Below are 57,671 nucleotides of genomic sequence, written 5' to 3' on the forward strand. Positions count from 1 at the left end.
TGGCGCTGATGAATTCCGGTAGGCTATTCGCATTGTTGCCCGTGATGACGCGGATAATCCGTAACAACTCGCGGCGTCATGCGGCAGCGATTAGTGGGGGGACACGCCGTGAAACACTCCGTGGAACCATCCGGCCTGCCCACTCTCCACAGGTGTGGACTCTGTTGAGAGAAGTCCAGAACCCGGCGTGTCGCGGCGTGTCGTCAGGCCTTCGGGAGGATCTTCACGTCGGCAGGAATGAACTCTTTAGACCCCGGCTTCGAGTGAGGCTGGACCACCACGCGGACAAGGGCCTTCACCACTCCCCTACGTCGGTGGAGGTCCAAGGCATCCCACGCGGCGCGGATATCGTCGGCGTCCGTCAGGGACTCCAGGCCCGGGGTCATCGAGCTGGCGGCCAGTTGCTCATGAATCTCTCCCAGGCGCTCCTGCAGGCGCTCATTGGCAGCCCGCAGCTGCGCAGCGGTCAACTCACCGTCTGCGAACTCGGTTCCGAGTTGGACCTCCCGCTGTCTGAGGACATCGGCCTGCTCGACCAGAGCGTCCCTGTCGGGGGCGTTCGACTGAGGGGCCGCGGCCAGTCCATGACGCTGGATATAGCTGAGGATGAACCGGGTCACCATCTCGTCCAGGTTGTCGGCCTTGCGAGAGACATGGCCCAGGCTGGGGCATGTGTAGTAGCGCACCTTGTCACGACGATTCTTCGAGCGGAGGCCGGCTCCGCATACGCCGCATTCGGCCACAGTTGATAGGAGGTACTTGACCCTGTTGTGTCCGGGACCGACCCGACGATGCCGCATCTTAGAGACTGAGGCCTCCCATGTCTCCCGCGGTACCAGTGCGGGCCATTGAGCTTCCGTGCCCGTCAGCTCGCCCTTATGCTGCGCGAGGCCCGCGTACCGGGGGTTCAGCAGCACCCGGCGGACACCGCCCTGAGTCCATTGGTTCCCGCGGGTTGTGAGGATGCCGGCCGCGTTGAGCTGGCGTGCGAGCTGGTGCTGGGGTGTGCCGGCCAGGAAGTCCGTGAACAGTTGACGGACTGCCTCAGCTTCACGGGGCTCCGGGGTGACCTTGTCGGCCTGATATCCGAACGGTCGTTCGACTCCCCACGGCTTGCCCAGCTCGGCCCGCTGCTTGGCTGCTCGCTTCTGTCGAAACGACTTCATCTCGATCTCGCCACGGCTGAACGCGGCCTTGGTCCGTGCGAACGTGCGGCCGTTGACGGTGGTGAGGTCGGCCTCTCCGTTCGCGGTCACCAGGGCCAGGCCATGCTTCTCGGCGGCGTCGATCCAATCCTCAAGCTGGCGCGGCTGGCGGGTCAGGCGGTCTAGGTCGAACGTCACCAGCGCGTTGAACTTCCCGGCGACATAGTCCTGGCGCAGCTGCTCATAGCCTGGGCGCGTGACAGAATCCTTGTACGCCGACACGCTGTTGTCTGTGTACACGCCGATGAGGTTCCACCCGCGCCGCTCGACTATGGCGCGGCAGTCCTCCTCCTGTCGCTTGACCCCTAGCTCGTCGCCGTGGCGGTCGTATGACAGCCTCGTATAGATCGCTGCTCGCATACCCTCATGGTACGCCTACTTGACACGCTCGGATGGATGAGGGCCTCGGGCAGAGACATGCCGGCACGCACGGCGGAGCGGAGATGGTCGACGGCGTCTGGCCAGATCTCGCGGAGCACGGCCTGGCGCTTATCGGCCTGCCAGCGGAGCAGTGCGATCGGGACGACGGCACCGAAGGCGCCGAAGCAGAGCGCCAGCGGCAGCGCCGTAGTGAGCACCAGCACCGTCAGGAAGCTCACGAGACCGCACCCGACCATGGCGGTCAGCACTCCTGAGACGCCCACTCGCCTGTGGCCGGCCTCTGCCAGGAGGCGGCGGAGGCGGCTGGGGCGTCTTGACGCGGCGCGTCTCCGAGGCCTCGGCCAGAACGACCACCAGATCAGCAGCAGTCCGATGCCGAGAGTCAGTCCCAGTGCGACGCTCACAGCTCGACTCCTGCACGGGCGATGCGCACCTTCGCATCATCGTCGAGCTTCTTCGAGTCCAGAACTGCCGACGGGTTCCGACGCAGCTCCCCCTGGCGCCGCTCGAAGAGGGTCGTGGTCTCGATGGTCTCTCCCTCCACACGTCCTCCCACGGCCAGGATCTCTTCGACATGCCGATGTCCGTCGGAGCTTCGCGCGCAATGGACCACCAGATCGACGCAGGATGCCACTGTGGGAACGATGAAGCTCCTACTGATGTTCTCCCCGGCGAGCAGCGGAAGGGTGCAGATCTTGGTCAGAGCGTCATGGGCGCTGTTGGCGTGGACGGAGGCCATACCGCCGAGTCCGCTGTTCAGAGCCACCAGCATGTCCAGGCTCTCAGCCTCACGGACCTCACCCACGATGAGCCTGTCTGGACGCATCCGAAGAGCCTCCTTGACGAGTCGACGCAGGGGGATCTCTCCCTCGTCCTCGAGATTCGCCTGGCGACATTGCATCGCGACCACGTCGCGCAGGGGCAGCTGCAGCTCGAAGATCTCCTCCACAGTGATCACCCGCTCCCGGGGACCGACTGAGGCTCCGAGGCAGTTCAGCATGGTGGTCTTGCCGGCCTGGGTTGCCCCGGACACGAGGATGTTGAATCCCGAGCCGACGCACGCCTCAAGCACGGCGGCGGCCTCATCACTGAGTGAACCGCCCTGCACGAGGTCTCGCAGACCGGTGGCGCGACTGACGAACTTGCGGATGTTCACGGCCCAATGACGGCGGGTGATATCCGGAATGACCACATGGAGTCGCGAACCGTCGGGCAACGCTGCGTCGACGAACGGCGACGAGAGATCCAGGCGACGTCCCGAACTCTTCAGCATCCGCTCGACCAGATCGCGTATCCGCTCTTCGGAAAGAGTGATCGAGGTGAGTTCGGACCGTCCGTGACGAGCCACGAAGACCTGCTGCGGTCCGTTGATCCAGATCTCTTCGATGGAATCGTCGTCGAGGAGTGGCTGGAGCTCACCGAATCCGGCCACAGAGTCCAAGATGTGGCGGACAGCCTCGTTCGCCTCGCCGATCAGCGGCAATGAGGACGTCATAGACCGCCGGTCGTACTCCACGACTGCTGACTCGACCAGGTCCTCAAGGTCAGCCTGGTGGTCCTGAGGATCCAGACCGCGCATTCTGATCTGGTCCCGGACCTCATCCTCGACTATGGTCAGGGCGTCCACCGTGACCACTCCCCCTCACGTCACTCCGGTTCCGTACATCTGATTCACAGGCCCAACGAACCGCCGCACGACACCGATGTGCTCCCCGGCGGCGCCGCCACACAATCATGTCCGGCCGAGGACACGCAAAACTGGAGCCTCATACCTGTGGAGAACTTCGCCGATGTCTCCTGTCATCCACAGTTCACCGGCGTGCGGGAGTCCCGGCCGGCGTTCGATCCCTTCGATCATCGGAGTCGACGTCGGTAGGGATGGCACCGGCCTCGTGGGAGCACGTCGAGGCTGCAGAGGGGTTCCTCAGCGACGACAGGCTCCCCGGAGAGCGGATCAGGGCTCCTCGACGTCGTTCTCCTCGTAGTACCTCTCAGCGCCGGGGTGCATCGGCCCGTCGGCCAGGCCCAGCAGCGCGTTGTCGTGGCCGATCATCTCGCCCTGGGGCAGTGTGATGCGGTCAGACTCCTCGAAGATGAGCTCGGTCATCTCATAGACCATGTCCTCACTGACCTGGGTCGTAGAAGCGAAGAGTGCGGCGGTCACAGAGATCGTGGTGACGTCCTCCTCCATGAAGTCATAGGCATCCGACTCCATGGTGAACTCGTCGAAGTCAGTGTCCTCCGTCAGTTCATCGATGACGTCCGGATCGATTCCCAGGAGTGAGATGTCGGTGCCTGCGGCCAGCTGATCGACCGCGGCGTTCGGAGTCCCCACGGTGAACAGGGAGGCATCGATGTTCCCGTCCTGCATCAGGGACGCGGAGTCGTTGAACTCCTCCTCGTACGGGGTGTAGTCGCCCTCCTCGATGCCGTGGGCCTCGAGGATCGCGTCAGAGATGGCTCGGGTGCCTGACCCCGGTGCCCCGACCGCGACGGACTTGCCCTCGAGGTCCTCGATGGATTCGATCCCCGCCGAGTCCGCGACGATCAGGTGCATCGCCTCGGGGTACAGTCCGGCGACCCACCCGACGTTGGAGACATCGGCGTCCTCGAAGTCACCGTCGCCGCGGATGGCCATGGCGAACGTGTCGGACTGTGCCAGACCGAGCTGCATGTCCTCCTGGGAGATCCCCCCGATGTTGGCGACCGAAGCGTCACTGGTGATCGTCTCGACGGTCAGGTCGTCGATGTTCTCCTCCCATATCTGGGCGTACTCCCCCGCCAGGGGGTAGTAGACGCCGGTGGTCCCGGCGGTACCGAACGTCAGAGTGTCGACGAAGTCCTCTTCATCGCCGATCTCCAGGTCCTCGGCGTCGGACTGATCATCATCGGAGCCGCATCCGGCCAGCAGGACGAGCCCCGAGATCGATGCGATGGCCAATGCGGTTCTGCGGATAGACATGCCTCATCGTCCTCTCTTGATCCGAGAAACGTGAACAAGGAAAAGGCAATACCGTTTCTCGCATGAAGCTTACCGTAGCCTATGGTGTAGATCACATCAAGGTCCGCAGCGGCGAATCGAAACGTGACGACGGATGGGCATCACCTACGGACGGCCCGCGACATTCCACGTCCGTGAGTAGTCTGAGACCACGGTCCTCTCGACGGTTCACACGCCACCCCAGAATCAGCTGACTCGAACCGGAGGTGCTGAATGAACAGCATTGACGAACACTTCAGGAATGCCGTCTCTGCGTATCAGGGGGTCGAGGTTCGACCGGAGTCGGAAGTCCCGCCGGTCGTCCTTGAGCGGCTGTTCCGTGCGCAGGTGCAGAGTCGGCACCTAGATTTCGCGGCCCGCTGGCTCCAGTCGGAAGGCGCCGGCTACTACACCATCGGTTCTGCCGGTCATGAGAGCAACGCCGCCCTGGGTCTGCTGTCCCGGGTGGACGATCCCGCACTGCTGCACTATCGCTCGGGCGGCTTCTACGCGGCACGAGCACAGATGGCCGGGCACAGCACCGGTGCTCGGGACGTGCTGATGAGCCTGACCTGCTCGACCGAGGACCCCATCTCAGGGGGACGGCACAAAGTGTTCGGCCACCCGGACCTGAACATCATTCCTCAGACATCGACCATCTCCTCGCATATTCCGCGCGCGGTCGGCCTGGCATTCGCCCTGGGATTGAGCCGAGCGGATCAGACGGTCACACCATGGTCCGACGACGCGGTGGTCATCTGCAGCTTCGGGGACGCGTCGGTGAACCATTCCACGGCGACCGGAGGATTCAATGCAGCCGGGTACATGAGCCATCGCGGCCTGGAGTGTCCCGTGCTCTTCGTCTGCGAGGACAACGACATCGGCATCAGCACCAGGACCCCGGAGGGCTGGACCGAAGCGGCGCTGAGCAGCCTCCCCGGTGTCGACTACTGGTCCGTCGAGGGGGCCGATCCGGAGTCCCTGCTCCGAGTCACGGAGCAGGCGTTGGACACAGTCCGGGTTCAGCGCCGGCCCGGTGTCCTGCACCTCCGCACCGTGCGATTCATGGGACATGCAGGCTCGGACGCAGAGATCGCCTACAGGACGCACACGGAGATCGTCGCCGACTACATGCGTGACCCGGTGCTGAAGACGGCGGAACGGCTGATCGACCAGGGCATCCGAACATCGGCCGAGATCCTTCAGGACTATGAGCAATCACGGGATCAGGTGATGGATGTCGCTCGCGAGCTGATCGACACATCGCGTCTGAAGACTCCCCACGACGTGATGAAGCCCCTCTCACTGCCCACCCCCGAGTCATCGACGACCGTCGTCCCGTCACAACGGGTCAGAGAGCAGACATGGGGTGACCGACTGCCCGAACACACGAAGCCGATGACACTGGCCCAGGCGATCAACACCACCCTGATCGATCAGATGGCGCACGACCGACAGGTGCTCGTCTTCGGAGAGGACGTCGGGACGAAGGGGGGCGTCTACGGGGTGACTCGGGGGCTGCGCAAGCGGTTCGGCGGCCGACGCGTCTTCGATACCCTGCTGGACGAGCAGACGATCCTCGGCACAGCGCTGGGCGCCGCCCTCGTGGGCTATACGCCCGTGCCAGAGATCCAGTACCTGGCCTACCTGCACAATGCAGAGGACCAACTACGCGGCGAAGCCGCGACGCTGCGTTTCTTCTCCGCCGGCCAGTACCAGAACGGGATGGTCGTTCGGATCGCGGGGCTGGCGTACCAGAAGGGCTTCGGCGGTCATTTCCACAACGACAACTCTCTGGCGGTCCTGCTCGACATTCCGGGGGTCATCGTCGTCGTGCCCAGCCATCCGGCTGAGGTGCCGGAGCTGCTCCGAACCTGCTTCGACCTTGCCCAGCGCGACGGCCGCGTATGCATCTTCGTCGAACCGATCGCGCTCTATCACACCCGTGACCTGCATGAGCCCGGCGATGGCCTGTGGACGGCCGGGTACCGTCCGCCCTCTGAGCAGATAGGTGCGTCCCCCCTGGGAGAGATCACCCGGCATGGAGACGGCCGGGACCTGCTGATGGTGACGTTCGGAAACGGCCTGCCCATGAGCCTCCGTGCCGCACGGACCTTGGCTGATGCCGACGTAGCCACGACGACTGTGGACCTGCGTTGGCTCGCTCCCCTTCCGGAGGAGGCGCTTCTGTCGGCGGCCTCCGAGTTCTCCGCCGTCCTCATCGTCGACGAGACCCGTCGCAGCGGCGGGGTGTCGGAGCACATCGTCGCTGCTCTGATCGACGGAGGCTACCGAGGCAGACTGGCCCGGATCACCAGCGCCGACAGCTTCATCCCACTGGGCCCGGCCGCACACACAGTGCTGCTCGGAGAAGACGACATCGTGCAGGCCGCCGAGGATCTTCTGACCTGATCCACGGACCGGTCGAGTCGCCGCACGAGCACAGCCGACCGACCATTCGCAACAGGTGCGCCCATCCGCCTGTGGACAGACCGCTTCATAGGTGCGCTCATCCACAGGTCACGTGGATCGCCCCTCCCCCGGCCTCGTCCGGGTCCTAGCCTGGGCCGCAGCACACCCCCGTGCCGCACCCGCCGAACTGCTGAAGGATCCTCTCCGATGCCCCTCGTCGTGAGTCTCGTCCATCACCCAGCTTCCGTATCTCGGGAGCAGTGGCGACGACTGCGCGCGTCCGCTCCCGGCCCTCACCCGCATGAGGTCCGCCTCGCCGTCGCCGGGGGCCATCAGGCCCCCGGTGCGGAGATCCGTACCGCGCTGCGGGATTGGGTCGCCCAGGTGCTCGGGGGTCCTCCGCACCGGGTCCCGGCGATGTATGTCGCTGGATCGGACCTGTCCCACATCGCGTCCGGCTCCGCGCAGATCCATCCTGGGATGGTGGTGACCCTCATGCCTGACGAGCCGGCAGACGGTCCTGTCGCACGGGCGGACTTCGGTCTGAGACTCTGCGTGGACCAGGGACCCGACGCCGGTCAGGTCTACGCGCTGGGGCGCGGGTCCAGCGATGTGGGCCGCGCAGCCGACCAGGTGCGCATCGCTGATCCACGGTTGGGCCGCCGGCATCTGACCATCGAGGTCGGCACTCGGTCGGTCCGACTCCGTCGAAGCCCGGAAGGATCCCGCCGACGTCGTCCCAGGACCGACACCTGGTCCGCCGAATCACCGCTCGTCATCGGTGACTCCACGCTGACCCTGCTCAACACAGTCTCACCTGCGCCGACGTCACGACGATGGCCGCCTCCGTCCGAGGTGGTGACGGAGAAGCCCCCCGAGGGTCGGCACCGAATGATGCTGATCATGGCACTGGTGCCGATGGTGATAGGTATCGTCCTGGTGACCGTCACAGGAATGTGGTTCTTCCTGCTCTTCAGCGCCGTCTCAGCTCTCGTCGCCGGTGCGACGGTCATCGACGCCCGACGCCGACGTCGACGATTCCGCGCCGCAGTCTCACAGGCCGCGCACCGGTGGGCCGAGTCTGTGGACTCCGCCTGTCCGACGCCCGGACGGCTGGCGGCGACGATCGGTGAGGCTGCGGGCCGCCCGAACAGACTGGCTGCCGGAGCCCTCGGACTGGTTGAGGACCGTCCGCCGTTCCGTGTGCTGCGGTGCGGTCGGGCCGTTCTGACTCCAGACCTCTCGATGCCCTCCGGCATCGACATGCCGGAGCGGACCCGGGTCGACGCAGTCCTGGCGCTCGAGACACCGGCGGCTCATGCCACTGAGATCGCAGGCCCGGCCCGAGGCCTCGAACGCACAGCCCGATGGCTCGTCGTCCAGATGCTCATCCGTCCAGCTCCGGAACGCGGCACCGTGCTCCTGGCAGGACGAGCCCGATCCGTCCTCTCAGACCTCACACCAGAACTGCCTGACCTGATCCGCTCGAATGACGCTGCGGACATCAGAGAGTTCCTCGACACACCTGTCACCCCGATCCTCGTGTGCCGCAGCGAGGATCTTCGTGATCGTGAGGGAGACCCCACTGCACTGGCACGCCGCGCCGAGGACCTCCAGCGACAGGGCTGGCACGTGATGGTCCTCCGCCCCGAGGGTGCCGGCGGTCATCCGATCACCTGCCGGATCCGCCTGGACCTGACAGCCCACATACGAGAAGAGACGGATACAGACGGCCGCAGGTTCACCAGCGCCGAGAATGTGCTCGTCGACGGAGTGTCCGACGGGACGGCAGCTCGGATGCTGCGTCGTGCTCTTCCCTCCAGTACGAGCCTCACGGGAGCGACTCACATTCCGGACTATGTCACTGAGCAGCTACCGGAGCAGCTCATGGTCAGGAGCGCCGCGCAAGACCTCGCGACCGTTCTGGGAGTCTCGAGGAACGGGCCCCTGAGCCTGGACCTGGTGACCGACGGTCCACATATCCTCGTCGCCGGGACCTCAGGCTCCGGCAAGTCTGAGTTCCTGAAGGCACTGATGCTCAGCTGGGCCGGTCGGTACGGACCCGACGAACTGAACTTCATGCTCTTCGACTTCAAAGGCGGAGCCGCGTTCCGACGGATCGCCGACATCGAACATTCGCTGGGTCTCGTCACGGACCTCTCCAAGGCCCAGGCGGAGAGGACTCTCGAGGCCGTCCGCTCAGAACTGACCCGGCGGGAGGAGCTGTTCCTGGAGGCCGACGCCGCAGACTACCCCGAATTCAGGCGACGCCGACCCCGGGAACCGCTGCCTCGGATCCTCGTCGTGATCGACGAGTTCCGGATCTTCTCCCATGAGCTGCCGGACACGATGGACGAGCTGATGCGCCTGTCCACCCTGGGGCGCTCTCTCGGACTTCACCTGATCCTGTCCACCCAGCGTCCGCAGGGGGTCGTCACCGCCGACATCCGTGCGAACATCGGGGCAGTCGTCGCACTCCGGCTGCGCAGCTCTGACGAGTCGCAGGACCTGGTCGGCACACCGGCCGCTGCAGATATCTCACGGCGGTCTCCGGGACGAGGCATCATCGCGCGACCGGGAGAACCGCCGCAGGAGTTCCAGAGCGCCCTCATCGTTCCCCGGACCTCTGGACTCCGAGCACACCCGGCACAGGAGGTCGGACGTGAGATGCCGCGCGAACACGATCACGAGAACGCTGATGCGGTCGCCGCCGTGGTGGGGCAGGAGGTGTCGGTCCGCAGCCTGCGACGCAGCCACACGCCGGTGCTCGAGCCCCTTCCTGGCTGGTTGCACGTCTGCGGGGACGACCGCGCGGCAGGCGCCGCGGTCGTCGGTCGCATCGACAGACCTTCGCACCAAGCCCAGGACGCCCTCGTGTTCGATCCTGAGGAGAGTACGAGCCTCGGACTGATCGGCGAGGCCGCCTCGGGAGGACGTGAAGCGCTGCGGATGCTCGCACTCCAACTCCTCGACGGTCCTCACCGGGTCCACCTCTACCTGCTCGACGCCGACGGTGCGCTCGAGGGCCTCCAAGAACATGCACGCGTCGGAGCCGCGCTCACCGACGAACACCGTCCGGAGTTCGACCACCTGCTGCTTCGGCTGAAGGATGAGCTCTCCCGCCGCCGAACCCGTCCGGGGCCTCACACGCCGATCGTGGTGCTCATGAGCGGGCACAGCCAGTGGCACGCGCTGAATCAGTCCTTCGGCGCCGCCGGGATGGATCATGTGATGGGCACCCTGATCGCAGAGGGCGCTCAGGTCGGCATCACCGTAGTCATCTCGGGCGGACGCGAACTCGCCTCCGGAAAGCTCGGTGCGCGGTTCTCGCGTCGCGTCTACCTCCCCTACGGCGTCTCCCAGGACTCACGGTTCCTCTGGCCCAAGCTCCGGGAGGTGGATCCGGTCCCCGGCCGCGGAGTACACGTCAGCCCGGAGACGCCGGCCGCAGGTCACGAAGTTCAGCTCGCGGGTGCGTGCGACGTGGACCGCCCGAGATCACCGTCCCCGGACGAACCGCGACCAGATATCGTCGTGAGACCTCTGCCCGAGGACTTGGCCCTCAGCCAGCTCGCTCATCGACCCGGTGAGGACGAGGCTGTCCTCGGCGTGCGGCAGTTCAGCCTCGCTCCCGTCACGCTCACCCCTGCAGGTGTGACTCTCGTGTCGGGTGCACCGGGCACAGGCAGGACCAATGCCCTGCGAGTCATCGAGGCCCAGATCCCCAAGACCCTGTGGGTCGGACCGCAGACCTCTGTTCCGACCCATCTCGACGAGGCGCCTTCCCTGGTGCTGGTCGACGACGCCGACCGGTGCACGCCGGCACATCATCGCCTGGTCGAACAGTGCCTCGACGCCGGGGCGGCCGTCGTCGCCACAGCTGCGCCCACCCCGGCGCTGTGGAGCCGCATCCCGTGGTCGCACCATGCACGGACCGCGGGCGAACATCTCCTCCTCAGTCCGACCCAGCGGTCCCAGTCCGACGTCTTCGCCACTCCGGTGCCCCTGCTCGACCGTCCCGTACCAGGCCGTGCGGTCCATCTGCGGAGCACGGGACCGGAGATGATCCAGTGGCTCCGACACGGCGACTCCTGACCCGCCGACCGTGAGATCACCAAGCAACTGTTCGGCAGGTGGAATCACAGTCGACGGGTCAGCCGCGAGCCGACTCATCCAGAAGCTCCGGAGCAGCCGGCGCAAGGTCGGTGTGCTCGGAGTAGGCGTCTAGCACCGCCTCGGCGACCTTCTCGACCGTCACCTCCGCCACGAGATCCTGTGCCGAGCCGGCGGTCAGCGGATCCCACTCCATGTCCAGAGCCTCATAGGCCTCGGAGAGTACGCCCCTGATGGGCGACGAGTCTTCGACGATGATCGCCGAGGAGAACAGCCAGCCGGTGCCGATGACCCGCTGGGCGGAGCCGATGAGCTTCACCCGGCGATCCGGCTCCCCCGCAGCGACCCCGTGGATGGTGTGCTCCCCCGGACAGTACTCCCCCGGCAGCTCACCGATCCGAGCGTCCACCCCGCACTCCTCCAAGGCGCGGCGCAGCACCTCTCCCAGGAGTGAGAAGCGACCCTGGGAGTCGATGACCGGATCGTCGTCGGGCTGGATATGGTCCACCACCAGACACCCATGGTGGTACGCGGCCGCCCGGCCGCCGGCACGTCGCACCAGAGGTGTGAACCCGCGACGCCGGCAGGCCTCAGCGGCCTCATCGAACCCGGGAAGGCGCCGGTCACGCTGCCCGAACGCCACCGTGGGCTCGGGCCGATACAGACGCAGCATCGGAGGGGTCTCCCCGCGGCGTGTTCCCTGGAGGAGGGTCACCGCCGCCTGCAGATCTGCGGCCGCCCCCAGCGTCCTGTCCTGCCGCAGGACGGCGAGCTGCCCGGCGATCATGCGCCCGGCGCGGGACGGACCGTGAGGATCTGCTCGCTGCGGCCGAAGGGCCCCTCGACGTCGTGCAGCACCGCCGAGGTCAGCCCGATGCCGTCGGTGCCGTAGGTCTGCTGCGCCTGCACTCCCAGCCACTCCCCGACCGGGCTGCGGTGCAGGTGGATCTGAAGGTCCACGTTCGGGAACATCCACGAGTCGGGCCCCGGTTCCACCCGCGGCGCCACCCCGTTGGCGGTGTCCACCAGGCCCAGCAGACGCACCAACGACGACGTCTCCACCCCATCCACCAAGGGGTACGGAGTGCGCAGCCACACCAGGCCGCGCCCCGGACGAAGCTGCGGATCCTTCCGGAACTCCAGACCCCGGATGTACCCGCCGGGCCAGACCTCCATACCGTCCCACCGGTCGAACTCCTCCGGCCCCGGCACAGCCTCGTCCTCCACGACGGCCACCGGGGATGAGTCTCCGGTGATCAGGCGCCAGGCCCGTGCCACGATGCAGGTCCGACCTGCCCCGATCATCTCGGCCTCGACCAGCTCGATGGTCCGCCCCGGACGGATCATGCGCGTCCTGACCTCGAACTCTCCTCCGGGGATCAGGCCGTGGATGTCCAGGCTCATGCGAGCGATCCGCATCTCCTCGCGCGGCTCGAAGCGTTCCAACACGTGGGTCAGGATGCCGGTGGCGGGAGCCATGTGCTGCTCATGCGGGTTCCACGCACCCTGAGCGTGCACCGTCGAGCGGAACCGTCCGTCGCCGAGGTCCTCATAGAAGAAGTCCCCCACCGCCAGCTCTGGGGTCTCGCTGCTCATCTCAGAATTCCTCCTCACCCCGACGGGGGTCGACGCGGCACGGCCGGTGACCCTCCCGGATCACATCCTCTGACACCCTATATCTCGGCGGACCGAGTCGAGGGTCGGCTCAGTACTGCGACAGCGCCCGGCGGGCCGAGTCCGTGCGCTGCGAGGAGTCGGCGATCTCGATCCGCACGTGCAGCAGGTTCGTGCCCTCCGCCGAGGCCAGCAGCGGGGCGACCTCGAGCAGGGCGACCTGCGGATGGTTGTCCTTCAGCATCGCGATCCGCTGCAGGGTGTCCTCCAGTGCGGCCATATCCACGCCCGGGATCCCCTGGTGACCCTGCAGCTTCACCGCCGCCCTCGGACGGCGGATCAGTCGGCGAAGGTCCTTGTCAGTCATGGGAGGGACGGCGTGGGCCCAGTCGTCGAGCAGATCCACCGCATCACCTGAGATCCCGAACGACACCACCGGCCCCATGAGCGGATCCTCGATGGCGCGGACCATGCACCCCTGACCGGGTGACGCCATCGCCTGGACCTCAAGCTCCGAACCGCCGTAGCGCTCCAGATCAGCGCGCATGTCCTGGACCGCGCGGCGCAGCATCGACTCATCGGTGATGCTCAGGCGCACTCCGCCCAGATCGAGCCGATGACGCAGATAAGCATTCGCCGCCTTCAGCGCCACCGGATACCCGATGTCCTCAGCGACCGCGACCGCCTCATCCTCGGACTCGAAGGCCACCGAAGGCAGGGCCGAGAGGCCGTAGACATCCAACAGCTCTCGGCACTGCTCAGCGTCCAGCCGCTGCAGCTCCGTGCCGCCGCGGGAGTCCAACCACCCCTCGATCAGCTCCTCGGCACGCTTCTGGGGCGCCGAGGAATCCAGACCGGCGGGCACCAGCGGCTCCCCGACACCGTCCCGGCGCCACCGCTGATAACGCACGACGGCGGCCAGAGCCTCCACAGACCGGGCCGGGGCGGAGAAGACCGGCACTCCGGGCTGCGGCGAACCCGCATCTGAGCCGGCGGCGGCATCGCCGATGAAGTTCAGCGGCACCTGCGGATCCAGCACGCCGATCAGGGACACGACCACGGGGATCTCCGCCTCCCGGGCCGCCGCGGCGATGGTGGAGGTCCAGTCCGGCATGTCCCCGGTGATCGAGGGCTGCAGGCACAGGGCGATCGAGTCCACATCGTCGGCCGCCGCCATCCGGCTCAGCGCCTCCTGCAGGGCGGCCGTGGCCTCACGATGCGTGCCCTCGAGGTCCAGGTCGCCCACGATCTGCGTGGTCCGCATCCCGTGGGAGTCGGCGGCGTCGGCCAGCACGCGGGCCAGCGACGGTGCGTTGGAGAGCACCCCCAGGCGTCCCCCGGACGGCAGCGGCTGGGTGGCGAGGATCTGCAGCACGTCCATCAGCGCGTCGTGGTTTCCGACCTGGATGACCCCGGAGTGCTCCAGCATCGAGTCCACCGCGCCCTGCGGCGCCCGGGTGGTGCGCACCTCGTGTCCGGGCGGCAGGCGACGGCCCATCACGTCGGACTTCGCCACGACCACGGGTTTGCTCCGGGACAGACGACGGGCGATCCGGGAGAACTTGCGCGGATTGCCGAAGCTCTCCAGGTACACGCCCACCGCGGCGGTGGCGTCGTCGTCCTCGAAGTACTGCATGGCGTCGTTGCCCGAGAGATCGGCCCGGTTGCCCGCGGATATCACCGAACTCAGACCCATGGCCCGTCGGTGCGCCGCGGCGAACAGGGAGACCCCGATCGACGCGGACTGGCTGAACAGGCCCACGCGCCCGCGCAGCGGCATCGTCGGTGAGAGCGAGGCGTTGAGCGAGACCTCCGGATCCGTGTTGAGGAGTCCCACCGAGGCCGGGCCGATCACCCGCATCCCGTAGCGCCGGGCCAGACGCACCAGCTCACGCTGATCGATGCCCTCGTCGTCCTCGGCGTCCAGGCCGTCGGAGAACACGAGGATGCCGCGCACCCCGTGCCGCCCGCAGTCGGCGACCACCGAGGCCAGCTCCTCCCGCGGAACCGCCACCACGGCCAGATCCACGTCGCCGCCCGACTCCTCCAGCGTGGCGTAGGCCTCCGTGCCCCCGACCTCGAACGCCTCCGGGTTGATGGAGCTCACACCGCCGGCGAAGCGCCCCTCCACGATGTTCTGCAGGACGTGATAGCCCACCGCGCCGAACGTCCGGGAGGCTCCGAACACCGCCACCTGCTGCGGGGCCAGCAGCTCCCCGACGCTGCGCGCCTCGGCACGGTGCTCCCGGGACTCCATCACCTCACGGGACCGGTCGGTGGGATCGATGGAGAACTCCAGCAGGACTACGCCGTCCTCGAAGCGACGCTGGACCTCGTAGCCGGCCTCGGAGAACACGACAAGCATCTTCCGATTCTCCGGGAGCACCTCGGCGCTGAACCGTTCGATGCCGCGCTCGCGGGCGGCGGCCGCCAGATGCTCCAGCAGGATCGACCCCAGTCCCCGGCCCTGATGCGCGTCGGAGATGTTGAAGGCGACCTCGGCCTCGCCGGTGTCGTCGATCCGGTCGAAGCGACCCACCCCGATGATCTCGTCGTCGAGCAGGATGACGAAGGCCACCCGGTCCACATAGTCCACCTCGGTGAACCGTCTGAGCTCCTTCTCGGTGAGCGCGGACTTATAGGTGAAGTAGCGCAGATAGATGGAGGACTCCGACTGTCCGGCGTGCATGCGCTGGAGACGGTCGGCATCCTCGATGCTGATCGGACGGAGGTGGGCGGCCGCACCGTCACGCAGTACGACGTCGGCCTCCCAGTGGTCGGGATAGCGGCGGGAGGGGCTGACGCGTGCCATGACCTCACTCTAGGTCATGGGCCGGGCCCGGCCACCGGGTCAGGAGCCGGAGATCCCCGGAATCTGCGGGATGTGGTCGTAGGATCGATGACGGACATCGGCCGCCGACACCCGTGAGGACGACCCCCAGACACCATGGCCCGACGCACCACAGCCTCCGGCTCCCGCTCCGGCTCCGGGGAGCAGCCTCCGGTGACGCCGGAGGAGCAGATCATCGACATCGACGTCTCCGCAGAGATGGAGACCTCGTTCCTCGAGTACGCCTACTCGGTGATCTACTCCCGCGCCCTGCCCGACGCCCGGGACGGCCTGAAGCCGGTGCAGCGCCGGATCCTCTACATGATGTCCCAGATGGGGCTGCGCCCGGACCGCGGACACGTGAAGTCCGCCCGGGTGGTCGGTGAGGTCATGGGCAAGCTGCACCCCCACGGGGACGCGGCCATCTACGACGCCCTGGTGCGCCTGGCCCAGCCCTTCTCCCTGCGCCTCCCCCTGGTGGACGGCCACGGAAACTTCGGTTCCCTCGACGACGGGCCCGCCGCACCCCGGTACACCGAGGCGCGGATGACCGCCGCGGCGATCTCCATGACGACGGACCTCGACGAAGACGTCGTGGACTTCGAGCCGAACTACGACAACCAGATGACCCAGCCCTCGGTGCTGCCCGCCGCCTTCCCCAATCTCCTGGTCAACGGAACCTCCGGCATCGCTGTGGGCATGGCGACGAACATGGCCCCGCACAACCTGCGCGAAGTCGTCGCAGGCGCCAAGCACCTGGTGCGCAGCCCGCACGCCGGCCTCGACGAGCTCATGGAGCACATCCCCGGCCCGGATCTGCCCTCGGGCGGTCGGATCGTGGGCACCGAGGGGATCCGGGACGCCTACCGGACCGGCCGCGGCTCGTTCAAGACCCGCGCCACCGTCTCGATCGAACAGGTCTCGGCCCGCCGGACCGGAATCGTGGTCACCGAGCTGCCCTACATGGTCGGTCCGGAGAAGGTCATCGAGAAGATCAAGGACGCCGTCCAGGCGAAGAAGCTCACCGGCATCGCCGACGTGCTGGACCTGACCGACCGCAAGCACGGACTGCGCATGGTCATCGAGCTCAAGACCGGCTTCGACCCCAAGGCCGTGCTCGGCCAGCTCTACCGGCTCACACCGATGGAGGACTCCTTCGGGATCAACAACGTGGCCCTGGTCGACGGCCAGCCGCGGGTCATGGGCCTGGTGGAGATGCTCCAGGTCTACGTGGACCACCGCATCCGAGTCGTCCGCCGCCGCACCACGTTCCGCCTGACCAAGCGCCGCGAGCGGCTGCACCTGGTCGAAGGTCTGCTCATCGCCATCCTCGACATCGACGACGTCATCCAGATCGTCCGGGCCGCCGAGGACACCGCCACCGCCCGTGAGCGGCTCATCGCGGTCTTCGACCTCACCGTCCCGCAGGCGGACCACATCCTGGAGCTTCGTCTGCGCCAGCTCACCCGCTACTCCACCCTGGAGCTCGAGCAGGAGAAGAGCCGACTGGAGGAGGAGATCGCCGAACTCGCCGCGATCCTCGACTCGGAGGAGCGGCTGCGCGAGACGGTCGCCGGAGAGCTGGACGCCGTCGCCGAGGCCCACGGCGACGACCGACGCACCCGGCTGCTGGAGGCCGACTCCCTCGAGACGCCCCAGCCCCCGAAGGGCCGGGCGGCCGAGGCCCCCTCCGCGGGCCTGCAGATCGCCGACGACCCCTGCTGGGTGCTGCTGTCCACCTCCGGCCAGCTGGCGCGCACCACCGACCGCTCTCCCCTCCTCAGCCCGAGCCGACGGCACCGCCACGACGCCCTGACGTCCGTGGTCGCCGCCTCGGCGCGCGGAGAGATCGGAGCGGTCACCTCCGCCGGGCGGATGATCCGGGTTCCGGTGGTCGACATGCCCGCCGTCGAAGTCGCCTCGGGGCGGGTGAACCTGAACCAGGGTGCGAAGGTCAGGGACTTCCTCGCCCTGGACCGGCGGGAGCTGCTGCTCGGCTTCGTCCCCCTGGACGCGGTCGTCGCCCTCGGCACGGCCGAGGGACGCGTCAAGCGTGTGAACCCCGAGTACCCGCTCAACAGAGACGAGTGGGAGGTCATGGCGCTCAAGGGGCGCGACAGGATCGTAGGGGCCGCCGTGGCCGCCGAAGACGGCGACCAGCTCGTCTTCCTCACCGCGCAGGCTCAGCTGCTGCGCTACGACGCCGCGACGGTGCGCCCGCAGGGCCGGACCGCGGCCGGAATGGCAGGTGTCCGGCTGAGCGCCGACGACGAGGTCATCAGCTTCACCGCGGTCCCGGCGGCCGTCACCGCCGAGGACGCGGCACCCGGATCGGCCGCAGTGGTGACCGTGGCGACCGGGGACGAGCCCTTGGAGGGCTTCGAATCGGGATCGGTCAAGGTCTCCGACCTCTCCGAGTTCCCCGCCAAGGGTCGCGGCACTGCGGGCGTTCGGGCCCATCGGTTCCTGCGCGGCGAGGACCGGCTGCGGCTGGCCTGGGCCGGAGCCGCGCCCGCTCTGGGGGCGGCGAAGAACGGCTCGGCCCGAGCCCTGCCGGTGGAGATGGGACGCCGCGACGGGTCCGGCGTGCCCCTGGACAGCACACTCGACGCCGTGGCCTCGGATCCCGAGGTCCTGGCCCAGCAGGCGGTGCGCACCCCGGGCGCCGCGGACGGCGCCGACGCCGCCGAACACGGCTGAGTCGGACACTACTACCGGCTGTAGAAATCCCCTGGTCGGGGGTAAGATCGGAGCTCAGGAAAGTCGTCGTCGATCAGGAGAAGGTGCCCCGTCCCATGGCGAGCCTCGGAGAGCTGGAACGTTCGGTGATGTCCATCCTGTGGGACGATTCTGAGGCACTCAGCGCCAATGAGCTGCGTGGCCGACTCGGCGACGGCCCGGCGGTGACCACCGTGCTCACCGTGCTCTCCCGCCTCGAGAAGAAGGGGATGGTCGTCCGAGACCGTGGGCTGCGGCCGCACCGCTACTCGCCGGCCGCCTCGCGCGAGGAGCACACCGTCGACCTCCTCAACGAGGTGCTGGGCACGGCCGGGGACCGACAGGCGGTCCTGACCCGGTTCATCGGAGGAGTCTCCGACTCCGAGGCGGCGGCCCTGCGGCGCATCCTGCAGGAGGGCTGACAGGCTCGTCCCCACGGGGGTGCGGAAACCGAACACCCCGGGGGACGGCTCGCACGGTCGTAGAATGGTGCGGTGATCTGGCTCGCCGCATTCCTCGCCGTGCTCGCGGTGCTGATGGCGGCGCCCGCACCACGGCTCCTCAGCGGCGCGACGTTCCGCCTGAGCTCCCCCTGGACGGCGATGCTGCTGTGGCAGGCCATGGCTCTGGCCGGCGGCCTGTCACTGATCGGTGCACCGCTGGTGTTCGGACTCATCCCGTTCGGCGACTCGGTGCCCTCCGCCGTCGCAGAGGTGCTGCGTCTGGTCCGCGCCGTCGACTACGGCGCCCTGGAGGACCGTCACGTCAGCCCGGTGCACCTGTTCTCCCTCTGTCTGGCGGTGCTGCTGGCCGGCCATCTCCTGCTCACCCTCCTTCGGACCTCGACACGCACCCTGGCCGCCCGACGCCGCCACCGAGACCTGGTCCGACTGCTCTCCTCCCCCGCCCACGGCGGCTCGCCGGAGCGGGGCACGCCGGTCGAAGGGTCCGGGACCGGCCGCCGTGCGGCGCTGATCATCGATCACGAGATCCCCTTGGCCTACTGCCTCCCCGGAGTCACGGCGGCACGGTCCATGACGGTGCTCTCGCAGGGCATGCTCGATGCGCTGGGGGCCGAGGACCTCGACGCCGTCGTCGCCCACGAGCACACTCACCTGCAGCAGCGGCACCACCTGCTCACCATGGCCTTCGAAGCCTGGTACCGCGCACTGCCCTGGCTCCCCACGACCCGCTACGGGCGGGAGGCGGTCCTGGAGCTGACCGAGATGCTCGCCGACGACGGTGCGCTGCGCGACCATCCCCGGGAGGCGCTGGTCCGCTCGCTCGCACTCGGCGCCCCGGCATCCGAGGCCACCACCGACGAGACGTCCTCCGACGGGCCGCTCGCCGCCGCGCACCACGACGACCTGCAGGTCACCGCGGCCCGCCTCCGCCGCCTGCTGTCCCCGCCCCCGCAGATGGGCCGCACCGCCCGAGGAGCCGTCGTCGTGCTGGCCGCGTCCCTGATGGTGGTTCCGACCGCCATGCTGCTCATCGTATGACCCGTTCTGCGACGATGGTGCCATGAGCACCCCGGATGCGCCGCAGCTGCCCGAGCAGGTGCGTGAGTCCCTCGCCGCGGCATACACCCGCTACGCCGAGGCCGCGGCCTCCCGACGGCCCGAACGCCGCGCCCTGGGAGCCGAGGCCGCCGACCTGGTGGCCGCACTCCGGGTCAAGGGATGGCCCGCCACGCACCTCGCGGAGATATGCGGCGTCTCCTCGGAGCGACTGCGTCAGATCGGCAAGCAGTACGCCACAGGTGCCGCCTCTCAGGTCGCCGAGGACGCTCCGCAGTACTCCGCGCCCGCCCGGCGACGACCCCGGACTGTCCGACCGCACCTGACCCGGGAGGAGGCCGCCGCGATCCGGGAGCTGGCCCCCGACGCCGCGCGCAACGCAGGATCCCTGCCCCAGGACTCGCCGTACCGCCTGGCCAGCGACCGACTCACCTCGCTGGTGCGCGGCCACCACGGACGCGGCGTGATCTGGGCGGAGCTCTCGGACGCGACACGCCCCTGGGAGCAGTGGCCGATCCCACCGGAGACTCTGGAGGCCGTCCGTGAGGCCGAACGGGCCGGCGAGCCGTCCCCCCTGCCTCCCGTCCTGCGGATCAGCGGCCTCCGGCAGCGGGTGGCGCGGCACTCCTGAGCCGGTCCCCCGCCGGCGGTGCTCACAGGGGATGCTCACAGGGGATGCTCGCCCGGAATGCTCACCGGCGGAGCAGGTGCTCCTCGGTCCAGGCGTCCTCCACGTCCTCGTCGGTGAGTCGGCCGCTGCGGAGCCGCTGACGACGTCGGGCCTCCCGCAGCCGTTCCTGACGCGGCACGCCGGCGGCACGGTGTCGGCCGTCGTCGAGGTCGTCCTCCTCGTCGCTGAGCTCATCGTGACGCGCCTGCACGCGTGCCGCATAGCCCCAGCCGACGAATCCGAGGAGCCCGAAGGCGTACCACTGCATCGAATAGGACAGATGCGGCCCCTCGTCGAGCTCCGGGCGGGCCAGCTGCTGAGGCGTCTCCTCCGGGGCCGGGTCCTCCGAGGCCATCTGCCCGTACGCTCCGAGGACCAGATCACGGTCCACCTCGGTCGCGTATTCGTCGAGGTCCACCGAGGCGAGCTGCCCCGCGGGGGCGTCCCGATCGATCTCGGGCTCACCGGGCTTCAGACGCATCACCATCTCGACCTCACCCTCCGGGGGCTGAGGCATATAGGCCGGTCGCGACCCGTCGGCTGAGTCCGTGGGGAGCCATCCCCGACTGACCACGACGACGTCGTCGGTCCCGGCGACGGAGAACGGCACCAGCTGCTCGTAGCCGATGGATCCGGCATGGGCGCGGTTGCGGACCAACCGGGTCTCATCCTCCAGGTACTCTCCGGTGACCCGGGTCACGGTCCATTCGTCGTCCGCCGACGGATCGTGGAAGAGTTCCCGCACCTCGGAGTAGCTGACGGGATCCTCGTCGTAGTTGGACACCACCCGTCCGATCTCCTCCAGCGCCTGGTCCCGACGATCGATCTGCCACTGGGCCAGGAACACGCACGCCAGGGCGAACAGGGTGCACAGACCCAGCCAGCCGAGCCAGGTCGGTGAGAGCAGGAAGCGGTAGCGTCGTGTCACCGGGGCCCGGACTCCCCCGCCGCGGCATCGCCGCCGTCGGCGTCCCGACCGTCGCCCAGCGGCTCGGTGTCACGCCAGAACAGACGCTGGCGCAGGAAGTGCTCCAACCAGTCGCGGTGATCGTCGCAGGCCAGCCAGATCTTGCGGCGCTCCGCGTGGTGGATCTTCGGGTTGTTCCAGAGGATCTGCCAGCCGGCGGGGGCCCGGCAGCCCCGTCGGGAGCATTCGGGAGGCGACCCGTCGGCCCGTGGGCCGTCGGTTTCGAGGGATCTCAGCAGATCCATCCGTCATCCTCCTCCGGTTCGTCGCTCCGCGGACAGGTCCTCTTCCGGATCGTCGTCGTCGAGCAGACCGGGTATCACTGTGTGTGGGTCCGCCTCGGCGCCGGAGTCCTGCCGCTCGTCGCGCTCCTCATCCTCCCACCACTGGCGGTCCAAGGCCTCATCCTCCTGCCCACCGGCGGTCAGCAGGGACGGGCCGTCGTCATAGGTGTCGGCGTCGCGCGTCCTCGCGTAGCGGTCTCCCCCGGCATTGGCGGCCACGACGGCGACGTAGGGCAGGATCACGGCGGCGGCCAGCAGGACCCAGCTCATCCAGTTCTGCAGCAGCACCGCAAGCACGAAGCACACGATGCGGATGCCCATCGCCGCCGCATAGCGCACCATGCGACGGGTCTGCTCGTCGCTGTGCCGCTCCGGGGCGTCGGTGATGGAGTGGACGGGATCATTCACCTCCCCGATCCTACCGCTCTCACCTGGTGCTCCGATGTCCGAGTCACATCCGCACGACCCCTCGGAGCGTGGTGTGACGCGACGGTCACCGGGCACCTGTCATAGTGTGGAGTTCCGAGCAGGTGGTGGTCCGGACCAGACGGACCGACCCGCCGGACCGATCCAGAGACCGACCCAGAGACCGACCCAGAGGCAGGCACAGCTATGAGCGGACGCAGCGTCCTGATCACCGGAGGCAACCGAGGCATCGGTCGCGCCATCGCCGAGGAGTTCCTCGCCGCGGGCGACAGGGTCGCCGTCACCACTCGCAGCGGAGAGGCCCCAGAGGGGGCCCTCGGTGTGTCGGCCGACGTCACCGACGCCGCCTCCGTCGACGCCGCGTTCACCACGGTGGAGGAGGCCCACGGCCCCGTGGAGGTCCTGGTCGCCAACGCCGGAATCACCCGGGACACCCTGCTGCTGCGCATGTCCGAGGACGACTTCACCGACGTGGTCGACACCAACCTGACCGGTGCCTTCCGCGTCCTGAAGCGGGCCTCGAAGGGGATGCTGCGGCTGAAGCGCGGCCGAGTCGTGCTCATCTCCTCGGTCGTCGGCCTCTACGGGTCCCCCGGCCAGATCAACTACGCCGCCTCGAAGTCCGGCCTGGTCGGCATGGCACGCTCCCTGACCCGTGAGCTCGGCGGCCGCGGCATCACCGCCAACGTGGTGGCACCGGGCTTCGTCCGCTCCGACATGACCGACGCCCTGGACGAGTCCACCCAGAAGCAGTACCTGGAGTCGATACCCGCCGGACGCTTCGCCGAGACCGAGGAGGTCGCACGGGTGGTCCGCTGGATCACGTCCGAGGAGGCCGCCTACATCTCCGGAGCCGTCATCCCCGTCGACGGCGGTCTGGGGATGGGGCACTGACCCCGCCCTCCGCCCCACCTCCTGACGAACCGACCCCCCACTCGCAGCCGCTCCCCCGCCGAAAGGTGCCGCACCCGCCATGACCGAGACGCAGCAGAACACCCAGGACCTCGCCGAGACCGGCGCCATCGTCACCGGCTCATCCCGCGGCATCGGAGCCGCCACCGCCGCTCTGCTCGGCGCCCGGGGGGCCGGCGTCGTGGTGAACTACCGGCAGAAGGCGCCCCGGGCGAACAAGGTCGTCAAGGCCGTCGAGGAGGCCGGAGGACGCGCCGTGGCCGTCGGCGCCGACCTGACGGAGCAGGTCGGCGCCCAGGCGCTGGTCGACGCCGCCGTCGAGGAGTTCGGCGGTCTGAACCTGCTGATCCTCAACGCCTCCGGCGGGATGGAGTCCGACCGAGGCGAAGACTATGCGCTGACGCTGAACCGCGACGCGCAGGTGCAGATGCTGCGCACCGCGATGACCGTCATGCCCGAAGGCTCACAGGTCATCTTCGTCACCAGCCACCAGGCCCACTTCATCCGGGACACCGCGACGATGGACTCCTACGAGCCGGTGGCCCGGTCCAAGCGGGCCGGCGAGGACGCCCTGCTCGAGATGATCCCCCAGCTCGACGAGCGCGGCATCAGACTGGCAGTGATCTCCGGCGACATGATCGAGGGCACGATCACCGCCACGCTGCTCGAGCGGGCGGAGCCGGGGGCGCTGGAGTCGCGCCGCACCGCCGCCGGACGGCTGTACTCCGTGGAGGAGTTCGCCGCAGAGATCGCCGCACTGGTCGGCCGGGACGACCTCGAGCAGGGACACCTCGAGCTGGTCGGCGGAGCCGAAGACTTCCTCCGGGACCAGCAGGGCTGAACCCTCAGGCCAGGGTCACCAGGTCCTGGTACTCCGCGGTGTAGAGGTCCTCCACACCGTCGGGCAGCAGCACCACGCGCTCGGGATCCAGCGCTTCCACGGCGCCCTCGTCGTGGGTGACCAGCACCACCGCGCCCCGGTAGGTCCGCAGCGCCGCCAGGATCTCCTCCCGCGACGCCGGATCCAGGTTGTTGGTGGGCTCGTCCAGCAGCAGCACGTTGGCGCTGGACGCCACCAGGGTGGCCAGGGCCAGTCGCGTCTTCTCTCCTCCGGAGAGCACTCCGGCGGGCTTGTCGACGTCGTCACCGGTGAACAGGAACGACCCCAGGATCCGACGCTGCTCGGTGTCGGTCAGCTCGGGTGCGGCCGTCTTCATATTGGCCAGCACCGAACGCTCGGTGTCGAGGGTGTCGTGCTCCTGGGCGTAGTAGCCCAGCTTCAGACCGTGGCCCGGAACCACCTCACCGGAGTCGGGATCGCCCACTCCGGCGAGCATGCGCAGCAGGGTGGTCTTCCCGGCCCCGTTGTAACCCAGCACCACCACGCGGGACCCTCGGTCCACCGCGAGGTCCACCCCACGGAAGATCTCCAACGAGCCGTAGGACTTCGAGAGCCCCTGGGCCGTCAGCGGAGTCCGGCCGCAGGAGGCCGGTTCGGGGAAGCGGATGTTGGCCACACGGTCGGTCTGCCGCTCCCCCTCGAGTCCGCGCATCATCCGGTCCGCACGCTTGAGCATGTTCTGCGCGGCCACGGCCTTGGTCGCCTTGGCCCGCATCTTCTCCGCCTGGCTGCGCAGCGCGGCGGCCTTCTTCTCCGCATTGGCGAACTCCCGACGCCGGCGCGCCTCATCCTGGTCGCGCTGGGCCAGGTAGTGCTTCCAGCCCATGTTGTACACGTCGACGCACTGACGGTTGGCGTCGAGGTAGAGGACCTTGTTCACCGTACGCTCGACGAGCTCCACATCGTGGGAGATGATGACGCACCCGCCGGAGAAGTGCTGCAGGTAGTCCCGCAGCCAGACGATCGAATCCTGGTCCAGGTGGTTGGTCGGCTCATCCAGCAGCAGCGTGTCGGCGTCGGAGAACAGGATCCGGGCCAGCTCCACCCGGCGACGCTGACCGCCGGAGAGCGTCTCCAGGGGCTGGGCCAGGATCCGCTCCGGCAGGTCCAGATTGGCGCAGATCGTCGCAGCCTCCGACTCCGCGGCGTAGCCCCCGTTGGCCTGGAACTCGGACTCCAGCCTCGAGTAGCGCCGCATGGCCCGGTCGCGGACGGAGTCCACCTCGGAGGTCATCTGCTCCTCCGTCTCACGCATCCGGGTGATGACCGAGTCCAGCCCGCGCGCCGAGAGGATCCTGTCCCGGGCCAGCTGCGTCATGTCGTCGACCCGGGGATCCTGCGGAAGGTACCCCACAGAACCGGTGCGTTCGACACGACCCGAGGTCGGCTGGCCGTATCCGGCCAGAACCTTGGTCATGGTCGTCTTGCCGGCGCCGTTGCGGCCGACCAGGCCGATCTTGTCCCCGGCGTCGACGCGGAAGCTCACCTCGTCCATCAGCAGGCGGGCTCCGATGCGCAGCTCGAGGTCGGACACGCTGATCACAGTGGGGCGGGGCCTTTCCGGGCAGGGGGCTCCGGACGGGCCGGAGGGGAACCCGGACAGTCTACCGGTGCACCCGCTCAGTACGCCCCTGAGCCGGAGGAGACGGCGCGCACAGTGCGCAGCACGATCCCGATGTCCGTCCAGAGCGACCAGTTCTCCACGTAGTAGAGGTCCAGCCGCACGCTGTCCTCCCAGGACAGGTCGGACCGCCCCCGAACCTGCCACAGACCCGTGATCCCCGGACGGACCAGCAGACGCCGGTGGGCCCAGTCGTCGTAGGCGTCGACCTCTCGGGCCAGCGGCGGCCTGGGTCCCACGATCGACATGTCACCGCGCAGGACGTTGAGGAATTGGGGCAGCTCGTCGAGGCTGTAGCGCCGCAGGGTGCCGCCGATCCGAGTGATCCGCGGATCCCGTCGCATCTTGAACAGCACCCCATTGCCCTCGGACTGCTGCTCCAGCTCGCTCAGCCGCGCCTCGGCGTCGACGACCATCGACCGGAACTTCAGCATCCGGAACCGAGAGTGGTGGACCCCGATCCGCTCCTGCCGGAACAGTGCCGGGCCCCTGCTGTCGAGCCGCACGGCCAGCGCCAGCACCACCAGCACCGGGGCGAGCAGGGTCAGGGCCGTCAGGGAGAAGACGATGTCGAACAATCTCTTCGTCAGCGCGGCACGGCCGGTGAGCCGGGGATAGTCCACATGGATCAGCGGCAGTCCGGCCAGTGGACGCGCATGGATCCGGGGGCCCGCGATGTCGGTCAGCGACGGCGCCACCACCAGGTTCACGTCGAGCTTCGCCAGCGCCCATCCGAGCTCACGCAGGGTGCGCGGCCCCATTCCGTCGGAGCTGGCGAGGATGACCATATCCGCGCCCGAGCGGGTGACCGCGTCGGCCACGGTGTCCACCGCGTCCGACCCCCCCACGACCGAACCGCCGCCGTCCGAGGGATCGTCGGTCAGCATATCGACCACGACCATCCCCACCGACGGTCCCGCCGTCCGGATCTCTCCGACGACGTGGGAGGCCTTGGTGTGCTCGCCGATGACCAGGGCCCGGTGAAGACACTCCCCGTGGAGACGCCGGGTGCGCAGCCATCGCCGCCACAGCCAGCGGGAACCGAGGAGCAGGGCCAGCCCCAGCGGCAGCGCGACGAAGAGGTAGCCGCGGGAGACGTCCCAGCTGAAGGCGAAGGCCAGGATGGCCAGCAGCCCGAAGACCTGCAGCGTCGCGTCGACGACCCGCCGGTATTCGGTGAGTCCGCTGCCCAGCTGCTTCCAATGCCGACTCCCCCGCACCTGCAGCGCTGCGGACCACAGCACCAGCAGGGCGACGGACACCGTCCAGTGGTCCTTGAGGATGTCCGGGAGCAGCTGGTCCGAAGTGGATACGGCGGTGGAGCCGTCGGAGAAGCGCAGCTGCTGCGAGACCAGCAGCGCCGCGGCGACGACCAGCACATCGGTGATCCACAGGCCGACGGCATAGCGTCGCTGCCAGTGCCGCGTGACTTCGCTGCCGGCCCCGAAGGTATCTTCGGGACCGTTGCGCACCGGAGCTTCCGGCGGTTCCGGACTCGGGCGGACTTCGACCTGACTGTGAGTCAGCTGATCCGTCACAGGCGTCCACCTCCACCGGTCAGCACACCGTCGTCGACCAGGTCGCGAGCGATGGTCGGGACGTCGTCGACCCCGGCCCACCAGGCGCCGAGGAGGATGTCGAAGGACTCGGGCTCGAAGGGGTCCATCCCGCCCGATGGGTAGGGAGTGAGCTCGCCGAACCAGATGCGGCCGTCGACCTGGTAGAGGTCGACGCGCATGAAGTCGAAGTCTCGCCCCAGCTCCTCGGCGGCGGCGATCATCTCTTCCAACCCTTCCGGCGCCGGCCCCGGCGGATGGAGCGGACCGCAGTTGCTGATGTCCAGACTGCGCCAGTCCCGGGTGTAGAAGCGCTCGCCGTCGTCGTCGGTGAACCGTCCCGACATGTGTTCGATGAGCAGGGCCCGGCCGTGGAAGACGAAGAACTTGAAGTCGTCGATGGAGTTCCCCCCGCCGAGATGCTGCTCCACGATCAGCGTCCGCTCCGCCTCTCCGTAGGCCCACTCCCCGACGGCGTGCCGGTCATAGACCTTCAACCACCCCGCAGTGGCCTCATGCAGCTCGTCCGTGGTGGTGGAGCGGTCACCCATGAACACGCGTTTGCTGGAGTGGTTCGGTTTGAGCACCCATCGCTCGGGCAGCTCCGAGACCGGCAGCTCCGAGACGTCGCGCCCGTGCCACAGCGTCTGGGGGACCATCAGGTTCGGGCAGCGCCGGGCGGCGAAGGCCTTCATGCGCAGCTTGTCACAGGTCCACGCGAACCTGTCGTCGCGATCCTGGAGGAGACGCCGGACCAGGAACTCGGAGAAGCGGCTGGGACTGGAGAAGTTGCCCCACCGTCCGAACCGTCGGCGGTACATCAGGTGGCGCAGAAGAGGGTCGGGGACCACGCGCAGGAGCCTGCGGACGTCATCATGCATGGTTGGTCACCTTTCCTGAGTGTCGTGCGGCGTCGGAGGCCGTGACCGGCGACTCCTGCCGCGAGGAGGTGTGGGCGCCCGTTCGGCGATGTCCGATCAGCAGACCGGGGACGACCTGTGCGCACAGCACGCACAGCACCATCGAGGCCGCAGGGGCCGCGGCCCCGAGGCCCAGCGAGAGCCCCAGCAGTGTGACGGGGACGATCAGGACCAGGACCGAGAGGTTCATGGCGGCCTGCTTCCAGAACCCCGAGCGGTCGGTCAGCAGGTTGACCTGGGTGAGATGGGCCGACTGTGCCACCAGTGCCGCGGAGAAGCACACGACTGCGGTCCAGGACAGCTCCAGCTCCGATCGGCTGACGATCGCGGCGACCGGCCGGGCGAAGACGAGATACCCCATCGCCGCCGCGAGGCCGAACCCCACCAGGACCATGTTGGCCCGCAGCCACAGCGTCCTGTCGCCGCCGGCGGCGAAGCGTGGCCAGAACACGGTGGCCGCCATGTACAGCACCGAGAAGATCGGCATGTACAGCTGAAGCCCCAGAGCGTACTCGCTGAGGACCTCCGGCGACGCCGCGGCCGCCAGGACGAAGCGGCCGTGCTGCTCGGCGAGCACCATGCCTGCCGTCGCCAGGACCACCGGAACTCCGCCGAGGAGGAGCGGACCCACCGGCGGTCCCTCCTGAGCACGCAGCAGCCCCCCCGGATGCAGACCCGGGCGGAGCCCGACGGCGTCCGGCTGGCGGAAGGCCGCACGCCAGCACACCAGGAGGAAGACCAGTGAGCCCAAGGGCAGACCCATCGCCAACCACATGGGGGCGACGCCGGCCGATCCGGCCAGGAACACGTAGACCACGTTGCCCAGTGCCGGGACCAGCCCGTAGATGACTACGAGGTCGGACCGGTCCAGCCCGATGAGCACGCGCTCGGCGATCCCTATGGGAAGGCTGAGGAAGAAGACGACGAGGACCACCGTCATGGCGGCGTCGACGTCCGCGGCCAGGGAATCAGGGGCACGGAAGGCCGCCGACCAGGCTCCCGCGAATCCGAGACCGACGGCGACCACGGCCCCGGCGATGCCGATGACCGTCAGGATCTGCACGGTCCGCCGGATCAGCAGCGCCGTCTCCCGGCGTGCGGACGCACCGGCGTCGCGACCCTGGGCCACCGCCCTGGTGACCGCGGCGCCCATGCCCAGATCGGTGAACGGCAGCGCCATCCTGAGCTGGGAAACCAGGGTGATCAGCCCGAAGGCGGCGGCACCGGCATAGTGCATCGTCAGGCCGGCGGCGGTGAGGACCAGAAGCGCCGAGAGCGGCAGCACCGCCAGCCGGAGTCCGGCTGTGCGGAGGAACATGCCGAGCCACGAGCGTTCAGGCATGTCGCCACCGGGAATGGGTCGCCCCGCTGATCCCGACCATGAGGGCCGCAGGGTGGGCCCCGGAGAACACGGCGCCCCAGAGCTTGCGGACGCCGGCCCCCCAGTTCCCGGCCTCGAAGGCGTTCCGTGCGACCACCGAGGCGTTGAAGTCCGCACGGGCCCGAGACGAGACGGGCACCGGGAGCGAATCGATCCAGTCGATGCTGGCTCGCCAGTCCGGACGGCGGGAGACGGATCCCGAGCTGTCCTGGAAGACCCGGACGAGGATGTCGGGCAGGGATCGGAGCTCAGCGCCCTCAGCCTCGACGCGCATGAGCCAGTCCCAGTCCTGGTGGCGCGGCAGCGCCTCGTCCCAGGGAACGCTCAGAGCCCAGTCACGGCTGCACATCAGCGAGGAGGTCTGCATGAATCGGCGCCGGAGCCGAAGGGTCGACCGGTCCAGGACGTAGTCGGCCACGGCACCGCCGGGCTTCTCCGACGTCGCGTCAGCGGCCGCCGATCCCGATGCGGAGGAGTAGAGCTGCTCGGGCACGACCCGGCTCATCTCACCGATCAGCAGGGAACGGGAGCTGACCACGGCACCCTGCTGAGCGTGGGGCAGCTGGGACTCCGACTTCTGGGCGACCCATTCGTCGTCGTCGTCGAGGAAGGCCACGTACGGAGTGTCGGCCGCGAGGACTCCGAGGTTCCGCGCCCGGGCACCGCCCTCGCGGCCTTCGGTCGAGATCAGTCGGTGCGGCATGCCGTCGAGGCGGCGTCGCACCTCTCCCGCGGCGTCCGGATCGTCGAGGACGACCAGCGGCACAGTGGGTTCGGTCTGACGAAGCGCCGATCCCACCGCCCGCTTGAGCGAGAGTCGGCCGACGGTGGGGATGATCGCAGTCACCAGGGGTTCGGTGCTGTTCGGTCCTGTCGTGTTCATGCGGTCCTCCTGGCCAGCAGCGCACGGGCGAGCCGCACGGGTTCGACGAGATAACGTCCGGCGAAGCGTCGCGGATCCGAGGCCAGGCGCCAGGCCCATTCGAATCCCGTACGACCGAGCCAACGCGGCGCAAGCGACTGCGCCCCCGAGATCTGATCCACAGCACCGCCCACGGTCGCGATCACCGGAATCCGAGTCCCGTCCGCCACGGCGACCGCGATGCTCTCCTGAAGCGGCATGCCCATCCCGACGAACAGGACCTGGGGGTCGAAGTCCTGCAGACGCCCCAGGAGCTCCGGGAGCCGCCGCTCGTCCCAGGGGTGGCCCGGGATGCCCAGGTACTCCACGTGGCGGGAGCGACCGGCCATGTGCTCCACCGCCGCCGAGTTGGAGGGCTCGGGCGCTCCCAGGACGGCCACTCGTCGGACGCAGTGGAGACGATCGCACTCACGGATCCAATCCGTGGAGCCGAGCCGATGGGACACCCCCGTCGCCCCCCGACCGGCGAGCATGTCTCCGAGGTTCAGCGCGGCCAGCACCGGCATCCCGTCGATCAGTTTGATGTCGGTGCGCTCGTAGAAGCGGCGGAAGGAGTCGTCCGTGGTGCTCAGGTAGACGGAGTGCAGATTGTGCCCGGCGACCATGAGCCGCCCGCCGTGGTCCACGGCGTCACAGATCTCCGAGAGCAGCTGATCCAACGTCAGCGGTGTCACGTCGATGTCGAACACCGGTACGCGTCGCGTGAGGGTCATCGGTGCGCCCAGTCCTTTCCCGTCCTTCGGCATCAGAGCGTTCTACACACGCTATGGACCGAGCGACGGTTCCGGATCCGTCTTGTCCGAGTTCAGGTGACCGCTACTGAGCGACTCCCGTGGTGTGCCAGTAGTCTCCCCGTGATTCCCAGTGCAGGGTCAGTCGTTGATCAGGCGCCGCAGATCGTGCCGCGAGCCCAGATGAAGCTTCGAGAGGACGTTCGCCACGTGGTACTCCACCGTACGGACCGACACCATGAGTCGACCTGCGATCTCGCGGTTGCTGCCTCCCTGGGCCACGAGCATGGAGATCTCGCGCTCGCGTCCCGTCAGCGGGGCCAGTGCCTCCTGGGCCGAGGCGGTGAGCACGCTCGGGATGCCGACCAGCCGCAGATCGCCGCCCCGGCGGCCGTTCTTCGACATCGGTGCGCGAAGCCGCTGGGCAAGTTCGTCGGCGGTACGGAAGAGCATCGGCTGCCCCCACCGTTCGAACTGGGATGCGGACCAGCTGACCGCATACAGGACGGACCGTCGTTCCTCGGCCTCCGTGCCCGGGGACTGGGCCACCGCGTAGGCCATGTCCACCCCCACCAGAGCGGCGTAGAGGCGGGCGGACCAGACGCCCCAGACCTCCTCCCCCTCACTCGCAGGCCCTTCGCCCCGAAGCGTCGTCCACACGTTCAGCAGATGTCCGAGGGCGTCGTCGGGCCCCTCGCCGGTCAGCGAAAGGAGGCCGGAGAGGTACTCCTCCACACAGGCACGGACCCATCGGACGGTCTTGCGGTCCTCTCGGACCTCCTGGACCAGAGGTCCGATGAGGTGGCCGCGCGAGCTGTGCAGGTAGGCCCGTGCCAGCAGCACCGTGGACCACACCCCTCCGGTCCAATGGTTTCCCCCTCCCCTGACCTTCAGAAGGTGCCGCACCGTGTCCTCGTGGTCCTGACGGGCGATCGCGGACCAGGCCGCCGCATAGGCCTGGGCCACCGTGACCAGCCGCGAAGGCTCACCCTCATCTGCCGTCATGACGGGGTCGGGCCGCCGCTCACCCCGCGCACAGGGGACCAGGTCGACGACGCTGCGCACGTAGGAGCTGAAGTCGTCGCCGATGCTCAGCACGCTCCCCGCCGAGAGCAGGGCCATCTCATGGGCATCGTTCCACCGACCGGCGTGGAAGAGCACCAGGGACAGCCAGATCCGCGCTGAGGTGAAGACCCCCGCGCCCGGTTCCAGGGGAAATCGGGTGACCTCTTGCATGGCGGCGAACCCACCGGCGAGATCACCGGCCCGACAGAGCACGTTGCCCTTCATCAGCAGCAGTATCGCCGTCGGGTAGTCCGGGTCCACCGTCCCGTCCAGACGTGCGATCAGCGCATCCAGCTCATCGATCATGGTCTCGACGGGGAGATGCTCCACCCGGGTGAGCAGGAGCCACATCTCCAACAGCGCCCGCAGCTGGACGGCGGTGCCCCACAACGTCGAGGTCCGGTCGAGCACCGGGATCCCCGACTCATCGCCCCCGCCCTCCATCGCCTCGCGGAGTTCCTCCTCCAGGACGACCAGTGCGCCGATCGTCGGCTGCAGGAACGACTCGAGGTCGACGTCGACCTGGCGGATGCTGTGTGCCGCTGCGATCGCGGACACCGCCTCGGCGTGCACGAGGAGGGTCTTGGTCGGTACCTCGGTGAGGCGTTCCCGACCGGCGAGCAGCCGTTCCGCCCCCTCGATGTCCCCCACCGACATCGCGCGCTGAGCGTGGATCACATCGGTGAGAGCCCCAGGTCTCAGGTGCGGCACCAGACCGGACAGGGTCCAGGTCAGGGTGGTGCTCTTCACGTACAGGGCCAAGAAGGCGAACTCTTCCGCCGTCTCGCCGGTCGGACGGAGATGACATCCAGCTCTGGCCAGCGCGATCGCCTGATCCTTCTCACCGGCGTCCAAGGCACGCTTCGCAGCCTCGATGAGCTCCGACGCACCTTCTGGTCGAGCACCCTCGGCCTCCCGGACGGGGTCCGACTCCAGAAGAGTCGTGGCGGGATACTCCAGGCTCAGGCGTCCGGAACGGGACCGCCACTCGATCAGGCCCGTCTCCAACAGCTCCTCCATGTTCAGCTCTCCGCTGCCGAGGACCTCCCGGATCTCCTCGGCCGAGATCGGCTCGCCGGCGTCGGCGACCAGCGAGATGACTCGGCGGACCTCGGTCGGATAGTCGTCGAGCATGGTGCGCAGGTCGGCCGCCCGACGGTCGAAGGGACCGTCGACTTCGGCCAAGGCGTTGAGGGCGTCGGTCAGCCGGTTCCCCCAGGTTCCGGTGCGTCTGGTCAGGTGGTCGCAGACGAAGGAGACGATCCCGGGGAGCCCGTCGGTGGCCTCCCGGATCACGTCAGCGATCATGGGATCGACGGGCATCCCGGTCTGCGCCTCGAGGTGACGTCGGATGTCCCAGGAGTCCAGCGGGCGCAGCCGCAGCAGCAGACCCTCTGCGGAGGTCTCGGCGAAGCGCGCGAGTCGATTCAGGATCGTTCGTCTTGTCGACCGTGCCGTCAGGACGATGAGCAGGGGCGCAGAGCGCAGGGTGCGCAGGGCGTCGAAGAGGACGTCGGCCGAGAGATCGTCGATCCAATGGAGGTCGTCCAGGAGCACCACCGCCGGGGTCCGCACATCACGCGTCCGCCTCAGCAGGGCCTCGACCTGTTCCTCCGGTCCCGCGCCCGGAGAGGGGGAGACGCCCGATCCGTGGAGCAGCTGCCGGAGGACGAATCCCTCCGAGCTCCTGTCATGCTCCTGCAGATACACGCTCACGCGACCGCGAGAGCTCATGTGGTCGGCCGCGTGGTGCATCAGGGCGGTCTTGCCGACGCCCACAGCACCCTCGATCACGACCAGGCGGGGAGCACGGCGGGTGATGACGTCGGAGACCATCTGTCGCAGGCGCAGCCCCTCGGTCTCACGACCGATCAGTACGGGCCGATCCGACATGGATGTCTCCTCCTCCGCCGGCTTCCGGGGTCCGGCCCCGCTGATGTGGTCCTCCGGATGCCGGTGTCCGTTCCTCCCACCAGGCACATCCCCTTCCGTGCGGGGGGAATGATAATTCTCAGGCAGGCGCCAGATACTGTCCAGTATCTCATTCGGTTGAGACATGACGGCCCGCACAATCCTCGGCGAGGACGACGCTATAGCTGTGGAACAATGCGATCACGTGACCCGCCGATCAGTGCGGCCGTCAGCTGCGGGGATCCACCCGCGGGGGGTCCTCCATGCGGAGCAGCTCACGCAGTTCCCGACGGGAGTCCAGAGAGAGCTTCGCGAGGACGTTGCTCACGTGGAACTCCACAGTGCGGACTGAGAGGACCAGGCGTTCGGCCACCTCACGATTCGTCCGGCCCTCCGCCACGAGGACGGCGATCTCGGCCTCTCGGTCGGTCAGGCTCGCCGTCGTCCCGGCCCTCGTGGTGAGGCCGCGCGTACCCGCGGACACGCGACGACGAGGCGCCTCGACCGGGCCACGACGTGCCGGATGACGCAGCACTCGGGCCAACAGTTCGGCCTGACGCACCAGAGGCGTCGAACCCATCTCGAGGAAGAGCATCGCAGCCCAGTCCACCAATGCGAGGGCCGCCGTCCTGGTGTCCTGGTCGACGGCGTGGAGGTCGGACGCCGTGGCATGACCGATGTCCAGGGCGAGCAGCCCCCGCTGGATGCGCAGCGCCCCGCCCTCATCAGCACGGCCGCCCCCCGTCACTCGCAGGCGAGGTCTCGCTATACCGTCCAGGGAGGCCAGAGCCGAGTGGAGCGACCGTCGTGCGGCTGCGAAGTCCTCCCGCGCGAAGGATTCCATACCGGTCACATAGGCCTCTACGAAGTCACCCAGGCCCGGGGACCATTCCCTGCGTGATCGGACGGTCGCCAGAAGCTCGGTGAAGCCCGCGGCACTGCGGGTGTGCCCGAGGGACCGTCCGAGCATGACCTCGGCGGTGTACCCGCGGGAGACCAGCGACTGCTCCGCGATGAGACCGGCCAGGCATGCCGCCGCACGGCTGTGGTCTTCCTCGGCCGTCGCCCGCCACGCCTCGCCCAGTCGCTGCCCCGCCCGCACCATCGAGTTGGGCTCGCGGACGTCCGGAGGATGGGCACCGCCGACGAAGTCGGATGCACAGAGAGTGCCCCTGGCTCCCGGCACGAGCCGCAGAGCCCAGTAGGCCGACGGCCCCATCTCGTCGTCGCTGACGGCCAGGGTCATACCCGCGGCGGCTTCGGCCTGTGCGGCCGCCTCATCCCATCGGCCCGCGTCGAAGAGCACGTACGTCAGGTGGATCCTGGCCAGGGCCACCACCCGAGGGTCCCGGCTGGCCCAGGTCGTCGTCGCCTCTACGAGGTCGGTGTGTGCGCCCTCCATCTCCCCTGCGGTCCGGTGCACGACGGCGCGGGCGACGAGCAGCATGGCCCGGATGTGGTCGGCGCCGCCGACGTCGGCGATGCCTCGGAGCAGGCCCCCGACGGCCTGGGCGAAACCCTGGTGCCCGAGCTCGTCGAGGTCGAGCATCAGCAGCCACAGCCTCAGACCGGTCAGCAGGCACCGACGCTCGGCATCGAGCACACCGTCCGGGATCAGACCCGCGAGATCCTCGGCTCCCGGCCCGAGTCCCCGCTCAGGACGCTCCAGCTCAGCGACTACTCGAGACACGGGCCGGCGCAAGGAGTCCAGGCCTCCCCGCAGGTTCGCCGTCCTAGCGGTCTGCAGCACGGTGTCGGCGAAGCAGAGCAGTGTGGCGGTCCAGCAGTCCCTCAGGACTTCCTCCTCCATGAGCACGCTGACGGCCCCGTCGAAGTCTCCGGACTGCAGATGGTCTCGGGCCTGACTGCTCCTGCGCAGCAGGTGGGGCACCGGGCCGCTCTCCTCCCACGCGGCGACCATGTCGAGGTCGGGGTGCACTCCGACCCGCATCGCACAGAACGCCGCGGCGACGACGGTGGCCGGAGATCGGCTGAGTTCGAAGAGCGTGTCCGACAGGCCGACCGCATCGAGGCGTCGGCCCGCGGCCTGGGCCCCGTACACCGCACCGCGCAGCTCCTCGACCACTCGTCCGTGGTCCGCCGTGGTGAGGTCCCAGAGGGCCGCGCGGGCGCGATGAGATCCGGCGGTGACCCCCATCTCGCCGTCCGCGAGTCCTCCGAGCACATGGACCGCGGTCTCCCGGTCGAGCGCCTCGGCCACCGACCGTGCCCGATATCCGGGGCTGAGGACGAATCGTCCGCTGCGTTCGTCTTCGCACAGCATCGGTGAACCGCGCAGTTCGTCGAGCTCGGCCTCTCCGCTGCGGGTGATCCGCCGGATCTCGCGGAACGAGAGGGGGTGGGCCGCCAGGGCGACGGCCGCTGCAGCATCGACGACGTCGGGGGAGGACTCTGTGAGCATCTGGGACATCGCGGCCCGCTGATCGCGGACGGGACCGGCTCCGCGGTGCAGCTGCGCCAGAGCGTCGCGCAGCCGTCGGCCGCTGGTGAACGACGAGGTGCCGCGGAGCTGAGCGAGGATGTGATGGACGAACCCCGGGAGCCCGCCGGTCTCCGCCCTCACCTGCGCGGCGACCTCCTGGCCGACGGGCAGTCCGGTCGCCTCGCTGAGCAGGGCGCGCACCTCTGCGGTGGTGAACTGCTCCATCCGGATGCGTTCACCCTCCGCCGAGGCTTCGGCCAGACGACAGAACCGGCGGATCTCCGGGCGTGAGGGTTCCCGCAGGGTGACGATGCTCAGGAGCGGCACCTGTTCGATCTCCCGGTACATCTCATAGATGACCCGGGCGGAGAGCGGGTCCAACCAGTCCAGGCCCTCGATGATGATGGCCGACGGCACGTCGACGGCTGCGATCTGCTCATCCAGGCGGTGCCTCAGGAGCACCGCGGAGGCCTCCCCCGACTCGTCATCGGCGAACTGGGCCGCCGCCGCGCGCGGCAGCAGACGCTGCGCGCCGTAGCCCTGACGCTCGAGGTCCTCCGGGTCGAGATGGACGGTGCGCCGCCGCATCTCGGGCATGTGTCGAGCCGCCTCCTGCACCAGAGCCGTCTTGCCCACGCCGGGAGGGCCCTGGACCACGACCAGACGAGCTTCGCCGAAGACCCGGACATCGTCCGCACAGCGGATCAGCGTGTCGAACTCGTCCCTCCGCCCCAACAGCGGCTTCATCGACACGTCGTCATCCTCCCTTCGGCAGGGACGGGCTGTACGGGCCCGGCGCGCGCACCGACGAACAGTCGCGTGTCACTCCAGTATGACCCACGACGGCACCAGGCGCCCCCGAAGAATCCGGCCGATCTCTCAGCACGGCGCCCACGACTTTCAGACACGTGTCAGGCCGCCCCGACTCAGTTCTGAGTCGGGGCGGCCTGACACGGTCACGAGCACGCCGGAAGGATCCGGATGCCGGAACCTCAGATGTTGAAGCCGAGGGCGCGCATCTGCTCGCGCCCGTCCTCGGTGATCTTCTCCGGGCCCCACGGCGGCATCCACACCCAGTTCAGACGCCATTCGTCGACCATGGTGCCGACCTGCTGTCCGACCTGGTCCTCCAGCACGTCGGTCAGAGGACAGGCCGCGGTGGTCAGCGTCATGTCGATGATGAGTGCGCCGTCCTCGGCGTAGTTCAGGCCGTAGAGCAGGCCGAGATCGACGATGTTGATCCCGAGCTCAGGGTCGATCACGTCCTTCAGCGCCTCTTCGACGTCCTCGAGCGGAGCCCTCTCCGAAGTGGTCGTATCGGTCATCGGTGCATCTCTCCTTCCTGCCCCGTCCTGCACGTGGCAGCTGATCCTCACGCGCGGACCGCGCTGAGGAACCGGTCGTAGCCTTCGGCCTCGAGCTCGTCGGCGAGCTCCGGTCCGCCCTGCTCGGCGACCTGACCGTCGACGAACACGTGCACCCGATCAGGCTTGATGTAGTTGAGGATCCGCGTGTAGTGGGTGATCAGAAGCGTACCCATCCCATTGGTCTCATGGGCACGGTTCACGCCCTCGGACACCACTCGCAGGGCGTCGATGTCGAGTCCGGAGTCGGTCTCGTCGAGGACGGCGATCTTCGGCCTGAAGAGCTCCATCTGCAGGATCTCCACACGCTTCTTCTCACCGCCGGAGAATCCTTCGTTCACGTTGCGGTTGGCGAACTCGGCGTCGATCTTCAGCTTGTCCATCGCCTCCCGGACGTCCTTGGTCCAGGTGCGCAGCTTCGGGGCCTCGCCGTCGATGGCGGTCTTGGCCGTACGGAGGAAGTTGGTCATGGTCACACCGGGCACCTCGACCGGGTACTGCATGGCCAGGAACAGGCCGGCTCGTGCCCGTTCGTCGACCTCCATCTCCAGAACGTCCTCACCGTCGAGGGTGATGGAGCCGGAGGTGACCTCGTAGGCCGGGTGGCCCGCGATGGTCGAGGCCAGGGTGGACTTGCCGGAGCCGTTGGGACCCATGATGGCGTGGATCTCGCCGGAGTTCACGGTCAGGGAGACGCCCTTGAGGATCTCCTTCGGGCCGTTCTCGGTCTCGATCTGCGCGTGCAGGTCCTTGATCTCAAGCGTAGACATGGTCTGTGTCGAATCCTTTGCTGATGCGAAGATTGGTGCCGGTTCGTCGGCGGGGTCTGATGTCGTGGGGCTCTGTGCGGCGGGTCAGAAGCCGGAGATCTGCAGCTCCGCCTCGAGTGCGTCTCGGAGCGAGTCCTGGATCTCCTCCACGTCGATCTTCTGGACGATCTCGTTGAGGAAGCCCCGGACCACCAGCTGGCGCGCCTCCTTCTCCGGGATGCCCCGGGCCATGAGGTAGAACAGGTGGTTCTCGTCGAAGCGTCCGGTCGAGGAGGCGTGGCCCGCACCCTCGATGAGACCGGTCTCGATCTCCAGATTGGGCACCGAGTCCGCGCGCGCACCGTCGGTGAGCACCAGGTTCTGGTTCTTCTCGTAGGAGTCGGTGCCCTCGGCCTCCTTGCGGATGAGGACGTCTCCGACCCACACGGTGCGTGCGGTCTCGCCCTGCAGGGCACCCTTGTAGAGGACGTTCGAGGAGTTCCGCGGCGTGTTGTGGTCCACGAAGGTGCGGTGCTCGATGTGCTGTCCGGAGTCGGCGAAGTACAGGCCGTACATCTCGGCCTCGGCGCCCTCCGCCGCATAGCGGAAGTTGGTGTTGAGCCGGACGACGTCACCGCCGAGGGAGACGCTGATGTGCTTGTAGCTGGCGTCCTTCCCGACCTCGGCGTCGTGCTGACCCAGGTGCACCGCGTCGTCGTCCCACCGCTGCAGCGAGATCACGCTGACCGAGGCACCCTCGGCGACCTTGGTCTCCACATTGCCGTTGAACGCGGCGCTGCCGCGGTGCTCGATCACGAACACGGCGCGAGCGTTGGGCTCGGCCTCCAGGACCATGTGGCTGTTCGCCCGTGCTCCGGCCTGCCGACCCGTGACGTCGATCCGGATCGGTTCGGCGACCTCGGTGCCGGCGGCGATCTTCACGTGGAGGGCCTGGTCCACCCGGCTGTACGCCACGGCCGCGGCCCGGTCGGCCGGCTGGAGCACCGTGCCGCGGGGGGCCTGGCCGTGGGCCAGGGTGGAGACCTCCACACCGGAGAGGCCTTCGGTGACCCGGTAGTCCACCGGCTCCCCGTCGGTGCCGGCGTCCTCCGTCGGAGCGTCGCTGAGCACGGCGCTGAGCTTCTTGAGCGGCGTGAAGCGCCACTCCTCCTCGGTCCCGGTCGGCTCGGGAAAGCCGGCGACGTCGAAGCCGGTGTGCCGATTCGCGCGGGATCCGGCGCCCGCCGTGACCTCGCGGGACTCGCCGAGTCCGCCGTGGCTGTGCTCCTCGGCCGTGTTGGTCTCGGCGGCGAGGTTCTCGCCCTCTTCAGTGAAGCCGGGGATGGAGATGCGGCGTTCGCCGACCTCCACTCCGGCGACTGCCTCCTTGGAAGGAGTATCGGTCATCGTGGTGTTCTCTTCCCTGTTCTTCGTCTGGTGGCCGTGTGGTCGTCGGGGGACGGTCAGCCGACCGACCCCTCCATCTGCAGCTCGATCAGTCGGTTGAGCTCCACGGCGTACTCCATGGGCAGCTCCCGGGCGATGGGCTCGATGAAGCCGCGCACGATCATCGCCATCGCCTCGTCCTCGGCCATGCCGCGGGACATCAGGTAGAACAGCTGCTCCTCGGAGACCTTGGACACCGTGGCCTCATGCCCGAGGGTGACGTCGTCCTCCCGGATGTCGATGTAGGGGTACGTGTCGGTCTTCGAGATCGTGTCGACCAGCAGCGCGTCGCAGACCACGGAGTTGGCCGCACCGGCCGCATTCTCGTTGATCTGCACGAGACCCCTGTACGAGGCCCGTCCACCGGAGCGTGCCACCGACTTCGAGACGATGGAGCTCGAAGTCCTCGGCGCCATGTGGACCATCTTCGAGCCCGTGTCCTGGTGCTGGTTCTCACCGGCGAAGGCCACCGACAGGGTCTCGCCCTTGGCGTGCTCACCGGTGAGGTAGACCGCCGGGTACTTCATGGTCACCTTGGAACCGATGTTGCCGTCGATCCACTCCATGGTTCCGCCGGCGTCGACGACGGCCCGCTTGGTGACCAGGTTGTACACGTTGGTCGACCAGTTTTGGATGGTCGTGTACCGCACACGGGCGTTCTTCTTGACCACGATCTCCACCACAGCCGAGTGCAGCGAGTCCGAGTCGTAGATCGGTGCCGTGCAGCCCTCGATGTAGTGGACGTAGGAGTCCTCGTCGGCGATGATCAGCGTCCGCTCGAACTGACCCATGTTCTCCGTGTTGATCCGGAAGTAGGCCTGCAGCGGGATCTCCACGTGCACGCCCTTGGGGACGTAGACGAAGGAGCCTCCGGACCACACCGCGGTGTTCAGTGCCGCGAACTTGTTGTCACCGACCGGGATGACCGAGCCGAAGTACTCCTCGAAGAACTCCGGGTGCTCCTTCAGCGCGGTGTCGGTGTCCATGAAGATGACGCCCTGAGCCTCGAGGTCCTCACGGATCTGGTGGTAGACGACCTCGGACTCGTACTGGGCGGCCACTCCGGCCACCAGGCGCTCCCGCTCGGCCTCCGGGATGCCGAGCTTCTCGTAGGTGTTGCGGATGTCCTCCGGGAGGTCCTCCCAGGTCCGCGCCTGGCCCTCGGTGGAGCGGACGAAGTACTTGATGTTGTCGAAGTCGATCTCCGAGAGGTCGGCGCCCCAGGTCGGCATGGGCTTGCGCTCGAAGTACTTCAGACCCTTCTTGCGCATCTTCAGCATCCACTCCGGCTCGTCCTTCTTGCCGGAGATGTCCTCGACGACATCGGTGTTCAGGCCGCGCTGGGCCTGGGATCCGGCCTCGTCGCTGTCGTGCCAGCCGTACTCGTACGCGCCGATCGCGTTGAGCTCCGGATTCTTCTCGAGGATCTCGGAGATCACGCCCGGGTCCTCCGTGCGGGGAATCTGTTCCGTCATGACAACCTCTCTTGTTGACGCGGGGAGATGATGATTCGTCGGCGTCCGACGCCGGGCACGCTGTCCGGTCCGGCGCGGCGGTCTTCTGTGTCCGGAGCGGAGCCGCTGCGGCGCCGCCCCTCCTCCGCGGCGAGCCGTTCGCGGCCCACCGGGACGTGTGTGGTGCAGACGTGCGCTCCCCCGGCCTGGGTGGAGAGCCGCCTGACGTCGACGTCGAGCAGACGTCCGATCATCTCTGTCTCCACCTCGCAGAACACCGGATGGGCCTCCGCTATTTCACGGATGGGGCAGTGGCCCTGGCACAGCTGGGTGGAGCGCATCGCCAACTGCGGGGCGTCTCGGCCCACATGGCGGGTGAATCCGGCGAAGCCGCGGTCGGCGAGCAGTCGTGCCAGCAGGTCGGTGCGATCGTCGAGGTCCTCGACCGCACGGAGCTGCGGCCCGCAGGTCTCCTCGAAGTCGGCGAAGTAGACCTGGGCCAGGGAACGAGCCCCGTCGTCCTCAGAGGTCCCACGGTCGCCGTCGCGGGCCCCCAGCAGGTCCAGGGCTCGGCGGGCCAGCGTGAGGTAGTCGTCCCCGAGCACGTCCTGACCGCGCTGGGAGATGACGTAGCGCCGCGACGGCCGACCGGCGCCCCGGCTGCGGGAGCTGACCTGCTTGACCTCCACGATGCCCTCCTGGGTCATCGCGTCCAGGTGGCGCCGGACGGCGGCGGCGGTGATGTCGAGGCGACGTCCGAGGGCGGCCGCACTGATCGGGCCCTCCTCGACGACGAGCTGGATGACCCGCTCGCGCGTGGACTGCTCCGCCTCACGACCGAGGTCCTCGCGATCGGCGTCGCCCGCCTCGGATCGCGCGGAGGACGTCGCGCCGTTCGAATACATGACTCCATCATGTCCTAATCGGAGGGCAGGCTTCCAGTAAGGTTCCCCTGCCCCACGCCTGCCCAGGGGCCTCGGCCCTCAGGCGGATCACGCCCGGGAGCGCCGCGCAATCGGCGGCCCGAGGCCGCGGGGCGACTGTAGAATGGGCCGGTGCCTCCGAACCCCCTGTGCCTCAGCATGCGCGATGTGCGCTACGCCGTCGGCGCCGCAGGCTCGGGGTCCGGAGTCCGGGAGATCCTCCACGGTGTGGACCTGACGGCGCGCTGCGGAGAGGTCACCGTACTGCTGGGACCGAACGGCGCGGGGAAGACCACGACGCTGGGGTGCGCCCAGGGACTGCTGAGACCCTCGCACGGCACGGTGCGGCTCCTCGACGAACATCCCTACCGGGCCGGGGCCGGCCTGCGGGCCCGCGTCGGCGTCATGCTGCAGGACGGAGGCCTTCCCCAGTCCGTCCGTCCTCGGACGCTGCTGCATCACGTCGCCCGCCTCCATCGGAACCCCTGGCCGGTGGACGACCTGGTCGCACGGCTTGAGATGGACTCCTTCGTCGACACCGCACCGCGGCGCCTCTCCGGGGGTCAGCGCCAACGGGTCGCCCTCGCCGCCAGTCTGGTCGGCCGACCCGAAGCGGTCTTCCTGGACGAGCCCTCGGCCGGCCTCGACCCACAGTCCCGCCGGATGGTCTTCGAGCTGATCGAGGAGCTTCGACGACGGGGGCTGGGTATCGTTCTGACCACGCACCTGCTGGAGGAGGCCCAGCGGCTCGCCGACGTCGTCCACATCCTCAAGGACGGCCGGGTGGTGCGCAGCGGCACGGTCGCCGAACTCACCGGAGGCGACCACGAACGGCGACTGTCCTTCGTCCTTCCGCGCACCCTGACCGCTGAGGAGCTCAGCGCCGCACCGGCGACCCTGGACCGCCGGGACGGAAACCGTCCCGGCGCCCGATGGACCGCACGCGGGGTCTCGACCCCGGCGGACCTGAGCGCGCTCACCACCTGGTGGGAGCACATCGACATGATGCCCGGTGAGGTCAGCTTCGAGTCACGGTCCCTGGAGGACGTCTTCTGGGAGGTGTCAGCCTCATGACGACTCCGACCCGCCTCCGCTCCGAACCTGCCCAGGAGCCCCCGATCTCCCGGCCGGCCCCGCTGGCACGTCGCGTCCTGGCGCACGGCTTCTATGAGACCGGCAACGTCCTGCGCAACGGCGAGCAGCTGCTGGTCTCACTCATCCTGCCGATCCTCGTGCTGTTCGGCGCGCATCGGCTCGACCTGCTCTCCGGCGCCGACGTGCCGGGGATCGACCTCATCACCCCCGGTGTGCTCGCACTGGCGGTCATGGCCTCGGCGTTCACCGGGCAGGGCATCGCCACCGGATTCGAGCGTCAGTACGGAGTCCTGGCCTACCTCTCGACCACGCCCCTGGGTCCGGTCGGCCTGATCCTCGGAAAGGCCGTGGCCGTGATGGGCGTGGTCCTCCTGCAGCTGCTGGTGATCGGTGCGGTCGGACTGGCCCTGGGATGGTCGCCGGAGCCCGGAGGGCTGATCTGGCTGGTCCTGGGGCTGGTCACGGGAGCCGCCGCGTTCACGGCGCTGGGACTGCTGCTGGCCGGCACCGTCCGCGCGGAGGCCACGCTGGCGGTGACCAACGTCGTCTGGGTGCTGCTGGGGGCCGTGGGAGGCAGCGTCTTCCCCCTGTCCCACGACGGCGCCGGCGCCCTGCTCCTGGCTCTCCCCTCGGCGGCGCTCGGCGAGACGCTGCGCACCGCCGCGATGACCGGCGCCGCCGCGCCGATCCCCCTGCTCATCCTGGCGGGCTGGACGATGCTCGCCGTCCTCGCTGCACGAAGGTGGTTCCGATGGCGATGAACTCCCCCGCACCCCGCTCATCCGACACAGCCCGCTCCGCCGACCGCACCGGCGGCCTCCTCGGAGCTGTGATGCCCGACAGGATCACGCGCTGGACCCGGCTGATCGCCCTGCTGACGCTGATCAGCAACACCGGCATCATCCTCACCGGCGGTGCCGTGCGGCTGACGGCCTCCGGGCTGGGATGCCCGGAATGGCCCCGCTGCACCCCCGAGTCATGGACCTCCACGCAGGAGATGGGCATGCACGGGGCGATCGAGTTCGGCAACCGCCTGCTGACGTTCGTGCTGGTCGTCATCTCCATACTCATGTTCCTCGCCGTCGTCCGGCTCTGGACCAGCCACCGCAGCCTGGTGGTGATGACCCTGCTCGTCGTCGCCGGCATCCCGGTCCAGGCGCTCATCGGCGGGGTCACCGTGTGGACGGACCTCAATCCGTGGGTCGTCGGCCTGCACTTCATCGTCTCCGCCGGCCTGGTGATGGTCGCGACCATGCTGCTGGCGCGCGTCTCCCTGGAGCTCCGTGCCGGCGGACGCACCGGAGTCCCCCTCGTCGACGGTGAGACCGATGCGGTCTCCCGCTCCATGGCCTCGGCCGTCCTCCTCACCGCTGCGGCGGCGGTGATCCTCGGGACCATCGTCACCGGTACCGGTCCGCACGCCGGGGACCCGATCGCCCCGCGCCACGAGTTCACCCCCGAGCTGGTCACCCGGCTCCACGTCGTGCCCGTATGGGTGCTGTGCGCCGCACTGGTGGTGCTGGTGCTCCGCCAGATCCGACTGCGCACCTCGTCCCGCCAACGCTCCGCCGTCCTGCTCACGGTGCTGGCCGTGGTGGCCCAGGGTGTGATCGGCTACGTCCAGCACTTCACCGGACTGCCCCTGCTGCTGGTCTGGCTGCACATGCTGGGCTCGGCGCTGGTGGTGATCACTGCGACCATGGTCTGGGACCGCTACCGGGCCGGATATACGACCCGCGGGCTCGACGGCGCCGCGGCGGCGCCGAGGACGACGGCGACGTACGCCCCACACGGATCCGGGGACTGACCCCTCTCCGGCTCAGTCTTCGTCCTCGTCCGCGGCTTCCTCCTCGGCTTCGTCCTCGCCTTCGCCCGTGTCGTCGAACACGGTGAGGCTGCCGGCATAGTCCGCGACCCACACCGTCTCCGTGGTGGGTTCGTAGGTCACGCCGACCGGCATGCCGCCGGTGGTTTCGCGCTGGATCTCCTCCATGGTCTCGGCGTCGAACTTGGAGACGGTGTCCTCGTCGTAGTTGACCACGTAGAGCGCGGTGCCGTCGGCCGAGATCGCCATGGACCGCGGCTCCTGCCCGGTGGTGACCTCATCCACGACCTCACCTGACGCGGGATCGATCTTCAGCAGTCGGTCGGCTCCGGCGACGGTGAGGTACATGGCCTCACCGGACTCGTCGAGCACCAGGTGGCGCGGCCGCTCGCCCGTGGTGAACGCCACCTCCGACTCACCGCTGTCGAGGTCGACACGGTAGACCTCGTCCGCGTACATGGCGGTGACGTAGGCGGTGGTCTGGTCGGGCAGGACGACGATGCCCCGCGGCATGGAGTTCAGGGGGATCTGTTCGGTCTCCCGGGCCGTCTCCGTGTCGACGACCGAGAGCGAGCGGTCGCACCAGTTCGAGACGAGCAGCGTGGAGTCGTCGGGGCTGAGGGCCACGTACTTGGGCACGCGACCCACCTCGATGACCTGGTCCCAGTCCTCCTCCTCGACGGAGTACCGGTAGACCACCGACTCGGCGATGGCCTCGCCCGAGGCGCAGTCGTCCTCCGCCGGGGCACCGACTCCGGTGAGCTGGTACTGGGAGACGTAGGCGTACTGCCCGTCGGAGGTCCAGACGGCCTCCACCGGGGCGCCGGTGATCTCTCCCGAGACGTCCTCCACATCGAAGTCGCCGGCGTCGACGGTGTCGTCCAGGGTCTGAGTCAGCTCACGGGACTCGGCGTCGTAGAGGGTGACGGTGTGGCGATACATCATGTTGTTCGCGATGACCGTGCCGTCACCGCTGGCGACGACCGACTTCGGACTGATGTCCCCGGTGACGGTCTCCGCATGCGACATCCGGGTCTCGGCGGAGGCGGGGCCCTCGGGCCCGTCGCTCTCATCCTCGCCCTCGTCGTCGTGAGCGGACTGGTCGTCCTCCTCAGACTGCTCGGCAGAAGACTCCGCCGCCTCGTCGGAGCCGCCCTGATCCTCGGACTCCTGCCCGTCGGCGTCATCGGGCTCCGAGGCCGCGTCCTCGTCCGAGCCCCCTCCGCCGCAGGCGCTCAGCACCAGCGCGGCTGCCGCGGCGACCGTCGCGGCCGAGGTCAGCACGCCGGCCCGAGGCCGACCTTGCACTGATGCGACGCCGTCCCCGATGCGCCGCGCGACTTCCCGTCCCATGCCCCGCCCCCGTCCTCGCCCGCGCGAGCCGCAGGCCCGCGCCGGTCACATGCCGTCCCACGCCCCCGCGTCGTCGCCCCGGCGCCGTGGACGGCCGATATGTCAGGAGTGAGTCTATGCGCAGACGCTGTCGATGCCCAGAGGGCGACGACGGCGCATCACATGCGGATCTCCATAGTCCCGGCGGCACGGTCGTGGAGGCACCTGCCGTCCGGGGCGGGGATCAGCGCCGGGATGACCAGCAGGAGCAGACCGGTGCGTACGGCGGCCCAGAGCGGTCCGGGCACACGGTGTCCGCGGACCACCTGGATCCGCACCAGCCGCTTCCCGATGGTCACACCGAGCAGGCCGATGAGGATGATGTGCATCGCGACGAACAGGATGAGCGTCGCGATGGGGTCGCCCTCGAAGAAGCCCGCGGAGATGAGCATCGCGAGGCCCCAGTCGATGAGCAGGGCGAGGACCCGGCGTCCGAAGCCGGTGATGCTGCCGGGCCCGGTCTCCGGCAGGCCCAGCCGCTGACCGGGCCAGGCGTCGCCGAGGTCTCCGGAATCGCGGGAGGGATCGTCTCGGGTGGGCACGAAGACCAAGCCTACTGCGCCGCGTGCGGGGATCGTCGCTGTTGTTACACGCCTGAAACATCAGCGTCACGGTGCTGAAACGGGATTCTCGATAGTCTGGAGGACAGTGGGCGACGCCCCGGCGACGTCCTTCACTGACGATCACACGAGGAGCAGAACACATGTTCAGCAGCCCTGACGAAGTCCTGAAGTTCATCCAGGAGGAGGACGTGAAGTTCGTGGACGTGCGGTTCACGGACCTCCCCGGCAGCCAGCACCACTTCAACGTGCCGGCCAAGACCGTCGACGAGGACTTCTTCGAGGACGGCCAGCTGTTCGACGGCTCCTCGATCCGCGGGTTCCAAGGCATCGCCGAATCCGACATGCAGCTGATCCCGGACGTCGCCACGGCGTTCGTCGACGAGTACCGGGTCGAGAAGACCCTGGCCATGAACTTCTCCATCGTGAATCCGCGCACCGGGGAGCCGTACCACCGCGACCCGCGGGGCATCGCGCAGAAGGCCGAGGAGTACCTGGCCTCCTCCGGCATCGCCGACACCGCCTTCTTCGCACCCGAGGCCGAGTTCTTCCTCTTCGACGACATCACGTGGCGCTCCTCCCCCCAGGAGTCGTACTACTCCATCGGTGCGGTCGAGTCCGACGGCGGCCCCGACGAGACGCTGACCGGCCAGAGCCTGGGCCACAAGCTCGCCGTCAAGGGCGGGTACTTCCCCGTGTCCCCCCAGGACAAGTCCTCCGAGGTCCGCGACGCGATCTGCATGGCGCTCGACCGCGCCGGACTCGAGGTCGAACGGTCCCACCACGAGGTCGGCGCCCCGGGTCAGCAGGAGATCAACTACAAGTTCAACACCCTGGTGCACTCCGCCGACGACCTGCAGAAGTTCAAGTACATCGTGAAGAACACCGCCCTGGAGTTCGGCAAGTCCGCCACGTTCATGCCGAAGCCGGTCTTCGGCGACAACGGTTCCGGCATGCACTGCCACCAGTCGCTGTGGAACGACGGCGAGCCCCTGTTCTACGACGAGAAGGGCTACGCGAACCTGTCCGACACCGCCCGCTGGTACATCGGCGGCCTGCTGAAGCACGCCTCCGCCGTGCTGGCGTTCACCAACCCGACGGTGAACTCGTACCGCCGTCTGGTCAAGCACTTTGAGGCACCAGTCAACATGGTCTACTCGCAGGGCAACCGCTCGGCCGCGATCCGCATCCCGATCACCGGGTCGAACCCGAAGGCAAAGCGCCTGGAGTTCCGTGCCCCGGACGCCGCGTCGAACCCGTACCTGGCGTTCGCCGCCCAGCTGATGGCCGGCCTCGACGGCATCCGCAACCGCATCGAGCCGGCGGAGCCGATCGACAAGGACCTCTACGAGCTGCCGCCGGAGGAGGCCGCAGACATCCAGAAGGCCCCGGGAACGCTCGACGAGGCGCTCGAAGCACTGGAGGAGGACTACGAGTTCCTCCTCGAGGGCGACGTGTTCACCGAGGACCTGATCCGCACCTGGATCGAGTACAAGCGCGAGGAGGAGATCCTCCCGCTGAACCTGCGTCCGAACCCCTACGAGTTCGAGCTGTACTACAGCATCTGATCCCTCATACCGGCAGGTTCCGGCACCCGGTCCGGCACACAGGCCCCCGCTCCGAATGCGACTCGGAGCGGGGGCCTGTTCCGTCCTTCATCGGAGTGAGGCCGAGAGGGCGCACCCCGGGGCGTCGGAATGACGACCGCCGACCCCGCGTTGCACCGAAGGTCCCCGTCGCGGCCGCCGCGACCCTCCCGACCGCTCTGGAGCGTGATCCCCCGTGCCGGCAACCCGTCCGCTGTCGCTGCTGGACCTGGCCACCGTCCGTTCAGAGGACACCATCGCGGAGGCGTTCGACCGCAGCCGCCGACTGGCCCGGACCGCCGACGGGCTCGGCTACACCCGAATCTGGTTCGCCGAGCACCACAACATGCCCCACATCGCGTCCTCGGCCACCGCACTGATGATCCAGCACATCGCCGCGGCCACGGAGAACCTGCGGGTCGGCGCCGGCGGCATCATGCTCCCCAACCATGCGCCGCTGACCGTCGCCGAGCAGTTCGGCACCTTGGAGACCCTCTTCCCCGACCGGATCGACCTCGGCCTCGGACGTGCCCCCGGCACCGATCCGCCCACCATGCGCGCGCTGCGACGCGACGGCTCCGAGGCGCAGCACTTCGAACAGGACGTCCTCGAACTCAACGGCTACCTGAGCGGCTTCTCCAGGATCCCCGGCGTCAACGCCTACCCGGGGCTGCGCACCCACGTGCCCCTCTACATCCTGGGCTCCTCACTGTTCGGCGCACAGCTCGCGGCCAAGCTCGGGCTCCCCTACGCCTTCGCCTCGCACTTCGCACCGCAGATGCTCTCCGAGGCCGCCCAGTCCTACCGGGCACACTTCGACGCGAGCAACAGCCTGCTCGGGCCCGACGCCGAACCGCACTTCATCGCGGCGGCCAACGTCGTCGCCGCCGACGAGGAGGAGGCCGCGCTCGACCAGCGGCGGCGCGCCGAGGACGGATGGATCCGTGCCATGCTGGGCCGCGGACGCCGTCTGAGCGACGAGGACGTCACCGCTCTGCGTGACCACCCGGCCGGACAGCAGGTGCTCGGCATGCTCTCCGAGACCTCGGCCGGCACCGCGGACCAGGTGACCGCCTGGCTCGACGCGTTCGGCGACCGGGTCGGGGCCGACGAACTGATCCTCGTCAACCTCGCTCCGGAGGAGCAGGCCAAGCACCGAACCCTGGAGCTGCTCGCCCCGGTGCCGCAGCCTCAGTCGACCTCACCGTAGAAGAGGCGCTCATAGACCTGGCGGCATCGACGAGTCGTGCGCAGATAGTGCTCCTCGAAGGTCGCCGCTCCCCCGGCGCCGAATCCGCACCACCTCGCGACGGCCTCCAGATCCCGACGCGACGACGGCAGGACGTCGGAAGTCTTCCCGGTCCAGATCTTGACCGCGCTGCGCACCCGGGTGCACAGACGCCACGCGTCGGCGAGCGTCTCGGCGTCCTCGGCGGCGACGAGCTCCATCTGCACCATCGCCTCCAGAGCCGGCAGGGTCGACGGCGTACGGAGCTCGGGGTACTCCTCCGCGTCCTCGAGCTGGATCAGCTGCACCAGCCACTCGACGTCGGAGAGCCCGCCGCGGCCCAGCTTCACATGCCGCGACGGGTCGGCTCCCCGCGGCAGCCTCTCTGACTCCACACGCGCCTTGATCCTGCGGATCTCACGGATCTGCCCGCTGCTGGGAGCCGGGCCGTACCGCACCTCGTCGACGATGCCCATGAACTCGGCCGCCAGGTCGTCCGAGCCGGCCACCGGTCGGGCGCGCAGGAGGGCCTGGCGCTCCCAGACCTCCATCCATCGCCGGTAGTACTCCCGATAGGACTCCACCGACCGGGACAGCGGGCCCTTCCGGCCCTCCGGTCGGAGGTCGGCGTCGACCTGCAGCGGGTATTCGCCCTTCACGGCGGGCTTGGTGGGGCGCTGCAGCAGGGCGGTCAGCCGTGCCGCGAGCTTCTGGGCCTGCTCGTCGGCGACGGAGGAGTCCGCGCCCTCCACCGCCCGATGGACGAACAGCGCGTCCATGTCGGACCCGTAGGAGATCTCAGCACCGCCCTGGCGGCCCATCGCCACCACGAGGAAGTCGATGTGGCGCCCGTCCTCGGCGAAGATCTCGTTCTCAGCGACCCGCAGCGCACCCAGGGTCGCGGCACGGTCCACCTCGGCCAGGGCTCCGCCGACCTGCTCCTGGTCCAGCAGCCCGGAGGCGTCGGCGACGGCGATGCGGAGGATCTCCCGCTGCCGGACCAGACGGGTCAGCCGGATCGCGTTCTGACCGTCGTCCTTCTCATGACGGTCCAGCTGCGAGGAGACCTCCTGCCAGAGCTGTTCGAAGCGGCGCGGCGTCAGCGAGGAGTCGTCCCCCAGCCAGCGGGCCGACTCCGGCGAGTGCTCCAGCAGGTCGGCGATGAACCGCGAACTGGAGAGGATGTGGCTCAGCCGCTCCGCCGCGACCGAGGAGTCGCGCAGCATCGTCAGGTACCACGGGCTCTGACCGAGGGACTCGCTGAGCCGGCGGAAGGCCAGCAGGCCCCCGTCGGGGTCCACGCCGTCGGCGAACCAGCCGAGCATCATCGGCAGGATCCGGCGACGCACCGTCGCCCGTCGGGTCACCCCGGAGGTCAGAGACTCGATGTGCCGCATCGCCGACCGGGTGTCGGCGTAGCCCAGAGCGGCCAGCCGGTCCTGCGCCGCCTCCGAGGAGAGCCGGACCTCGTCGTCGGAGAGCACCGCTGTGGTGGACAGCAGGGGACGATAGAAGATCTGTTCGTGGAAGGAGGCCACCTCCCGCCGGACGCGGCGCCACTCCTTCTGCAGATCCTCCGCCGCAGGGCGCTTCCGCATGCCGGGCGGTGCGGCGGCCAGCGCCAGGGCGCGCAGGTCTTCGTCCCGTCGCGGGAACAGGTGGGTCCTGCGCATCTGTGACATCTGCACGCGGTGCTCCCACAGACGCAGCCGTCGGTAGCAGGCGGACATGGCCTCCTGGTCCTTCGACGCCATGTACTCCCCGCGCGCCAACCTGTCCACCGCCGTGAGGGTGTCCCGCACCTGCAGCGTCTCGTCGACCCGCCCGTGGACCAGCTGCAGCAGCTGGACGGTGAACTCGATGTCCCGCAGCCCGCCGGATCCGAGCTTGATCTCCCGGTCCACCTCGGCATCGGGGATGTGCTCGAAGACCCGGCGACGCATCCGCTGGACGTTCTCGACGAAGCCCTCCTGCTGCGAGGAGGTCCAGACCTGGGGCCAGATCGCCTCGATGTAGTCGTCCCCGAGCCGGCGGCTCCCGGCGACGGGACGGGCTTTGAGCAGCGCCTGGAACTCCCAGCCGTGGGCCCACCTCCGGTAGTACTCACGGTGGGAGTCCAGCGTCCGGGAGAGCGGCCCGTCCTTCCCCTCGGGGCGCAGGTTGGCGTCGACCTCCCAGAGCCCCGGCTCCGGGGCCGCGGAACCGATGATCCTCGTCAGTCCCCCGGCCAGGGCGATCGCGGTCTCGGAGAGGAGTCCGGCGTCGACGTCATCCGGTCCGCGGTGGACGTAGATCACGTCGACGTCGGAGATGAAGTTGAGCTCGCGGGCACCGCACTTGCCCATGCCGATGACCGCGAACTCGATCCGTTCGGCGAGGGTGCGGCCGGACTCGGACTCCTCGCCTCGGCGCTCTCTGTCCCGCCGTTCGGCACGAGCCACGGCCAGGGCCGCGTCGAGGGCCGCTGCGGCCAGGTCCGAGAGCTGATGGGACACCAGGGGCTGGTAGGCCAGCGGGTCTTCGGCGCAGAGGTCCCGCAGCGCCAGAGCGGTGATCTCCCGCCGGTAGGCGATGCGCAGCGCGACCGTGGCGTCCTTGACCGTGAAGTCGTCGTCTAGGGCCGCCGTCGGAGGGACGGCGTCGTCATCCTCGTCACCGTCCCTGCCGCCGTCCCCGTCACCGTCGCCGCCCGCGGCGTCGGCGCGGACGGCTGAGAGCAGCCGACGTCGCAGCTCCTCGGATGCGACCGTCTCGGGCACACTGATGCTGTGACCGTCCTCGACCTCCGAGACATGACGTCCCGGATCGGCCTCGGTGACCAGGTCGACGTGATCGGGCCGACGGATCAGGAACTCCCCCAGCGCCTGGGAGGCTCCCAGCAGCCGGATGAGCGGCACCGCATCGGCGTAGTGGTCCTCTCCGTCGTCGGTGAAGACGGAGCGGACGGCATCGGCCCGTTCGAGGAGCCGGATCAGCAGAAGGAGGGCCTGGTCCGGGTTGGCCGCCTCGCGCATCGTCGTCAACAGGCGCGAGGCGTCCAAGTCTCGGAGCTGGTCGTCGTCCAGGAAGGAGGCCGCCCTGTCGAGCTCCTGGAAGCCGGCGGCGATGAGTGCACGCCGGGAGGTCTGGGTGCTCTCACTCATGACGTGCTCAGATCTGACCGAGGTACCGCTGGATCTCGTACGGTGAGACGTTGACCCGGTAGTCGTCCCATTCCGCCTGCTTGTTGCGCAGGAGGTTCTCGAAGACCTGCTCGCCGAGCACCTCGGCCACCAGCTCGGAGTCCTCCGTCTGGCGGATCGCATCGTGCAGGGTGCCCGGGAGCGGCTTGATCCCCATCGCCTTGCGCTCGGCGGTGGTCAGCGACCACACGTCCTCAGTGATGGCGTCCGGCAGCTCGTACTCCTCCTGGATCCCCTTCAGCCCGGCGCCGATCACCACGGCATAGGCCAGGTAGGGATTCGCCGCAGAGTCGATGCCGCGGAACTCCACCCGCGCCGACCCGCCCTTGGTGGGCTTGTACAGCGGCACCCGCATGAGGGCGGAGCGGTTGTTGTGGCCCCAGGAGATGTGCGACGGCGCCTCTCCCCCGCCCCACAGCCGCTTGTACGAGTTGACGAACTGGTTGGTCACCGACGTGAACTCGGCCGCGTGGGTCAGGACGCCGGCGATGAACTGCCGGGCGATCTTCGACAGGTTGAACTCGGCGTTGGGCGCATAGAACGCGTTGGCGTCACCCTCGAAGAGGCCGAAGTGGGTGTGCATCCCCGAACCGGGGTGCTCGGTGAAGGGTTTTGGCATGAACGTGGCGTACTTGCCCTGCATCACCGCGACCTCCTTGATCACGGTGCGGAAGGTCATGATGTTGTCCGCCGTGGTCAGGGCGTCGGCGTAGCGCAGGTCGATCTCGTTCTGACCGGGGCCGGCCTCGTGGTGGCTGAACTCCACCGAGATCCCGACGGCCTCGAGCATGGAGACCACGTGGCGGCGGAAGTCCTGGCTCACGCTTCCGGTGACGTGGTCGAAGTACCCGGCGCGGTCCACCGGCACCGGGACTCCGTCGGAGTCGATGGTCTCGGAGTCCAGCAGGTAGAACTCGATCTCCGGGTGGGTGTAGCAGGTGAAGCCCATGTCGGCGGCGCGGTCCAGCTGCCGCCGCAGCACGGCGCGGGGATCGGCCGCCGCGATCTCCTGGTCCGGGGTGAGGATGTCGCAGAACATCCGCGAGGTGGGCTCCTCCTCGCTGCGCCAGGGCAGGATCTGGAAGGTGCTGGGGTCGGGGCGCAGGAGCATGTCGGACTCGAAGACCCGGGAGAACCCCTCGATGGAGGACCCGTCGAATCCGAGGCCTTCGCTGAACACGCCCTCCACCTCGGCGGGGGCCAGAGCGACCGACTTCAGCGAGCCGACGACGTCGGTGAACCACAGCCGCACGAAGCGGACGTCCCGCTCCTCGATGGTGCGCAGTACGAATTCCTGCTGTCGGTCCATGCCGTGCCGCCTTCCGCTCGCCCGTCTCACGCATCGTCGTCCGGCTCCACTCTACCCACCGGGGTCCGCGGCTGTGCCGGTACCCTGAGGACATGTCCACTGATCAGCCTGCCCCCTACGGCGGTGCCGACTCCGGCGCCGCCCGACCCTCCGGAACCACGCCGGAGCCGCTGACTCCGGCCCGTGTGCGCACCGTGCACCTGCAGCGGTGCAAGGACCGCGGAGAGCGGTTCTCGATGCTCACCTCCTACGATGCCATGACCGCCGAGATCTTCGACGAGACCGGCATCGAGGTGCTCCTGGTCGGCGACTCGGCGGCCAACGTGGTGCTGGGTCGGGAGTCGACGCTGCGGATCTCCCTGGAGGAGATGATCGTCTTCACCTCGGCCGTGGTGCGGTCGGTGTCACGGGCCATGGTGGTCGTCGATGCTCCGTTCGGCACCTATGAGGCCTCCCCGGAGCAGGCGGTCGGATGCGGGGTCCGCCTGATGAAGGAGTCCGGCGCCCATGCGGTGAAGGTCGAGGCCGACGCGTCGATGGCCGACCACGTGCGGGCCATGGTCTCCGCCGGGATCCCCGTGATGGCCCATGTGGGCTTCACGCCCCAGTCCGAGCATGCCCTGGGCGGCTACCGGATCCAGGGCCGCGGCGAGAGCGGCTCCCAGGTGCTGGAGGACGCCCTGGCCCTCGAGGCGGCGGGCGCCTTCGCCGTGCTGCTGGAGATGGTCCCCGCCGACGTCGCCGCCGAGGTCGATCAGAGGCTGAGCGTCCCGACCATCGGCATCGGCGCCGGGGGTGCGACCACGGGCCAGGTCCTGGTGTGGCAGGACATGCTGGGGCTGACATCCGGCCGGGTGCCGAAGTTCGTCCGACAGTACGCCGACCTGCGCGCCACCATGACCGAGGCCGTGCGGACGTACCGGGACGAGGTCCGCAGCGGGGAGTTCCCCACCGATCAGCACGTCTACTGAGCCTCTGCTGAGCCTCTGCTGAGCGGGGCGGCCGGGTCAGTCGTCCTCGTCGGCCTCGTCGGCCTCGTCGGCCTCGTCCCAGGCTTCGTTGTTCGCCCGGACCTGCTGCATGGCCTGAGCGGCCTCCTCGCGCGTCGGATAGGGACCCAGCAGCTTCGACCAGCTGGACTGCTGTCCCTCTTCGACCTGACCGGTCTGCACGTTGTACCAGTACTCAGCCATCGCGGCTCCTCCTCCGTCGTCGGTCCGGCGGCTCTCAGCGCCAGACTACCCCTCCGCATCCCACACCCCATGCGTCTACCCCGGATGCACACGTCCCCCGCAGAGGGACGGGGGACGTGTGCATCCTGGGTAGACGCGAAGACGGGTCGGCGGGCGTGAGGTGGCCGGAGAACCCTCGCGCTGGCTACGATGACGGACATGTCTTCCGTCGCCTCCGCCACCGCTCCGATCGGCACTCTGACCAAGGGCACGGTGAGTCCGGAACGGCCGGTCCCGGCCGAGATCGAACGCCCGAACTACGTGGGCCTCGACGCTCCGCCGAAGTACACCGGAGAGGACGCCTACGACGCCGAGACCGTCGAGCGCATCCGTCGCGCCGGTCGACTCGCGGCCGACTGCATGGTCGCCACCGCGGAGCTGATCCGTCCGGGCGTGACCACCGACGAGCTCGACGCCTTCGCCCACGAGTACCTCACCTCCCGCGGGGCCTACCCCTCCTGCCTGGGCTACCGGGGCTTCCCCAAGGCCATCTGCACCTCGATCAACGAGGTCATCTGCCACGGCATCCCGGACTCGACCGTCCTGAACGACGGGGACATCGTCAACATGGACATCACCGCCTACATCGACGGCGTCCACGGCGACCACAACCGCACCTTCCTCGTCGGCGACGTGGACGAGGAGTCCCGGCTGCTGGTCGAGCGGACCCATGAGGCGATGATGCGCGGGGTCAGGGTCGTGAAGCCCGGCCGTCCCATCAACGTGATCGGACGCGCCATCGAGTCCTACGCCAAGCGGTTCGGCTACGGAGTCGTCCAGGAGTTCATCGGCCACGGGGTCGGGAAGGCCTTCCACACCGGACTGGTCATCCCCCACTACGACGCCGCCCCTGACTACGCCCAGCCGATGGAGCCGGGGATGGTGTTCACCATCGAACCGATGCTCACCCTGGGCACCCGCCACTTCGACATGTGGTCCGACGGGTGGACCGCCGTCACCCGAGACCGGCGGCGCACCGCCCAGTTCGAGCACACCCTGGTGGTCACCGAGACCGGTGCGGACATCCTGACCCTGCCCACGTCGGAGACCGTCGGCGACTGATCCGGCGCGCAGAGAGGACGCAGAGAGGACTTCACACCCATGACTGAGACAGGCACCTCCTCCGGCACCCCCTCGCACCGCCCGGCCGGCATCTCCCGGGAGACGCTGAATCGGCTGCCCCACCGCGCACTGGGCGTCGACGTGGGCGGCACCGGCATCAAGGGCGGCATCGTCGACCTCGGGACGGGGGAGCTCGTCGGCGAGAGGTTCCGCATCGAGACGCCCCAGCCCGCGACCCCGGATGCGGTGCGGGAGGTGATCGCCGAGATCATCGATGAGCTGCTCTCCCGCGAGGAGGCCCCGGCGCAGGAGGATCTGACCGTCGGAGTGCTGATCCCCGGGGTCGTCGTCGACGGAGTCGTCTACTCGGCGGCGAACATCGACCCGTCCTGGATGAACACGGATCTCGACTCCCTGCTCGCTGATCTGCCCGGCCGGATCCGCACCCTCAACGACGCCGACGGCGCCGGACTGGGCGAGGCGCGCTACGGCGCCGGCTTCGGCCAGGACGGCACGGTGATGACCATCACCCTGGGCACCGGCATCGGATCGGCCGTCGTCCACGACGGCGTGCTGGTCCCCAACATGGAGTTCGGGCATCTGGAGTTCGAGGGCCGGGTCGCCGAGCACAGGGCCTCGGCGGCGGCGCGCAAGGCCGCGGACATGCCGTGGGAGGACTACGGCCGGCTGCTGAACCGCCTCCTCACCCATGTGGAGCGGCTGACGGCTCCGCGGCTGTTCATCATCGGCGGCGGAGTCTCCAAGCGCAGCGACGACTTCC

General features: G+C 68.7%; 44 protein-coding genes (1 of these 44 running past the window's edge). 17 read left to right on the forward strand and 27 right to left on the reverse strand.

What is annotated here, in order from left to right; all coding sequences use genetic code 11:
* Positions 1 to 203: 203 nt before the first annotated feature.
* Positions 204 to 1,565, reverse strand: coding sequence for a recombinase family protein (locus N7E59_RS00005; RefSeq protein ID WP_261622860.1), 1,362 nt, complete (start codon positions 1,563 to 1,565; stop codon positions 204 to 206).
* An 83-nt stretch (positions 1,566 to 1,648) separates the two neighbouring features.
* Here N7E59_RS00005 and N7E59_RS00010 point away from each other — a divergent pair, with 83 nt between their 5' ends.
* Positions 1,649 to 1,840 (forward strand): hypothetical protein, encoded by a 192-nt coding sequence (locus N7E59_RS00010; protein ID WP_261622861.1) that lies wholly within the window; start codon positions 1,649 to 1,651, stop codon positions 1,838 to 1,840.
* 146 nt (positions 1,841 to 1,986) lie between these two features.
* Here the strand turns inward: N7E59_RS00010 and N7E59_RS00015 are convergent, their stop codons facing one another.
* Both N7E59_RS00015 and N7E59_RS00020 read right to left on the reverse strand, forming a co-directional pair.
* Positions 1,987 to 3,213, reverse strand: a complete 1,227-nt coding sequence (locus N7E59_RS00015) for a CpaF family protein (RefSeq protein WP_261622862.1) — start codon at positions 3,211 to 3,213, stop codon at positions 1,987 to 1,989.
* 327 nt (positions 3,214 to 3,540) lie between these two features.
* On the reverse strand, positions 3,541 to 4,548 hold the full coding sequence (locus N7E59_RS00020; protein ID WP_261622863.1) for a TAXI family TRAP transporter solute-binding subunit: 1,008 nt from the start codon (positions 4,546 to 4,548) through the stop codon (positions 3,541 to 3,543).
* A gap of 252 nt (positions 4,549 to 4,800) precedes the next feature.
* On the opposite strand from N7E59_RS00020, the gene N7E59_RS00025 reads away from it, so the two are divergent.
* Together N7E59_RS00025 and N7E59_RS00030 are read left to right on the forward strand one after the other, a co-directional pair.
* Complete coding sequence (locus N7E59_RS00025) at positions 4,801 to 6,978, forward strand: thiamine pyrophosphate-dependent enzyme (protein ID WP_261622864.1); 2,178 nt, start codon at positions 4,801 to 4,803, stop codon at positions 6,976 to 6,978.
* A 495-nt stretch (positions 6,979 to 7,473) separates the two neighbouring features.
* The gene (locus tag N7E59_RS00030) at positions 7,474 to 11,073 is read left to right on the forward strand and encodes an FtsK/SpoIIIE domain-containing protein (protein ID WP_261622865.1); all 3,600 of its coding nucleotides are present in this window, start codon (positions 7,474 to 7,476) and stop codon (positions 11,071 to 11,073) included.
* 58 nt (positions 11,074 to 11,131) lie between these two features.
* Here the strand turns inward: N7E59_RS00030 and N7E59_RS00035 are convergent, their stop codons facing one another.
* The 3 genes from N7E59_RS00035 to N7E59_RS00045 all read right to left on the reverse strand — a co-directional run bounded on the left by N7E59_RS00035 (position 11,132) and on the right by N7E59_RS00045 (position 15,517).
* Positions 11,132 to 11,878: a lipoate--protein ligase family protein gene (locus N7E59_RS00035; protein ID WP_261622866.1), complete on the reverse strand. Its 747-nt coding sequence runs from the start codon at positions 11,876 to 11,878 to the stop codon at positions 11,132 to 11,134.
* The gene (locus tag N7E59_RS00040; protein WP_261622867.1) at positions 11,875 to 12,687 is read right to left on the reverse strand and encodes a thioesterase family protein; all 813 of its coding nucleotides are present in this window, start codon (positions 12,685 to 12,687) and stop codon (positions 11,875 to 11,877) included. The genes N7E59_RS00035 and N7E59_RS00040 overlap by 4 nt, the downstream gene beginning before the upstream one ends.
* A gap of 109 nt (positions 12,688 to 12,796) precedes the next feature.
* Entirely contained in the window at positions 12,797 to 15,517 is a 2,721-nt protein-coding gene (locus N7E59_RS00045; protein WP_261622868.1) for a bifunctional acetate--CoA ligase family protein/GNAT family N-acetyltransferase, read from the reverse strand.
* A 135-nt stretch (positions 15,518 to 15,652) separates the two neighbouring features.
* On the opposite strand from N7E59_RS00045, the gene N7E59_RS00050 reads away from it, so the two are divergent.
* From N7E59_RS00050 to N7E59_RS00065, 4 genes are all read left to right on the forward strand, one after another.
* On the forward strand, positions 15,653 to 18,235 hold the full coding sequence (locus N7E59_RS00050; RefSeq protein ID WP_261622869.1) for a DNA gyrase/topoisomerase IV subunit A: 2,583 nt from the start codon (positions 15,653 to 15,655) through the stop codon (positions 18,233 to 18,235).
* 95 nt (positions 18,236 to 18,330) lie between these two features.
* Positions 18,331 to 18,675 (forward strand): BlaI/MecI/CopY family transcriptional regulator, encoded by a 345-nt coding sequence (locus N7E59_RS00055; RefSeq protein WP_261622870.1) that lies wholly within the window; start codon positions 18,331 to 18,333, stop codon positions 18,673 to 18,675.
* A gap of 72 nt (positions 18,676 to 18,747) precedes the next feature.
* The gene (locus N7E59_RS00060; protein ID WP_261622871.1) at positions 18,748 to 19,755 is read left to right on the forward strand and encodes a M56 family metallopeptidase; all 1,008 of its coding nucleotides are present in this window, start codon (positions 18,748 to 18,750) and stop codon (positions 19,753 to 19,755) included.
* A 22-nt stretch (positions 19,756 to 19,777) separates the two neighbouring features.
* Positions 19,778 to 20,404 (forward strand): hypothetical protein, encoded by a 627-nt coding sequence (locus N7E59_RS00065; RefSeq protein ID WP_261622872.1) that lies wholly within the window; start codon positions 19,778 to 19,780, stop codon positions 20,402 to 20,404.
* 61 nt (positions 20,405 to 20,465) lie between these two features.
* Here the strand turns inward: N7E59_RS00065 and N7E59_RS00070 are convergent, their stop codons facing one another.
* Genes N7E59_RS00070 through N7E59_RS00080 form a run of 3 tightly spaced genes read right to left on the reverse strand, consistent with a single transcriptional unit; the run spans position 20,466 to position 22,102 of the window.
* The gene (locus tag N7E59_RS00070; protein WP_261622873.1) at positions 20,466 to 21,371 is read right to left on the reverse strand and encodes an SURF1 family cytochrome oxidase biogenesis protein; all 906 of its coding nucleotides are present in this window, start codon (positions 21,369 to 21,371) and stop codon (positions 20,466 to 20,468) included.
* Positions 21,368 to 21,655 (reverse strand): acetone carboxylase, encoded by a 288-nt coding sequence (locus N7E59_RS00075; RefSeq protein ID WP_261622874.1) that lies wholly within the window; start codon positions 21,653 to 21,655, stop codon positions 21,368 to 21,370. The genes N7E59_RS00070 and N7E59_RS00075 overlap by 4 nt, the downstream gene beginning before the upstream one ends.
* A gap of 3 nt (positions 21,656 to 21,658) precedes the next feature.
* Positions 21,659 to 22,102, reverse strand: a complete 444-nt coding sequence (locus N7E59_RS00080; protein ID WP_261622875.1) for a DUF3099 domain-containing protein — start codon at positions 22,100 to 22,102, stop codon at positions 21,659 to 21,661.
* A 204-nt stretch (positions 22,103 to 22,306) separates the two neighbouring features.
* On the opposite strand from N7E59_RS00080, the gene fabG reads away from it, so the two are divergent.
* Positions 22,307 to 23,014, forward strand: coding sequence for a 3-oxoacyl-ACP reductase FabG (fabG, locus tag N7E59_RS00085; RefSeq protein ID WP_261622876.1), 708 nt, complete (start codon positions 22,307 to 22,309; stop codon positions 23,012 to 23,014).
* A 79-nt stretch (positions 23,015 to 23,093) separates the two neighbouring features.
* Positions 23,094 to 23,873 carry an SDR family oxidoreductase gene (locus N7E59_RS00090; protein WP_261622877.1) on the forward strand — a complete coding sequence of 260 codons (780 nt, stop codon included), beginning with the start codon at positions 23,094 to 23,096 and terminating at the stop codon, positions 23,871 to 23,873.
* Positions 23,874 to 23,877: 4 nt separating this feature from the next.
* Here N7E59_RS00090 and N7E59_RS00095 read toward each other — a convergent pair whose 3' ends face one another.
* The 13 genes from N7E59_RS00095 to N7E59_RS00155 all read right to left on the reverse strand — a co-directional run bounded on the left by N7E59_RS00095 (position 23,878) and on the right by N7E59_RS00155 (position 42,401).
* Positions 23,878 to 25,476: an ABC-F family ATP-binding cassette domain-containing protein gene (locus N7E59_RS00095; RefSeq protein WP_261622878.1), complete on the reverse strand. Its 1,599-nt coding sequence runs from the start codon at positions 25,474 to 25,476 to the stop codon at positions 23,878 to 23,880.
* Between the two features lie 77 nt (positions 25,477 to 25,553).
* Complete coding sequence (locus tag N7E59_RS00100) at positions 25,554 to 27,092, reverse strand: sugar transferase (RefSeq protein WP_261622879.1); 1,539 nt, start codon at positions 27,090 to 27,092, stop codon at positions 25,554 to 25,556.
* Positions 27,089 to 27,991: an ATP-grasp fold amidoligase family protein gene (locus N7E59_RS00105; RefSeq protein WP_261622880.1), complete on the reverse strand. Its 903-nt coding sequence runs from the start codon at positions 27,989 to 27,991 to the stop codon at positions 27,089 to 27,091. Before N7E59_RS00105 ends, N7E59_RS00100 begins: the two co-directional genes overlap by 4 nt.
* Positions 27,984 to 29,372, reverse strand: coding sequence for a lipopolysaccharide biosynthesis protein (locus N7E59_RS00110; RefSeq protein ID WP_261622881.1), 1,389 nt, complete (start codon positions 29,370 to 29,372; stop codon positions 27,984 to 27,986). The genes N7E59_RS00105 and N7E59_RS00110 overlap by 8 nt, the downstream gene beginning before the upstream one ends.
* Positions 29,365 to 30,294, reverse strand: coding sequence for a glycosyltransferase family 2 protein (locus N7E59_RS00115; protein WP_261622882.1), 930 nt, complete (start codon positions 30,292 to 30,294; stop codon positions 29,365 to 29,367). The genes N7E59_RS00110 and N7E59_RS00115 overlap by 8 nt, the downstream gene beginning before the upstream one ends.
* A complete protein-coding gene (locus N7E59_RS00120) occupies positions 30,291 to 31,046 on the reverse strand; it encodes a WecB/TagA/CpsF family glycosyltransferase (RefSeq protein ID WP_261622883.1) in 756 nt (251 codons plus the stop codon). The genes N7E59_RS00115 and N7E59_RS00120 overlap by 4 nt, the downstream gene beginning before the upstream one ends.
* Before the next feature lie 159 nt (positions 31,047 to 31,205).
* Positions 31,206 to 34,022 (reverse strand): helix-turn-helix transcriptional regulator, encoded by a 2,817-nt coding sequence (locus N7E59_RS00125; RefSeq protein WP_261622884.1) that lies wholly within the window; start codon positions 34,020 to 34,022, stop codon positions 31,206 to 31,208.
* Positions 34,023 to 34,269: 247 nt separating this feature from the next.
* Positions 34,270 to 37,230, reverse strand: a complete 2,961-nt coding sequence (locus N7E59_RS00130; RefSeq protein ID WP_261623272.1) for a LuxR family transcriptional regulator — start codon at positions 37,228 to 37,230, stop codon at positions 34,270 to 34,272.
* A 245-nt stretch (positions 37,231 to 37,475) separates the two neighbouring features.
* The gene (locus N7E59_RS00135) at positions 37,476 to 37,808 is read right to left on the reverse strand and encodes a metal-sulfur cluster assembly factor (RefSeq protein WP_261622885.1); all 333 of its coding nucleotides are present in this window, start codon (positions 37,806 to 37,808) and stop codon (positions 37,476 to 37,478) included.
* 47 nt (positions 37,809 to 37,855) lie between these two features.
* Entirely contained in the window at positions 37,856 to 38,617 is a 762-nt protein-coding gene (sufC, locus tag N7E59_RS00140; RefSeq protein WP_261622886.1) for a Fe-S cluster assembly ATPase SufC, read from the reverse strand.
* A gap of 84 nt (positions 38,618 to 38,701) precedes the next feature.
* A complete protein-coding gene (gene sufD / locus N7E59_RS00145) occupies positions 38,702 to 40,003 on the reverse strand; it encodes a Fe-S cluster assembly protein SufD (RefSeq protein ID WP_261622887.1) in 1,302 nt (433 codons plus the stop codon).
* A 56-nt stretch (positions 40,004 to 40,059) separates the two neighbouring features.
* Positions 40,060 to 41,517, reverse strand: coding sequence for a Fe-S cluster assembly protein SufB (sufB, locus tag N7E59_RS00150; RefSeq protein ID WP_261622888.1), 1,458 nt, complete (start codon positions 41,515 to 41,517; stop codon positions 40,060 to 40,062).
* Entirely contained in the window at positions 41,514 to 42,401 is an 888-nt protein-coding gene (locus N7E59_RS00155) for a helix-turn-helix transcriptional regulator (RefSeq protein WP_261622889.1), read from the reverse strand. Before N7E59_RS00155 ends, sufB begins: the two co-directional genes overlap by 4 nt.
* A gap of 150 nt (positions 42,402 to 42,551) precedes the next feature.
* On the opposite strand from N7E59_RS00155, the gene N7E59_RS00160 reads away from it, so the two are divergent.
* From N7E59_RS00160 to N7E59_RS00170, 3 genes are read left to right on the forward strand one after another with little or no spacing between them, the layout of a single operon-like run.
* Positions 42,552 to 43,493, forward strand: a complete 942-nt coding sequence (locus N7E59_RS00160) for an ABC transporter ATP-binding protein (protein ID WP_261622890.1) — start codon at positions 42,552 to 42,554, stop codon at positions 43,491 to 43,493.
* Entirely contained in the window at positions 43,490 to 44,275 is a 786-nt protein-coding gene (locus N7E59_RS00165; protein ID WP_261622891.1) for an ABC transporter permease, read from the forward strand. The genes N7E59_RS00160 and N7E59_RS00165 overlap by 4 nt, the downstream gene beginning before the upstream one ends.
* Entirely contained in the window at positions 44,266 to 45,321 is a 1,056-nt protein-coding gene (locus N7E59_RS00170; RefSeq protein WP_261622892.1) for a COX15/CtaA family protein, read from the forward strand. The genes N7E59_RS00165 and N7E59_RS00170 overlap by 10 nt, the downstream gene beginning before the upstream one ends.
* A 12-nt stretch (positions 45,322 to 45,333) precedes the next feature.
* Here N7E59_RS00170 and N7E59_RS00175 read toward each other — a convergent pair whose 3' ends face one another.
* On the reverse strand, positions 45,334 to 46,692 hold the full coding sequence (locus N7E59_RS00175; RefSeq protein WP_261622893.1) for a beta-propeller fold lactonase family protein: 1,359 nt from the start codon (positions 46,690 to 46,692) through the stop codon (positions 45,334 to 45,336).
* Between the two features lie 158 nt (positions 46,693 to 46,850).
* Positions 46,851 to 47,273 (reverse strand): RDD family protein, encoded by a 423-nt coding sequence (locus N7E59_RS00180; protein ID WP_261622894.1) that lies wholly within the window; start codon positions 47,271 to 47,273, stop codon positions 46,851 to 46,853.
* 161 nt (positions 47,274 to 47,434) lie between these two features.
* Here N7E59_RS00180 and glnA (N7E59_RS00185) point away from each other — a divergent pair, with 161 nt between their 5' ends.
* Both glnA (N7E59_RS00185) and N7E59_RS00190 read left to right on the forward strand, forming a co-directional pair.
* Complete coding sequence (glnA, locus tag N7E59_RS00185; RefSeq protein WP_261622895.1) at positions 47,435 to 48,859, forward strand: type I glutamate--ammonia ligase; 1,425 nt, start codon at positions 47,435 to 47,437, stop codon at positions 48,857 to 48,859.
* A gap of 214 nt (positions 48,860 to 49,073) precedes the next feature.
* Positions 49,074 to 50,087, forward strand: coding sequence for an LLM class flavin-dependent oxidoreductase (locus tag N7E59_RS00190; RefSeq protein ID WP_261622896.1), 1,014 nt, complete (start codon positions 49,074 to 49,076; stop codon positions 50,085 to 50,087).
* On the opposite strand, the gene N7E59_RS00195 is transcribed toward N7E59_RS00190, so the two are convergent.
* Together N7E59_RS00195 and glnA (N7E59_RS00200) are read right to left on the reverse strand one after the other, a co-directional pair.
* Positions 50,069 to 53,248 carry a bifunctional [glutamine synthetase] adenylyltransferase/[glutamine synthetase]-adenylyl-L-tyrosine phosphorylase gene (locus tag N7E59_RS00195; protein ID WP_261622897.1) on the reverse strand — a complete coding sequence of 1,060 codons (3,180 nt, stop codon included), beginning with the start codon at positions 53,246 to 53,248 and terminating at the stop codon, positions 50,069 to 50,071. The two genes, N7E59_RS00190 and N7E59_RS00195, sit on opposite strands and share 19 nt — an antisense overlap.
* A 7-nt stretch (positions 53,249 to 53,255) precedes the next feature.
* Positions 53,256 to 54,596, reverse strand: coding sequence for a type I glutamate--ammonia ligase (glnA, locus tag N7E59_RS00200; protein WP_261622898.1), 1,341 nt, complete (start codon positions 54,594 to 54,596; stop codon positions 53,256 to 53,258).
* Between the two features lie 92 nt (positions 54,597 to 54,688).
* Between glnA (N7E59_RS00200) and panB the strand changes: the two genes are divergently transcribed.
* The gene (panB, locus tag N7E59_RS00205) at positions 54,689 to 55,567 is read left to right on the forward strand and encodes a 3-methyl-2-oxobutanoate hydroxymethyltransferase (protein WP_261622899.1); all 879 of its coding nucleotides are present in this window, start codon (positions 54,689 to 54,691) and stop codon (positions 55,565 to 55,567) included.
* Positions 55,568 to 55,603: 36 nt separating this feature from the next.
* Here the strand turns inward: panB and N7E59_RS00210 are convergent, their stop codons facing one another.
* Positions 55,604 to 55,789, reverse strand: coding sequence for an SPOR domain-containing protein (locus N7E59_RS00210; protein WP_261622900.1), 186 nt, complete (start codon positions 55,787 to 55,789; stop codon positions 55,604 to 55,606).
* A 198-nt stretch (positions 55,790 to 55,987) separates the two neighbouring features.
* On the opposite strand from N7E59_RS00210, the gene map reads away from it, so the two are divergent.
* A complete protein-coding gene (gene map / locus N7E59_RS00215) occupies positions 55,988 to 56,890 on the forward strand; it encodes a type I methionyl aminopeptidase (RefSeq protein WP_261622901.1) in 903 nt (300 codons plus the stop codon).
* Positions 56,891 to 56,929: 39 nt separating this feature from the next.
* A protein-coding gene (gene ppgK, locus N7E59_RS00220) for a polyphosphate--glucose phosphotransferase (RefSeq protein ID WP_261622902.1) crosses the window boundary here: on the forward strand, positions 56,930 to 57,671 show its 5' portion. Its footprint extends 137 nt past the window's final position; the window shows 742 of its 879 coding nt (coding positions 1–742); its start codon is at positions 56,930 to 56,932; its stop codon lies beyond the right edge, outside the window.

Origin of the sequence: Nesterenkonia marinintestina (assembly GCF_025420485.1) — a bacterium.
Lineage (GTDB): Bacteria > Actinomycetota > Actinomycetes > Actinomycetales > Micrococcaceae > Nesterenkonia > Nesterenkonia marinintestina.

Excerpts from the sequence above, each read along its gene's own strand:
- N7E59_RS00125 (WP_261622884.1), bottom strand. The coding sequence starts at position 34,022 with ATGTCGGATCGGCCCGTACTGATCGGTCGTGAGACCGAGGGGCTGCGC.
- N7E59_RS00165 (WP_261622891.1), top strand. The coding sequence starts at position 43,490 with ATGACGACTCCGACCCGCCTCCGCTCCGAACCTGCCCAGGAGCCCCCG.
- N7E59_RS00035 (WP_261622866.1), bottom strand. The coding sequence starts at position 11,878 with ATGATCGCCGGGCAGCTCGCCGTCCTGCGGCAGGACAGGACGCTGGGG.
- glnA (WP_261622895.1), top strand. The coding sequence starts at position 47,435 with ATGTTCAGCAGCCCTGACGAAGTCCTGAAGTTCATCCAGGAGGAGGAC.
- N7E59_RS00020 (WP_261622863.1), bottom strand. The coding sequence starts at position 4,548 with ATGTCTATCCGCAGAACCGCATTGGCCATCGCATCGATCTCGGGGCTC.
- N7E59_RS00065 (WP_261622872.1), top strand. The coding sequence starts at position 19,778 with ATGAGCACCCCGGATGCGCCGCAGCTGCCCGAGCAGGTGCGTGAGTCC.
- N7E59_RS00120 (WP_261622883.1), bottom strand. The coding sequence starts at position 31,046 with ATGACCCTCACGCGACGCGTACCGGTGTTCGACATCGACGTGACACCG.
- sufB (WP_261622888.1), bottom strand. The coding sequence starts at position 41,517 with ATGACGGAACAGATTCCCCGCACGGAGGACCCGGGCGTGATCTCCGAG.
- N7E59_RS00115 (WP_261622882.1), bottom strand. The coding sequence starts at position 30,294 with ATGAACACGACAGGACCGAACAGCACCGAACCCCTGGTGACTGCGATC.
- N7E59_RS00075 (WP_261622874.1), bottom strand. The coding sequence starts at position 21,655 with ATGGATCTGCTGAGATCCCTCGAAACCGACGGCCCACGGGCCGACGGG.
- sufC (WP_261622886.1), bottom strand. The coding sequence starts at position 38,617 with ATGTCTACGCTTGAGATCAAGGACCTGCACGCGCAGATCGAGACCGAG.
- panB (WP_261622899.1), top strand. The coding sequence starts at position 54,689 with ATGTCCACTGATCAGCCTGCCCCCTACGGCGGTGCCGACTCCGGCGCC.
- N7E59_RS00110 (WP_261622881.1), bottom strand. The coding sequence starts at position 29,372 with ATGCCTGAACGCTCGTGGCTCGGCATGTTCCTCCGCACAGCCGGACTC.
- N7E59_RS00025 (WP_261622864.1), top strand. The coding sequence starts at position 4,801 with ATGAACAGCATTGACGAACACTTCAGGAATGCCGTCTCTGCGTATCAG.
- N7E59_RS00040 (WP_261622867.1), bottom strand. The coding sequence starts at position 12,687 with ATGAGCAGCGAGACCCCAGAGCTGGCGGTGGGGGACTTCTTCTATGAG.
- glnA (WP_261622898.1), bottom strand. The coding sequence starts at position 54,596 with ATGGACCGACAGCAGGAATTCGTACTGCGCACCATCGAGGAGCGGGAC.
- N7E59_RS00050 (WP_261622869.1), top strand. The coding sequence starts at position 15,653 with ATGGCCCGACGCACCACAGCCTCCGGCTCCCGCTCCGGCTCCGGGGAG.
- N7E59_RS00135 (WP_261622885.1), bottom strand. The coding sequence starts at position 37,808 with ATGACCGATACGACCACTTCGGAGAGGGCTCCGCTCGAGGACGTCGAA.
- N7E59_RS00010 (WP_261622861.1), top strand. The coding sequence starts at position 1,649 with ATGGTCGACGGCGTCTGGCCAGATCTCGCGGAGCACGGCCTGGCGCTT.
- N7E59_RS00005 (WP_261622860.1), bottom strand. The coding sequence starts at position 1,565 with ATGCGAGCAGCGATCTATACGAGGCTGTCATACGACCGCCACGGCGAC.
- N7E59_RS00130 (WP_261623272.1), bottom strand. The coding sequence starts at position 37,230 with ATGAAGCCGCTGTTGGGGCGGAGGGACGAGTTCGACACGCTGATCCGC.
- N7E59_RS00045 (WP_261622868.1), bottom strand. The coding sequence starts at position 15,517 with ATGGCACGCGTCAGCCCCTCCCGCCGCTATCCCGACCACTGGGAGGCC.
- N7E59_RS00170 (WP_261622892.1), top strand. The coding sequence starts at position 44,266 with ATGGCGATGAACTCCCCCGCACCCCGCTCATCCGACACAGCCCGCTCC.
- N7E59_RS00155 (WP_261622889.1), bottom strand. The coding sequence starts at position 42,401 with ATGTATTCGAACGGCGCGACGTCCTCCGCGCGATCCGAGGCGGGCGAC.
- N7E59_RS00030 (WP_261622865.1), top strand. The coding sequence starts at position 7,474 with ATGCCTGACGAGCCGGCAGACGGTCCTGTCGCACGGGCGGACTTCGGT.
- fabG (WP_261622876.1), top strand. The coding sequence starts at position 22,307 with ATGAGCGGACGCAGCGTCCTGATCACCGGAGGCAACCGAGGCATCGGT.
- N7E59_RS00055 (WP_261622870.1), top strand. The coding sequence starts at position 18,331 with ATGGCGAGCCTCGGAGAGCTGGAACGTTCGGTGATGTCCATCCTGTGG.
- N7E59_RS00090 (WP_261622877.1), top strand. The coding sequence starts at position 23,094 with ATGACCGAGACGCAGCAGAACACCCAGGACCTCGCCGAGACCGGCGCC.
- map (WP_261622901.1), top strand. The coding sequence starts at position 55,988 with ATGTCTTCCGTCGCCTCCGCCACCGCTCCGATCGGCACTCTGACCAAG.
- sufD (WP_261622887.1), bottom strand. The coding sequence starts at position 40,003 with ATGACCGATACTCCTTCCAAGGAGGCAGTCGCCGGAGTGGAGGTCGGC.
- N7E59_RS00195 (WP_261622897.1), bottom strand. The coding sequence starts at position 53,248 with ATGAGTGAGAGCACCCAGACCTCCCGGCGTGCACTCATCGCCGCCGGC.
- N7E59_RS00105 (WP_261622880.1), bottom strand. The coding sequence starts at position 27,991 with ATGCATGATGACGTCCGCAGGCTCCTGCGCGTGGTCCCCGACCCTCTT.
- N7E59_RS00210 (WP_261622900.1), bottom strand. The coding sequence starts at position 55,789 with ATGGCTGAGTACTGGTACAACGTGCAGACCGGTCAGGTCGAAGAGGGA.
- N7E59_RS00175 (WP_261622893.1), bottom strand. The coding sequence starts at position 46,692 with ATGGGACGGGAAGTCGCGCGGCGCATCGGGGACGGCGTCGCATCAGTG.